General features: G+C 44.4%; 36 protein-coding genes, 2 tRNA genes and 2 pseudogenes (1 of these 40 only partly in view). 28 read left to right on the forward strand and 12 right to left on the reverse strand.

All coding sequences use genetic code 11. The annotated features are described in order from the left end of the window. Together C234_RS18245 and C234_RS18250 are read right to left on the reverse strand one after the other, a co-directional pair. Positions 1 to 702: pseudogene (locus C234_RS18245) on the reverse strand (DNA translocase FtsK); its annotated part reaches 876 nt to the left of the window's first position; the annotation flags it as partial. 192 nt (positions 703 to 894) lie between these two features. Then, positions 895 to 1614, reverse strand: a pseudogene (locus C234_RS18250) (DNA translocase FtsK 4TM domain-containing protein); the annotation flags it as partial. Between the two features lie 125 nt (positions 1615 to 1739). On the opposite strand from C234_RS18250, the gene C234_RS0104795 reads away from it, so the two are divergent. From C234_RS0104795 to C234_RS0104860, 13 genes are all read left to right on the forward strand, one after another. Next, on the forward strand, positions 1740 to 2300 hold the full coding sequence (locus C234_RS0104795; protein ID WP_027324841.1) for a DUF5063 domain-containing protein: 561 nt from the start codon (positions 1740 to 1742) through the stop codon (positions 2298 to 2300). Positions 2301 to 2311: 11 nt separating this feature from the next. Further along, positions 2312 to 2941: a 3'-5' exonuclease gene (locus C234_RS0104800; protein ID WP_027324842.1), complete on the forward strand. Its 630-nt coding sequence runs from the start codon at positions 2312 to 2314 to the stop codon at positions 2939 to 2941. Between the two features lie 20 nt (positions 2942 to 2961). Then, a complete protein-coding gene (locus C234_RS0104805; protein ID WP_027324843.1) occupies positions 2962 to 4140 on the forward strand; it encodes a class I SAM-dependent rRNA methyltransferase in 1179 nt (392 codons plus the stop codon). Between the two features lie 580 nt (positions 4141 to 4720). After that, positions 4721 to 5992, forward strand: coding sequence for a nucleoside permease (locus C234_RS0104810; RefSeq protein WP_027324844.1), 1272 nt, complete (start codon positions 4721 to 4723; stop codon positions 5990 to 5992). Between the two features lie 3 nt (positions 5993 to 5995). Then, positions 5996 to 6574 (forward strand): bifunctional nuclease family protein, encoded by a 579-nt coding sequence (locus C234_RS0104815; protein ID WP_027324845.1) that lies wholly within the window; start codon positions 5996 to 5998, stop codon positions 6572 to 6574. A 2-nt stretch (positions 6575 to 6576) separates the two neighbouring features. After that, the gene (locus C234_RS0104820; RefSeq protein WP_027324846.1) at positions 6577 to 7275 is read left to right on the forward strand and encodes a 16S rRNA (uracil(1498)-N(3))-methyltransferase; all 699 of its coding nucleotides are present in this window, start codon (positions 6577 to 6579) and stop codon (positions 7273 to 7275) included. Positions 7276 to 7305: 30 nt separating this feature from the next. Next, entirely contained in the window at positions 7306 to 8838 is a 1533-nt protein-coding gene (locus tag C234_RS0104825; RefSeq protein WP_027324847.1) for a DUF4836 family protein, read from the forward strand. Positions 8839 to 8848: 10 nt separating this feature from the next. Continuing rightward, positions 8849 to 9493, forward strand: coding sequence for an ATP-binding cassette domain-containing protein (locus C234_RS0104830; RefSeq protein ID WP_027324848.1), 645 nt, complete (start codon positions 8849 to 8851; stop codon positions 9491 to 9493). A gap of 56 nt (positions 9494 to 9549) precedes the next feature. Then, complete coding sequence (locus C234_RS0104835; protein ID WP_027324849.1) at positions 9550 to 10755, forward strand: cell division FtsX domain-containing protein; 1206 nt, start codon at positions 9550 to 9552, stop codon at positions 10753 to 10755. Positions 10756 to 10939: 184 nt separating this feature from the next. Next, positions 10940 to 11257 (forward strand): 50S ribosomal protein L21, encoded by a 318-nt coding sequence (gene rplU, locus C234_RS0104840; protein WP_021646573.1) that lies wholly within the window; start codon positions 10940 to 10942, stop codon positions 11255 to 11257. A gap of 23 nt (positions 11258 to 11280) precedes the next feature. Beyond that, on the forward strand, positions 11281 to 11544 hold the full coding sequence (gene rpmA / locus C234_RS0104845; protein ID WP_021646572.1) for a 50S ribosomal protein L27: 264 nt from the start codon (positions 11281 to 11283) through the stop codon (positions 11542 to 11544). A 205-nt stretch (positions 11545 to 11749) separates the two neighbouring features. Next, positions 11750 to 13024 carry a serine--tRNA ligase gene (gene serS / locus C234_RS0104850; RefSeq protein WP_021646569.1) on the forward strand — a complete coding sequence of 425 codons (1275 nt, stop codon included), beginning with the start codon at positions 11750 to 11752 and terminating at the stop codon, positions 13022 to 13024. A 306-nt stretch (positions 13025 to 13330) separates the two neighbouring features. Next, positions 13331 to 15637, forward strand: a complete 2307-nt coding sequence (locus tag C234_RS0104860) for a bifunctional dihydroorotate dehydrogenase B NAD binding subunit/NADPH-dependent glutamate synthase (RefSeq protein ID WP_027324851.1) — start codon at positions 13331 to 13333, stop codon at positions 15635 to 15637. A gap of 475 nt (positions 15638 to 16112) precedes the next feature. Here the strand turns inward: C234_RS0104860 and panD are convergent, their stop codons facing one another. Next, the gene (gene panD / locus C234_RS0104865) at positions 16113 to 16466 is read right to left on the reverse strand and encodes an aspartate 1-decarboxylase (protein WP_021647251.1); all 354 of its coding nucleotides are present in this window, start codon (positions 16464 to 16466) and stop codon (positions 16113 to 16115) included. 31 nt (positions 16467 to 16497) lie between these two features. Then, entirely contained in the window at positions 16498 to 17340 is an 843-nt protein-coding gene (gene panC, locus C234_RS0104870) for a pantoate--beta-alanine ligase (protein ID WP_027324852.1), read from the reverse strand. Between the two features lie 143 nt (positions 17341 to 17483). Here panC and C234_RS0104875 point away from each other — a divergent pair, with 143 nt between their 5' ends. Both C234_RS0104875 and bamH read left to right on the forward strand, forming a co-directional pair. Continuing rightward, a complete protein-coding gene (locus C234_RS0104875; protein ID WP_027324853.1) occupies positions 17484 to 18317 on the forward strand; it encodes a glycogen/starch synthase in 834 nt (277 codons plus the stop codon). 23 nt (positions 18318 to 18340) lie between these two features. Further along, positions 18341 to 19948 (forward strand): BamH family beta-barrel-assembly machinery protein, encoded by a 1608-nt coding sequence (gene bamH, locus C234_RS0104880; RefSeq protein WP_027324854.1) that lies wholly within the window; start codon positions 18341 to 18343, stop codon positions 19946 to 19948. A gap of 249 nt (positions 19949 to 20197) precedes the next feature. On the opposite strand, the gene C234_RS0104885 is transcribed toward bamH, so the two are convergent. From C234_RS0104885 to C234_RS0104895, 3 genes are read right to left on the reverse strand one after another with little or no spacing between them, the layout of a single operon-like run. Further along, on the reverse strand, positions 20198 to 21628 hold the full coding sequence (locus C234_RS0104885) for a glycoside hydrolase family 57 protein (protein WP_027324855.1): 1431 nt from the start codon (positions 21626 to 21628) through the stop codon (positions 20198 to 20200). A gap of 19 nt (positions 21629 to 21647) precedes the next feature. Next, positions 21648 to 22916, reverse strand: a complete 1269-nt coding sequence (locus C234_RS0104890) for a glycosyltransferase family 4 protein (protein WP_027324856.1) — start codon at positions 22914 to 22916, stop codon at positions 21648 to 21650. Positions 22917 to 22932: 16 nt separating this feature from the next. Then, positions 22933 to 24870: a glycogen debranching enzyme N-terminal domain-containing protein gene (locus C234_RS0104895; protein WP_027324857.1), complete on the reverse strand. Its 1938-nt coding sequence runs from the start codon at positions 24868 to 24870 to the stop codon at positions 22933 to 22935. Positions 24871 to 25047: 177 nt separating this feature from the next. Between C234_RS0104895 and C234_RS0104900 the strand changes: the two genes are divergently transcribed. Next, positions 25048 to 25698: a rhomboid family intramembrane serine protease gene (locus C234_RS0104900; RefSeq protein WP_027324858.1), complete on the forward strand. Its 651-nt coding sequence runs from the start codon at positions 25048 to 25050 to the stop codon at positions 25696 to 25698. On the opposite strand, the gene C234_RS0104905 is transcribed toward C234_RS0104900, so the two are convergent. Continuing rightward, positions 25693 to 26286, reverse strand: coding sequence for a MarC family protein (locus C234_RS0104905; protein ID WP_027324859.1), 594 nt, complete (start codon positions 26284 to 26286; stop codon positions 25693 to 25695). The genes C234_RS0104900 and C234_RS0104905 overlap by 6 nt on opposite strands. 170 nt (positions 26287 to 26456) lie before the next feature. On the opposite strand from C234_RS0104905, the gene C234_RS0104910 reads away from it, so the two are divergent. After that, positions 26457 to 27131, forward strand: a complete 675-nt coding sequence (locus C234_RS0104910) for a Crp/Fnr family transcriptional regulator (protein WP_027324860.1) — start codon at positions 26457 to 26459, stop codon at positions 27129 to 27131. A gap of 317 nt (positions 27132 to 27448) precedes the next feature. Here C234_RS0104910 and guaA read toward each other — a convergent pair whose 3' ends face one another. Both guaA and mscL read right to left on the reverse strand, forming a co-directional pair. Continuing rightward, on the reverse strand, positions 27449 to 28972 hold the full coding sequence (gene guaA, locus C234_RS0104915) for a glutamine-hydrolyzing GMP synthase (protein ID WP_027324861.1): 1524 nt from the start codon (positions 28970 to 28972) through the stop codon (positions 27449 to 27451). A 367-nt stretch (positions 28973 to 29339) separates the two neighbouring features. After that, positions 29340 to 29765 carry a large-conductance mechanosensitive channel protein MscL gene (gene mscL / locus C234_RS0104920; protein ID WP_027324862.1) on the reverse strand — a complete coding sequence of 142 codons (426 nt, stop codon included), beginning with the start codon at positions 29763 to 29765 and terminating at the stop codon, positions 29340 to 29342. A 138-nt stretch (positions 29766 to 29903) separates the two neighbouring features. Between mscL and gap the strand changes: the two genes are divergently transcribed. From gap to C234_RS0104950, 6 genes are all read left to right on the forward strand, one after another. Continuing rightward, positions 29904 to 30914 (forward strand): type I glyceraldehyde-3-phosphate dehydrogenase, encoded by a 1011-nt coding sequence (gene gap, locus C234_RS0104925; protein ID WP_027324863.1) that lies wholly within the window; start codon positions 29904 to 29906, stop codon positions 30912 to 30914. 143 nt (positions 30915 to 31057) lie between these two features. Beyond that, complete coding sequence (locus C234_RS0104930) at positions 31058 to 33121, forward strand: M3 family metallopeptidase (protein ID WP_027324864.1); 2064 nt, start codon at positions 31058 to 31060, stop codon at positions 33119 to 33121. Positions 33122 to 33127: 6 nt separating this feature from the next. Further along, positions 33128 to 33643, forward strand: a complete 516-nt coding sequence (locus tag C234_RS0104935; protein ID WP_027324865.1) for a DUF4847 family protein — start codon at positions 33128 to 33130, stop codon at positions 33641 to 33643. Between the two features lie 5 nt (positions 33644 to 33648). Further along, on the forward strand, positions 33649 to 34095 hold the full coding sequence (locus C234_RS0104940) for a dCMP deaminase family protein (RefSeq protein ID WP_027324866.1): 447 nt from the start codon (positions 33649 to 33651) through the stop codon (positions 34093 to 34095). A 91-nt stretch (positions 34096 to 34186) separates the two neighbouring features. Next, positions 34187 to 35875, forward strand: a complete 1689-nt coding sequence (locus C234_RS0104945; protein WP_027324867.1) for a S41 family peptidase — start codon at positions 34187 to 34189, stop codon at positions 35873 to 35875. Beyond that, a complete protein-coding gene (locus C234_RS0104950) occupies positions 35850 to 36389 on the forward strand; it encodes a 5-formyltetrahydrofolate cyclo-ligase (protein WP_027324868.1) in 540 nt (179 codons plus the stop codon). Before C234_RS0104945 ends, C234_RS0104950 begins: the two co-directional genes overlap by 26 nt. 10 nt (positions 36390 to 36399) lie before the next feature. On the opposite strand, the gene C234_RS0104955 is transcribed toward C234_RS0104950, so the two are convergent. Both C234_RS0104955 and recF read right to left on the reverse strand, forming a co-directional pair. Further along, complete coding sequence (locus tag C234_RS0104955) at positions 36400 to 36687, reverse strand: DciA family protein (protein ID WP_021647269.1); 288 nt, start codon at positions 36685 to 36687, stop codon at positions 36400 to 36402. Then, the gene (recF, locus tag C234_RS0104960; RefSeq protein WP_027324869.1) at positions 36687 to 37793 is read right to left on the reverse strand and encodes a DNA replication/repair protein RecF; all 1107 of its coding nucleotides are present in this window, start codon (positions 37791 to 37793) and stop codon (positions 36687 to 36689) included. Before recF ends, C234_RS0104955 begins: the two co-directional genes overlap by 1 nt. A 161-nt stretch (positions 37794 to 37954) precedes the next feature. Here recF and C234_RS0104970 point away from each other — a divergent pair, with 161 nt between their 5' ends. From C234_RS0104970 to C234_RS0104990, 5 genes are all read left to right on the forward strand, one after another. Continuing rightward, the gene (locus C234_RS0104970) at positions 37955 to 38638 is read left to right on the forward strand and encodes a tetratricopeptide repeat protein (protein WP_027324871.1); all 684 of its coding nucleotides are present in this window, start codon (positions 37955 to 37957) and stop codon (positions 38636 to 38638) included. A gap of 171 nt (positions 38639 to 38809) precedes the next feature. After that, on the forward strand, positions 38810 to 39304 hold the full coding sequence (gene ribH, locus C234_RS0104975; protein WP_021647273.1) for a 6,7-dimethyl-8-ribityllumazine synthase: 495 nt from the start codon (positions 38810 to 38812) through the stop codon (positions 39302 to 39304). Positions 39305 to 39354: 50 nt separating this feature from the next. Continuing rightward, positions 39355 to 39437: transfer RNA gene (locus C234_RS0104980), tRNA-Tyr, on the forward strand. A gap of 9 nt (positions 39438 to 39446) precedes the next feature. Then, positions 39447 to 39519: transfer RNA gene (locus tag C234_RS0104985), tRNA-Gly, on the forward strand. 65 nt (positions 39520 to 39584) lie between these two features. Then, positions 39585 to 40844 (forward strand): Gfo/Idh/MocA family protein, encoded by a 1260-nt coding sequence (locus tag C234_RS0104990; protein WP_027324872.1) that lies wholly within the window; start codon positions 39585 to 39587, stop codon positions 40842 to 40844. Positions 40845 to 41243: the final 399 nt, after the last annotated feature.

Consider the following 41243-nt stretch of genomic DNA (forward strand, 5'->3'; position numbering starts at 1 on the left):
ATTCTCAATCACCGAATAGATGCTGAACTCTACCTTCTTGGGGTCGACCAGCACAAACTTCAGCTCGGCAGGATGCTTCTTGTAAAGCAGAGAAGTGATAATGGCATTCAGCCCCACGGATTTACCCTGTCCCGTCGCTCCCGCCACCAATACGTGAGGCATTTTACAGAGATCGAACATGAAAACCTCGTTCGTGATTGTTTTTCCGAGAACAACCGGCAGTTCAAACTTGGATTCCTGAAACTTCTTGCTGCCAATCACGCTTTGTCCCGAAACAATCTTCGGATTTTTGTTCGGCACCTCGATACCGATTGTTCCTTTTCCCGGTATGGGAGCAATGATACGGATTCCGTCCGCCGAAAGACTCAATGCGATATCATCTTCGAGTCCCCTGATTTTAGAAATACGCACTCCCTGCTCCGGAGTTATCTCATATAAGGTAACCGTAGGGCCTACGGTTGCTTTAATGGTACTGATCTCGATGCCGAAGCTCCGCAACGTATTGATGATTCTGTCCTTATTCGCATTTTGCTCTTCCATGTCAATGGTTGGTTCGTCATTATCAAAATGCTTCATCAAGTCGACAGTAGGGAAACGATAGTTTTCCAAATCTTTGGTCGGATTATAAGGCTCCTGTTCCGGCCCGCGATACTCTTCTTCTTCGACGGCGCTTTCAACCTCAAATCCGGGTTCGGCTTCGTCGAACCGTTCTTCCTGAGCTGCTGCGAAATCTGCTTCGGTCGGCACTTGTCCGATAGTCATGGCAATACCGTTTCCATTCGGAGGTTCCGGAGTATCTCCTTTCAATTGAGGATTATCCGGATTCGTATGCTTATCGTTTTCGCCAACCACTTGCATATCGATTGCAGGAGCAGACGGTTTCGCCGCATTGTGCTTCAAATCAAATTCCACTTCTTTCGGGCGGGATATGGTAAACTCATGAGTCTCTTCACGCTCCGGAACAGGATGTTCTTTCCGTTTCCGCCTGAGGAAACTCAACCCGAACAATTTGCGAAGCCAAGTAATGGTTCGCCTGCTGAGATAAATAAAGAAACAAATGGCTGTCACCAGCAAAAGCATCCACACACCGGGAACTCCCACCTGCGAAATCAGCCACCGGCTTACATTATATCCATGCATTCCGCCGAGATAAATGAAAGAGTCCTGATAATGATCCATAAAAGCGAATCCGAAGAAAACGGAAAACCAGATCAATAAAAGCGAACACCCGACAAACCATTTCCATAAACGCACGTTACGCACTTTCATAAGCTTCAGTCCGGCTACAGCCAAAAACACAAGAATAAAAAAAGAAGAGATGCCGAAGCAGTCATTAATGAGATAGCTTGCCAGCTGCGCTCCCCGCGAACCCGCATAATTCTTCACATGATTGTTGACCGCCGACAGGTCGGCAGGATTACCGCTGTCGATAATGCTCTGGTCGGCCGCGCCGGTAAAGAAGAAAGAAGAAAACGCCAATAACAGATAAACCGAAAAAATGACCAGCATCAGTCCGACGACAAAATGTATAGTCTCATTCCTTAATGCATTTCCAGCTTTATCAAAGGAAGACGAATTCTTTTTATTCTCTTTATCCGATTTCTTTTTTGCCATGAGTATATTCTGTTTTATCTTTAATGCACTTTGCTATCTAAGCTGCAAAAATAATAAAAAAATACGGAGCGCTGCGTTCATTCAATCCTTTTTTGTTACCTTTGCAATTCAAAACAAAGCTGATTATGGAAAAAGAGAGCCAAACGATATTTGACAAGAATGTGATTGAATTCGTTACCGTAGCCGCAGAATTTTGCGCATTCCTCGAACGTGCCGGCGAAATGAAGCAAAGCACTTTTATCGACACATCGCTTAAAATTCTGCCTCTGCTCTATCTCAAGGCTTCCATGCTTCCAACAGTCGAAACGATAGGTGATGAAGCTCCCGAAACGTACGTGACCGAAGAGATATACGAAGTGCTCCGTCTGAACTTGGCGGAACTGATGGGAGAAAAAGACGATTATCTCGATGTTTTTGTTGAAGACATGGTATACAGCGATCAGCCTATCAAAAAATCCGTATCGGAGGATTTGGCGGATATCTATCAAGACATCAAGGATTTTATCTTTGTATTCCAACTCGGACTAAACGAAACGATGAACGATTCTTTGGCTATTTGCCGGGAAAGTTTCGGTATGCTGTGGGGACAGAAACTTGTAAATACACTCCGCGCGCTTCATGACGCTAAATACAATCAAGCGGACGAAGAACATTGTCACGATGAAGATTGCCATTGCCACGATTGAGAAATAGAAAAATGATAGTAAGAAGAACCATTAATAAAGACGAAGTCAGAGAACTGCCTAAAGCCGTTTTCCCGGGACAGATTCATGTCATCCGGTCGGAAGCGGAAACGATAAAAGCAGTAACCTATCTACAGTCGAAGTCTGTTTTGGGCATTGACAGCGAAACGCGCCCATGCTTTAAAAAAGGGCAGTCGCACAAAGTAGCGCTTCTTCAAATTTCGTCCGAAGAATGTTGTTTCCTGTTTCGCCTCAACATAACCGGATTGTCTCAACCTCTGATCGATTTATTGGAAAACCCGGAAGTTATCAAAGTCGGTCTCTCTCTTAAAGACGACTTTATGATGTTGCACAAACGGGCTCCGTTTCATCAGCAAAGCTGCATCGACTTGCAAGACTATGTGCGTCCTTTTGGAATACAGGATAAAAGTCTGCAAAAAATCTACGCCATCTTATTCAAAGAAAAGATTTCCAAATCGCAACGGTTATCGAACTGGGAAGCCGACGTATTGAGCGACAGCCAGAAACAATACGCTGCCGTCGACGCTTGGGCATGTCTCAACATCTACAACTTGCTGCAAGAGTTGAAACGAACCGGAAATTATAAGATAGCCCTTGAACCTGAAGAAAAAAACATCTCATAAACATCGAAAAATAAGCCAGCATGCATAAAGTATACCTCAAGCCGGGTAAAGAAGAGTCGCTCAAAAGGTTTCACCCCTGGATATTCTCCGGCGCAATCTCCCGTATCGACGGAGAACCCGAAGAAGGCGAAGTGGTAGAAGTATATACTTCGAAAAAGGAATTTATAGCCGAAGGTCACTTCCAAATCGGCAGCATTGCCGTTCGTGTACTCTCGTTCCGGCAAGAACCCGTGAACCGGGAATTCTGGAAACATAAGCTGGAAATAGCTTATAACATGCGTTGCAGCATCGGAATTGCCACCAATCCGGAAAATGACACATACCGGCTTGTGCATGGTGAAGGCGACAATCTGCCAGGACTGGTGATTGATGTCTACGCGAAAACCGCCGTTATGCAAGCTCACTCCGCAGGAATGCATGCAGACCGCATGGCTATTGCCGAAGCTCTTTCGGAAGTAATGGGTGATAAAATCGAGAACATCTATTACAAGTCGGAAACAACGTTGCCTTTCAAAGCCGACCTTTTCCCCGAAAACGGATTTCTGAAAGGAGGAAGCCACGACAATATCGCACAAGAATACGGACTCAGGTTTCATGTAGACTGGCTGAAGGGACAAAAAACGGGATTCTTTGTCGACCAACGGGAGAACCGCTCGCTGTTGGAACGCTATGCCAAGAACCGTTCGGTATTGAACATGTTCTGCTATACCGGCGGATTCTCGTTCTATGCCATGCGGGGAGGCGCCCAATTGGTACATTCGGTAGACAGCTCGGCCAAAGCAATCGATCTGACGAATAAGAACGTGGAATTGAATTTTCCCGGCGATTCTCGCCATGAAGCTTTTGCAGAAGATGCGTTCAAGTTCCTCGACCGGATGGGCGACCAATATGATTTGATCGTACTCGACCCTCCTGCTTTCGCCAAACATAAAGACGCTTTACGGAACGCGCTGCAAGGCTATCGCAAATTAAACGCCAAAGCTTTCGAAAAAATCAAGTCGGGCGGCATTCTGTTTACGTTTTCCTGCTCGCAAGTCGTCACCAAAGACAATTTCCGTACGGCTGTCTTTACTGCGGCAGCCATGTCGGGACGCAGTGTCCGCATTCTGCATCAGCTGACACAGCCTGCCGACCATCCGGTAAACATATACCATCCTGAAGGAGAATACTTGAAAGGATTGGTATTATATGTGGAGTAAAAAGCATTCAATTGTTATTTAAGGTTAACAATCGGCATTTTTAAATCGATATATCATGTTTTAAAACATAAAACACTTATCTTTGCACTGTGTTTTTCATGGTATTAGATTTAAGGTTAATAAAGATTGGCTGTCTGGGATAGATAGCCTTCTTTTTTTATATACCTCTTTCCTATATACCCTCTACCTAAAAAACTTTCACATTTAGCAAAAATAGATCTATCTTTAAGCAAACGCGTTTTTTGTTCTTAGGCAAATAGCTTTTGCCGATGCAACCCTTTTCAGACCAATTCTCCCCTCAGAGTAATTTTTCGGAAAGCTAAAACCGGATATGCCGAATATTACCCCAATTTTGACAAACGCAGTCGCTACAAAATGCCGGACTCTTTCATCATAAAATCTCAGGTACCGACAAGCCGACACGATTTTATTCTTAGTATGATACGGATTTATCAGAAAAAGCATAAAGAAGAGCGCCTCTTTAGAAGCTTTTTCCCGATTATTTGTCCACCCAATCGATGAATATATTATATTTGCATCTCATTAATTCACTAAATAGAGAAACACAAATAAGAAAATTATGAGTATCAAAGTTCGTTTGATCATTATGAACTTCCTGCAATTTGCGGTATGGGGTTCTTATCTGACTTCCATGGGAAGCTATCTGGCAAACATCGGAATGGGAGAAAACATCGGTCTCTTCTATGCCATGCAGGGAATTGTATCTTTATTCATGCCCGCCATATTAGGAATCATTGCCGACCGATGGATTCCCGCACAAAAACTGTTAAGCATCAGCCATTTTCTGGCAGCATTCTTCATGGTATTGGCAGGTTATTACGGTATGACCGCCGAACCCCAAGTCAGTTTCCCGGTTTTATTTAGCTTATATTCATTAAGTGTCGCTTTTTATATGCCTACCCTTGCGCTTTCGAACTCGGTGGCTTATACAGCGCTCGATCAGGCTGGTCTTGATACCATCAAATACTTTCCCCCGATCCGTATATTCGGAACCATCGGCTTCATCTGTTCCATGTGGGCTATCGACCTGCTCGGCTTACAGACCAGTTACGGACAATTTTATGCATGTGCCGTCATCGGTTTCATTTATGGAATATACGCATTGACATTACCTCATTGTCCTGTCAGCCACAACAATCAAACCAAATCGTTGGTCGAAGCCTTGGGATTACGCGCTTTCACATTGTTCAAAAGCAAGAAAATGGCCATTTTCTTTATTTTCTCCATGCTTTTGGGAGTATCTTTACAGATTACCAACGGATTTGCCAACCCGTATATCAGCAGTTTCGGTTCCATCCCCGAATACGCGAATACCTTTGGAGTGCAACACGCCAATATCCTTATTTCGCTCTCGCAAGTGTCCGAAACTCTGTGCATTCTGCTCATTCCTTTCTTTCTGAGTAAATTCGGAATCAAGAGAGTAATGCTGATAGCCATGCTGGCGTGGGTATTGCGGTTCGCTTTATTCGGTTTCGGCAACCCGGGAAGCGGAGTGTGGATGTTTATCCTTTCCATGCTTGTATACGGAGTAGCGTTTGATTTTTTCAACATTTCAGGCTCTCTGTTTGTTGATAGAGAAACAGACATCGGCATCCGTTCCAGCGCACAAGGGCTATTTGTCATCATGACCAACGGTTTCGGAGCCACAATCGGAACTTTGGGAGCTCAAGCTGTCGTAAACCGTTTTGTCGACTTCAACAGTGCAGCTCCCCAAACAGAAGGTTGGGCTTCTGCATGGTTCGTATTTGCCGGATACGCATTGACCGTAGCCGTTCTGTTTGCAATCATATTCAGGTACAAACATCAACCGGAAACAGCTAATAAAAAATAAAGAATGAACAACAAGATAGAATTACAAGTAATAAGCATCACCAACAGCCAAGCTCAGATAGGCGCGTTTGCCATGCTTCTGGGTGAAGTAAACGGAGAGAGACAGCTGCCTATCATCATAGGGCCTGCCGAAGCTCAAGCGACTGCTTTATACTTGAAAGGTCTTCAGACTCCCCGTCCGCTGACGCACGACTTGTTCACGGCTGCCATCAACGTACTTGGAGCCAATCTGCTCCGCGTTTTGATTTACAAGGCTGAGGAAGGCATTTTCTATTCTTACATTTACTTAAAAAAAGAGAACGAAATTATTCGCATGGATGCACGAACTTCAGATGCAATAGCGTTGGCGGTACGCGCCGGGGCTCCCATTCTTATCTATGAATCGATTCTTGAAAAAGAGTGTCTGCGCATCCCTGAAGAAGAGAAAGAACACCAAGAAGAGGGAGGAAATAAAGGAAAAGAAACTCAGGAAGAAAGCATTGAAGCACTACAAGACGCATTGGAGCGAGCGATAAAGAGCGAGGATTACGAATTGGCCGCCAAATTACGCGACCAGATCCGCTTAAGAAATCAAAACCAGTAACCATGCACCTATTTTATACTCCTGACATATCACACAACAACGAGTTGCCGGAAGAAGAAGCGCAACATTGTATCCGCGTATTACGGCTGAACATCGGAGACGAAGTGACTCTGACCGACGGAAAAGGCTGTTTCTACAAAGCTGAAATATCGGCGGCAACCCACAAACGTTGCCTGGTAACAGTAAAAGAATCCATCCCCCAACCTCCTCTCACTCTTTGCCGCATCCATATTGCTATGGCACCGACCAAAAACATGGACCGGAACGAATGGTTTGCCGAAAAGGCGACAGAAATAGGAATAGACCAACTTTCCTTTCTCTGCTGCCGTTTCTCCGAACGGAAAGTCATTAAAACCGAGCGCATTGAAAAGATTCTGGTGTCGGCGATGAAACAATCGCTCAAAGCATACCTCCCAAAACTCAACGAGATGATGGAATTCGACAAGTTCATCGCACAGGATTTTAAAGGACAGAAGTTTATCGCCCATTGCTACGAAGGTGCAAAGCCTCAGCTGAAACATATCTTGAAACCCGGCGAAGACGCCATAGTCTTAATCGGGCCCGAAGGAGATTTCAGCGAAGAAGAGGTGGAAAAAGCCATAAACAACGGATTCATTCCTGTTAGTTTGGGAAGATCGAGGCTCAGGACGGAAACGGCCGCATTGGTGGCTTGCCACACACTAAACCTGCTTAACCAATAAGCAATATACAAACTTTTAAAAACACACGGTATGAAAAAGAAATTAATCGCAAAAATCTCAGCATTGGCTATCCTGATTGTATTCTTTACAGCCTGCTCTAAAAAGGTAGAATATACTAACGCAATACCGGCGGACGCTTCCTTCGTGGTTTCCATCGACCTGAAATCTTTGATTGACAAAACGGGAATAGACAACAAAGAAAATGAATCCGTCAGACAAAAAATAGTAGAATCTTTGAAGAGCGGACTTGATGCCTCAGCTTTTCAACATGTGGAGAAGATCATAAAGAATCCGCAAGAATCGGGGATCAATATAAAATCTCCGGTCTATATATTCAAGTCTCCAACCTTCAATGAACCTGTACTTCTGGCCGAAATCAGCAATGAAGACAAACTCCACAAATCGTTGGAATACATGGAGAAAGAAAATATATGCCAACCGGTTTCCGAAACAGACGGATATTGCTTTACGACCTTCAAAAAGGAGCTGATAGTTTTCAACAATTCCGCAGTAATGATGACATTGGGGCGAAGTTCATCGCAAACGGAAAGTGTTCAGAAAAGACTTGCAGCTTTATTAAAACAGTCTGCGGAACAAAGCATTCACCAATCGGAAGCTTTCCGGAAAACTTCGGAGCGGAAAGAAGATATCAAACTCATGGCTTCGATGGAAACTCTTTCTGCAAAGAACGAAAAATTATTTTCTCTTGGAAGCCCGACCGGTATCGACCCCAGACAAATTACAGTAATAAGCGGACTGAATTTCGAAAAAGGAAAAATCAGCCTTAAAACAGAGAACTACACCGAAAACGATACCATACAAGCATTTATTAAAAAGCATAACAATACATTTATTAAACCGAAAGGTGTTTTCAATAAATACTTTCCGGCTTCCACCTTGATGTTTATTACCTTTGGGGTAAAAGGAGACCAACTATATGAACTGCTAAATATCGAGAATCTATCATTGGGCGAAACAGAAGAAATAAAAGCAATAGTCGACTCGTTCAACGGTGATATTACCGCCGGGCTGATCAATGTCACCATGGAAAACACCCCCGCCTTTATGGCTTATGCGGAAGTGAGCGACAACAATGCCGTTCAGAGGCTATATGCAAACATACAAAAAATGAACTTGAGAAAAGGGAGCGATATTCTGCAATTGGGGAAAAACGAATATGTGTATAAGTCGAAAAACATGAAGATCTTTTTCGGTGTGAAAGACAAGCAAATGTATGCAACCAACGACGAGATGCTATATAAAAGAATAGGTAAAGCTGCCGAAAAATCTGTCAAAGATGCTGTTTACGCGTCTGAAATGAAAGGCAATCCTCTATACATGGCAATTAACGCAGAGGCAATAGCAGACCTTCCTTTGGTTAAAATGATAATCAGCTTCAACAGCAAAGAGGCCCAAACGCTATCCGGTTTACTCGCCGGAACCTCGCATCTATCGGTCTCTTTCGAAAGAGAGACTTCCGATATCACCCTTCATCTGAAAAACAAAAACGATAATGCCTTGAAGCAAATAGTAGAATTTGCCAAACAATTCGCCGGCATGTAATTGATCAGAGATGAACAGTATCCACCTCAGGCAAACACTTCCGGAAGTGTTTGCCGACCGCAATTCAATCCATTCCGACATCTGGCATCGGGACTTTACGTTCCGCAAAGGTGAAACTTATTTGATAGAAGCCGCTTCCGGAACCGGCAAATCTTCTCTGTGCAGCTACATTTACGGTTATCGGAACGATTACCAGGGGATTATCTGTTTCGACGAAAGCAACATCAAGAGTTACACGGTGGAGCAATGGTGCAATATAAGAAAGCATTCTATAAGCATGCTCTTTCAAGACCTGAGGCTTTTCAGCGAACTTACCGCTTTTGAGAACATACAATTGAAAAACAAGCTGACCGGCTGGAAAAAGAAGAGGGAGATACTGTCATTATTCGAAACTCTACGCATAGGGGATAAGATACATGTAAAGGCCGGCAAGCTCTCGTTCGGACAGCAACAACGGGTCGCTTTCATCCGCTCGCTCTGCCAACCGTTCGATTTTATCTTTCTGGATGAGCCAACCAGCCATCTGGATGATGAAAACAGTGAAATAATGAAAGAAATCATTCTTTCGGAAGCCGGCAAACAAAAAGCGGGAATCGTTATCACATCCATAGGAAAGCATCCGGAACTTCCTTACGGCCAGAAAGTTCTCCTTTAAGAACATCTCCCGATAAGAATAACTTCCGCATATGATAAACATTTAATAAATAATTGATGAACAGACTTGTCTGGAAATTACTCCGCCAACATATCAGCATCGGGCAGCTCGGCAGCTTTATCATGGCCAACATTTTCGGCATGGTAATCGTCTTGCTCAGTGTACAATTCTACAAAGACGTTCTTCCCGTATTTACCGAGGGAGATAGTTTCATGAAGAAAGATTTCATCATAGCCACCAAAAGAGTCAGCACACTCGGTTCGCTGGCCGGGAAAAGCAGTATGTTCTCTCCCCAAGAAGCAGAAGACCTCAAGAAACAACCATTTACAAAAAGAATGGGCATGTTTACCCCTTCCCAATTTCAGGTATCTGCCGGGATAGGCATGAAAGGGACAAGGATTTACATCAGTACGGATATGTTTTTCGAGTCGGTACCCGATGAGTTTGTCGACGTCAAACTCGACAAGTGGCAGTTTCATCCCGACACACGTCTCATTCCCATTATCATCCCACGCAATTACCTGAATCTGTATAATTTCGGATTCGCCCAAAGCCGTAACCTTCCTCAACTGTCGGAAGGATTGATGAGTCTCATTCAAATGGATATTACGATACGTGGTAACGGTAGAGCAGAACAATACAAAGGAAACATCATCGGCTTTTCCAATCGTTTGAATACAATCTTGGTTCCTCAATCTTTCATGAGTTGGGCAAACAACAACTTCTCTCCCGATAAAGAGCCTCGCCCCAACCGACTTATCATCGAAGTGAACAACCCGGCAGATGCAGCCATTGCCGAGTACTTCAAAAAGAACGGTTACGAAGCAGAAGACGGGAAGCTCGACGCAGGCAAGGCAACACACTTTCTGCGACTGATCACGGGCATTGTGCTGGCAATCGGCTTGGCAATCAGCCTGCTTTCTTTTTTCATCCTGATGCTAAGCATTTACCTGTTGCTCCAAAAGAATACGGATAAACTGGAAGACCTCATGCTCATCGGATACAGCCCCCAAAAGATAGCGCTCCCTTACCAGCTGCTTACCGTAATACTGAATGCTGTCGTGCTGATTATATCCGTTGCAATTGTAATTTGGCTGCGGACATATTATATAAGTTCCATTCAGTCTCTTTTTCCTCAGATGCACAAAGGTTCCATGTGGCTGACCGCCGGTACAGGCATCGTATTGTTTCTCACCGTATCGATCATCAACATTCTGATTATCAAACGCAAGGTCATTGCAATCTGGTTTCGGAAGAAATAGCATCCCTTATTGCCCCTTTCTTTTTTCCTTTTCATTCAAAAGCAAAAAAAGAAAAGAAATATTTGTGCATAAGGAATAAAAAGAGTAATTTTGTGCCCGATTATTCCGCAACGGGTTCGTTCAAGAGCTCTTTAAGTGATTTAAAGACCACCCGCCGGAGCTAACTAATACATTTAAGACAGAAATGTACGCAATTGTAGAAATCAACGGCCAGCAGTTCAAAGCAGAAGCCGGAAAGAAGTTGTTCGTTCACCACATCCAAGGCGCGGAGAACGGAGCAACAGTAGAGTTTGAGAAAGTTCTTTTGGTAGACAAAGACGGAAATGTGACGGTAGGCGCTCCTACAGTAGAAGGCGCAAAAGTTGTTTGTCAGGTTGTTTCAAGCCTGGTAAAAGGCGACAAAGTGCTTGTCTTCCACAAAAAAAGAAGAAAAGGTTACAGAAAACTGAACGGTCACCGTCAGCAGTTCACAGAGTTAACAATTACAGAAGTAGTAGCTTAATCAATTTAAAAAAGTAAGAAGAAATGGCACATAAAAAAGGTGTCGGTAGTTCTAAGAACGGCCGCGAATCACACAGCAAGAGATTAGGCGTTAAAATGTTCGGTGGCGAAGCTTGCAAAGCCGGTAACATCATCGTTCGCCAAAGAGGAACAGAATTCCATCCGGGTGACAACATCGGTATGGGTAAAGATCATACGCTTTTCGCTTTAGTAGATGGTACAGTAAAGTTCAAGGTAGGTAAGGAAGACAAAAGATACGTTTCTGTAATTCCTTCGACAGAAGCATAACTGTATCATATCCAAATAACAGATTAAAAAGGGGCTGTCCAAACAAAGTCGGATAGCCCCTTGCTGTTTATAATAAACACGACAAACTTTGGAAAACGCCCCGGTCGGGCAAGTAGAATCATAGAAAATATCCCATTTTAGTCTCGTTTCTATCGTTTTTGAGTATCTTTGCATTTCAAAACATAGTTCATAAAAAGTTTACGATATGCTTACCATCAAACAAATTACGGAAAACACGGAAGCAGTGCTCCGCGGATTGGAAAAGAAACATTTCAAACATGCAAAAGAGACGATCGAAGAAGTAATCTCACTCAACGATAAAAGACGTAGCACACAAAATCAATTGGATAAAAATCTTGCGGAGGTGAACTCGCTGTCGCGCACCATCGGCGGATTGATGAAAGAAGGGAAAAAGGAAGAAGCCGAAGCGGCACGGACACGTGTGGCCGAGCTGAAAGAAGTTAACAAAGGATTGGACGCAACCATGACACAGGCCGCCGCGGATATGCAGGAGTTGCTCTATACCATCCCCAACGTCCCCTATGAGGATGTGCCCGAAGGAACGGGAGCCGACGACAACGTAGTGGAAAAGACGGGCGGTATGCAGCATGAGCTGCCGAAAGACGCTCTCCCTCATTGGGAGTTGGCAAAGAAATACGATTTGATCGATTTCGACCTCGGCGTAAAAGTCACCGGAGCAGGCTTTCCTGTGTATAAAGGAAAAGGTGCCCGGCTGCAACGCGCGCTTATCAATTTCTTTCTGGACGAGGCACGTGAATCGGGGTATACGGAAATCATGCCTCCCACCGTTGTCAACTCCGCGTCGGGCTATGGCACGGGGCAACTTCCCGATAAGGAAGGACAAATGTATCACTGCGAAGCGGACGACTTATACCTGATTCCAACGGCAGAAGTCCCCGTAACGAATATCTATCGCGACGTGATTCTGGAAGAAAAACAACTGCCGGTTAAAAACTGTGCTTACACGCAATGCTTCCGTCGCGAGGCAGGTTCTTACGGAAAAGATGTACGCGGATTGAACCGTTTGCACGAATTTTCAAAAGTAGAGCTTGTACGTATAGACAAGCCCGAACACTCACGGGAATCTCACAAGGAAATGCTCGACCACGTTGAAGGCTTGTTGCAAAAGCTGGAACTTCCCTACCGCATCCTTCGCCTCTGCGGAGGCGACATGAGCTTTACAGCTGCTCTTTGCTTCGACTTCGAAGTATATTCCGAAGCGCAGAAACGCTGGTTGGAGGTAAGCTCGGTATCCAACTTCGACACCTATCAGGCCAACCGCCTGAAATGCCGGTATCGCAGCGCGGAAAAGAAAACCGAACTTTGCCATACGTTAAACGGTTCGGCGCTGGCTTTGCCGCGTATTGTCGCCGCCCTGCTCGAAAACAACCAGACTCCCGAAGGAATCCGGATTCCCAAAGCGCTGGTTCCTTACTGCGGATTCGAGATGATCGACTAAATTAAAAGGCACGGGCCGAAGGCGATAAGCCGTTGCTTCCCGGGCAAACCGAATGTTTTGCCGGCGTGTTGCCGTCGCAAGCAGCTATCGGAAGGCAACGGACTTCCAACAAACCTAATATATTGCCGGTGTATCAATCACTTTCGCCACATCGCGCAGAGAAATATGCTTGCAACAAAGCTTACATATTGCCGGCGACACATAAAATCAGAGAAAAGGAAGTGTTTGACGAAAAGTTTCCATATCTTTGCAGCAATTTATCATTCTGAAATAAAAAACGTAATAAATCAAACAAATTAATTCATAATGAATAAAATCATTAGCAAAAGACGTTTTTCTGAAAAAGTGTTTCAATTCGAGATTGAAGCTCCTTTAATAGCGAAATCCCGCAAAGCGGGACATTTCGTTATCGTGCGTGTAGGCGAAAAAGGCGAACGTATGCCCTTAACCATTGCCAAAGCCGATGTAAAGAAAGGCACCATCACGCTGGTTGTACAGGAGGTAGGACTCTCCTCCACCCGCCTTTGCGAGCTTAATGAGGGCGATTACATCACCGATGTGGTAGGTCCGCTCGGACAAGCCACCCACATCGAGAATTTCGGAACAGTAGTATGCGCGGGCGGCGGTGTCGGCGTAGCTCCGATGCTTCCTATCGTACAAGCGCTGAAGGCTGCCGGCAACAGGGTAATCACGGTATTGGCAGGACGCAGCAAGGATTTGATCATTCTGGAGCAGGAAATGCGCGACAGCTCCGACGAAGTGATTATCATGACCGACGACGGCTCGTACGGACGCAAAGGACTGGTGACGGAAGGGGTGGAAGAAGTCATCAAACGGGAAAAAGTAGACAAATGCTTTGCCATCGGTCCTGCCATCATGATGAAATTCGTCTGCCTGCTGACAAAGAAATATGAAATTCCGACGGACGTCTCGCTGAACACCATCATGGTAGACGGAACGGGCATGTGCGGCGCATGCCGTATCACGGTGGGCGGAAAGACAAAGTTCGTTTGTGTAGACGGTCCGGAGTTCGACGGACACCAAGTAGACTTCGATGAAATGCTGAAACGCATGGGAGCCTTTAGAAGCATCGAACACAGAAAAATGCAGAAGCTGCATCCCGAAACGAAATGCAAAGCCATCGAGGAGGAAGACGAAACAAGCAGAAACGCGGCTTGGCGACAAGAATTGCGCAAAGCGATGAAAGCCAAAGAACGGACTGCCATCCCCCGTGTGGAAATGAACGAATTGGATCCGGAGTACCGCTCGCGCAGCCGCAAGGAAGAAGTAAACCTCGGCCTCACCGAAGAGCAAGCTCTGACCGAAGCCAAACGCTGCCTCGACTGCGCCAACCCCGGCTGCATAGAAGGATGCCCCGTAGGAGTCGACATTCCCCGTTTTATCAAAAACATAGAGCGCGGCGAATTTCTGGAAGCAGCCAAAACACTGAAAGAAACAAGCGCGCTTCCCGCCGTATGCGGCCGTGTGTGCCCTCAGGAGAAACAATGCGAATCGAAATGTATCCACCTGAAGATGAACGAACAACCCGTAGCCATCGGATATCTCGAACGTTTTGCCGCCGATTACGAGCGCGAAAGCGGAGAAATATCCGTCCCTGCCATCGCAGAGAAAAACGGAATCAAGATAGCCGTCATCGGCTCCGGACCGGCGGGCTTGTCTTTTGCCGGCGACATGGCCAAATACGGATACGACGTCACCGTATTCGAAGCGTTGCACGAAGTAGGAGGCGTACTGAAATACGGCATCCCGGAGTTTCGGTTGCCCAATAAGATTGTCGACGTCGAGATAGACAACCTCGCAAGAATGGGAGTCACATTCCTGAAAGACTGCATTGTGGGAAAAACAATCGATATCGAGGAGCTGAAAAAAGAAGGCTTCAAGGGATTCTTCGTGGCTTCAGGCGCAGGATTGCCCAATTTCATGAACATACCGGGCGAAAACTCCATCAATGTGATGTCGTCCAACGAATACCTGACACGTGTGAATCTCATGGACGCCGCAAGCGAAGACTCCGACACTCCCGTCACCTTCGGCAAGAATGTGGCGGTAATCGGCGGGGGAAACACGGCGATGGATTCGGTACGAACCGCAAAAAGACTCGGAGCGGAACGCGCCATCATCATCTACCGCCGTTCGGAAGAAGAAATGCCGGCACGCATAGAGGAAGTAAAGCACGCCAAAGAAGAAGGTGTAGAGTTCCTCACGCTGCACAATCCCATCGAATATATCCCCGATGAACAAGGATGTGTAAAACAAGTGGTGTTACAGAAAATGAAACTGGGCGAGCCCGATGCTTCCGGACGCCGCAGCCCCGTGCCCATCGCCGGAGCCATTGAGACCATCGACATCGACTTGGCGATTGTCAGCATCGGCGTTTCTCCGAATCCCATCGTGCCGAACTCCATCAAGGGGCTTGAATTGGGACGGAAAGGAACCATAAACGTGGATGAAAACATGGAGTCGTCCATTCCGATGATTTACGCCGGAGGAGACATCGTGCGCGGGGGCGCTACGGTGATTCTCGCCATGGGAGACGGTCGTAAGGCCGCTGCATCCATGCACAGGCAACTACAGGAACAGAAGCTCCGATAGTTTTTTGCCGCAATCCGGCAACACACATGGCCCGACGCATGGAATGCTTTCGGGGAATGGGAGAATAGATAAAGCAGCGCGGCATATCGCAATCGGGTGTATCGACACACGAAATATGCCGCGCTGCTTCTTTTTTGGAAAATACGGACAGGTTGCAGAGTTTCCCCGGTGGGAAACTTTATTTTCCCCGTGGGGAAACTTTTGTGGCAACAGCGGGAAACTTTTGTTTCCCCAGTGGGAAACTTTTGTGGCAACAGCGGGAAACTTTCGTGGCAACAAAGCGGAAGCTCCGTTCAAGCCAAAGAGAGGCTCTGTTCAAGCCAAAGAAAGGCTCTGTTCGGGCCAAAGAGAGGCTCTGTTCAAGCCAAAGAGAGGCTCCGTTCAAGCCAAAGAGAGGCTCGTTCGGGCAAAGCGGAAGTTCCCCTGCACAAGCGCCTTTACCGAAGCTACCGCAACGGGCATGGCAAGCCCCCTTCTATTTCACCACTTTATTGGTGAGCGGATCGGGGAAAATCACCGTAGGTTTAAACGTTTTCGCTTCCTCAAAGTCCAACAATGCGTACGACATGATAATCACAATGTCTCCGGGCTGCACTTTCCGCGCCGCGGCGCCATTCAGACAAACCTTGCCGGAGCCGCGTTCGCCCTTGATAATATAAGTTTCAAAGCGTTCGCCGTTATTATTGTCGGCAATGTATACTTTTTCTCCGGGAATCATGTTCGCAGCATCCAGCAGGTCTTCGTCGATGGTAATGCTACCCATATAATTGAGATTGGCCTCTGTGACACAGGCACAATGAATCTTCGATTTCAACACTTCTATCATCATAATGCGTTGTTTTAAAATAAAGTTGTAAAAATCAGTTGTATTTGATATTGTCGATTAGCCGGACATCTCCGCAAAACACGGTTATGCAGCCCACCGCATAAGCGGTATCTTTCCAATCGTTTATCTTTTGCAGCGTATCTCCGTCCACGATTTCAAAATACTCCAAACGAAGCCCCGGCGAGGAAGCTATCGCCTCTTCAACCATCTTGCAGGTCTCCGCAACCGGATGGGACGAAGCGAACGAACGGCTTGCGAACAGCGTGCGGGAGATATTCAACGCATTCCCCCGTTCTTCCGTAGAAAGACGCGAATTACGGCTGCTCAGCGCCAAACCGTCCTGCTCGCGCACGATGGGACACCCCACAATCTCCAGTTTATAACCCATCTGCCGCACCATCTCGCGGATAATCGCCAATTGCTGGAAATCTTTCTCCCCGAAATAAGCCCGATCGGGCGTTACGGCATCGAACAGTTTGCTCACAATCTGGCACACCCCGTTGAAATGTCCGGGACGAAAAGCTCCCTCCATCACCGTATCCAGCGGCGCATAGCTGAATTTACGCGTATCAGGCCGGGGATACATCTCCTCCACCGAAGGAACAAAAGCAAATGTAGCGCCGCATTCTTCCAGCAAACGGCAGTCGGCCTCTACAGTGCGCGGATATTTAGCCAAATCGTTCTTATCGTTAAACTGAGTAGGATTCACAAAAATACTCACTACAGTCACAGCATTTTCACTTACACTACGCCTTACCAGTGATGCATGCCCTGCATGCAAGGCACCCATGGTGGGCACCAATCCAACCTTCTTACCTTGAGCTTTCAGGACCTCCAATTCAGTCTGTAAGTCCTTGATAGTGTGTACAACTTTCATCTCTGTTTATAAGTTTACGTTCAAATCGTTTGCAAAAACTCTGCAAAATAAACTAATATTTGCCACATAAAGAAAGAATATCATATTTAATGTTCTTTTTTTTTGCTATCTTTGCAGAATATTATAGAGAACTATTGTTGATTATGACAAAGGCGAATAAAGTTTTATTTATTACACAAGAGATTACACCCTATGTACCCGAATCGGAAATGGCCAATATAGGTAGAAACCTTCCACAGGCAATTCAAGAAAAAGGCCGTGAAATCAGAACTTTTATGCCCAAATGGGGAAATATCAATGAACGCAGGAATCAACTCCATGAGGTGATTCGTTTGTCGGGCATGAATCTGATTATCGATGACACCGATCATCCTCTCATCATCAAAGTGGCTTCTATCCAATCTGCCCGCATGCAGGTATATTTCATAGATAATGACGACTACTTTCAAAACCGATTGCAAACAGTAGATGAAAACGGTGTGGAATATAACGACAACGACAGTCGCGCTATATTCTATGCCCGCGGCGTGCTGGAAACGGTGAAAAAACTGCGCTGGTGCCCCGACATCATCCACTGTCATGGCTGGATGACGGCATTGGCTCCTCTTTACATCAAAAAAGCATATAAGGACGAACCTTCGTTCCGCGATGCGAAAGTCATATTCTCAGTATACGAAGACGATTTCAAAAACACATTCAATGAGGATTTTGCCGCCAAAATGATGCTGAAAGGAATATCCAAAAAAGATTTGTCGTCATTGAACGGAGCGACGGATTATGAGACTCTCTGCAAATTAGCGGTAGACTATTCCGACGGAGTGATTAGAAATAGCGAAAAAGTAAACGAGACTATAATTGATTACGCCCGTCAATCAGGCAAGCAGATACTTGATTATCAAAATGAAGAAAACTATGCGGACGCTTGCAACGAGTTTTACGATCAGGTATGGGAAGCGACTGCGAAAAAAGAAGAATAACAAAACCCTAACATACGACAATCATGAAAGCGAAATATGCTTTGATAGCTCTATTGGCAATCACATTCTTCGGATGCGACGATAACACAGGAAGTTTGGGACTCGGAATGTTTCCGGGAATCGACCAAAACATCAAGGGGAAATTGTCAACGTTTAATGTAATAACAGAGTCTGTCGCCACCGGAAAAATGTATGCCAAAACGAACGTCGGCTATGTCGGAAAATTTACCGACAAAGATTTCGGAACATACAAAGCAGGCTTTCTGGCAGAACTGAACTGTCCGGAAGGAATGACATTTCCCGAAGTATATACCGAATACGACGAAAACGGCAAACCGATTTCCGAGACCGGGGCAAAAGCTGTAAAGGCAACAGGAAAAATGATTGGAACCGCAGCCGAAGACATCGACCTGATTAAAGATGAACAAGGAAAGGCTATAGGGAATATCCATGCCGTAGAAATATATTTGTGGTATAAAAGCTACTTTGGTGATTCGCTCACGGCTTGCCGATTGAGTGTCTACGAACTAAACAAGAAGCTCGATAAAGACAAATCGTATTACACGGATATAAAGCCTGAAAACTATTATCGGGAAGAAGACCTGCTGGGTACCAAAGCATACACGGCTTTAGACTTGTCGGTAAAAGACTCTCAGAGAAAGCAAAGCAACTATATACCCAGTGTACACATCTCTTTCACTAAAGATATCGCTCGCAAAGTGGGAGGGGAAATATTGAAAAAATCCAGAGCTTATGGAAATAAGCTGAACAACAAAACATTCAATGAGGCTTTTAAGGGTATTTATGTAAACAGCGACTATGGAGACGGAACGGTACTGTATGTCGACCAGTCTCAAATGAATGTAGTTTATAAATGCTATGCTACCGACAGCATCAGCGGACTTAAACTTAAGAAGAAAAACGGGCAAGACTCCACTTATTATGCGTACAGAATATTCGCTTCTACGCGCGAAGTCATTCAAGCCAACCAACTGAGCAATGATGAAGGCGCTATCGAACAGCGAATCAAAGAGACCGATTGTACATATTTGAAAAGTCCGGCAGGTATTCTTACGCAGGCTAAACTTCCCATTGCGGAAATAGAAAAACAATTGAAGAACGACACTCTGAATGCGGTAAAAATGACATTTGCCAATTACAACCAATCCGGCAACAAGAAAAACGGAATGTCCATACCCTCGAATGTATTGCTGATACGCAAGCAGTTCAAAGACTCTTTCTTTGAAAAGAATGAATTGAACGACGGCATATCCTCTTTCTTAACTTCACATTCCGCCGCTTCTAACCAATACACATTCAACAACATTACTAAGCTGGTAAAAGCTTGCATCGCAGAAAAAGAAGCTGCCAGAGCAAAAGAAGGAACAGCTTGGGATGAGACAAAATGGTTGGAAAACAATGCGGATTGGGACAAAGTGCTGTTGATTCCGGTACTTATTACTTATGACTCCTCAAACAGTGGATACAACAACGCACCCAAAGTCATCAGCATACAGCATGACCTCAAACCGGGATATGTGCGTCTGAAAGGGGGGAAATTAGGAGAAACCAACGTGGCTCACCGGCTAAAATTAGAAGTAATTTCCACAGATTTTAAAGTAGCCAACTAAAGCGATTGCAAGATTTGCGTAAAATAATAAGCAATACGCATTGTAAAGCTTGCTTAAACAAAGAATAGAAATCCGGCACGTGAGAATGAGAGTAGCCAAACTCCATTTCACGTGCCGGATTTATTTTGTCGGTAATTTCGATTTATCCAAAAAGCTTTGCAGAAACATTCCTCCATCTCTTTATTTACCCAGATACACGAGTAGGAGAAGTATCTATTGCCGATCACAAGATTTACATGCTTCTCCTGCTTATTGTTCCGTTTCTACCGTTTTCTTAGAACGTCCTGCCGCTTTCTTCTCAACAGACGGTTCTTTTTCTTTCGCGGGCTTCTTCTTTTCAGCGGCAGCCTTCTTCTTTTCAGCAGGTTTCTTCTGAACCTTATCCGATTCTTTTGCCACCTTTTCCTGCCATTTAGCCAATTCTTTTTGCAGTTCGTTTATTTCTTCTCCCTGGTTCCTTATGGTAGTCAGAAGAGAATTCAGCTCCTCATTGTCCACATCTATAGGATAAAGCGCGTCAACCCGCTTAATAAAATCGCCCAGAATATTCATATAATTCGTAAACGCATCGTAAGGAGAATCGTAAATACCGCGGTTCAGCCAAATCCCTGTATTTTTAGTCGTCATAAAACGGAAATTGTTGCTGGCTTGCAGATAGTCCCAATCTTGCTTAATCCGCCGATCGTCACACAAACGGACACGTTCCGCCACACTGTAAAGCTTATTGAAAGCCTCACGCTGCAATACATTACCCAGCCAGCTGCTGGTGTCTCTTTCTTCGTCTGTCCACGACATCGGATAAGGCACATCCAACTGCGAAATAGATTTCAACTTGCTTACAATCTCCGACGGAGTAGAGAAAGTGATTCCTTTTGCTTTCGCGCATTCGGGCAGAGCTTTCAAGAACTCAAGAATGTTGGAAGACAACGGTTGTGCCATTCCCAACGCGCTCAACTCCATAAAAATGTTCACCACCTGCTCTTCTTCCGGCAATGCGTCGATCCAGCTGATGTAGCGATCGGCAAACAATGGGTACTCAGACCATTCGGAATTGGAGAATCGCAAGCTGATGTCGTCGGACAATTTGAAATCTCTCAGCAAAAGCTTGAGACCGGGTGCCTGATTGCAATGATAAACATAATGCGGACTCTTCCAGCCGAGCGCGTGCTTGGCACCTTCCGTCAACATACCTTTAAATCCCATAGAGGCAACCATGCCGCCAATCTCATCCGAATAAATCAGACTGGAATTGCGGAAGACTTTAGGTTCCTTGCCAAACATCTGTTTTATCTTTAAACGCTGACGGCGCACTTCTTCACGGAAGCAAGTCTCATTGGCAAGAGAAGACAAACCATGCGAATAAGGTTCGCAAAGGAACTCACAATTTCCGGTATCATTGAGTTGATGCAATAAATCAAGGACAGCCGGCGCATGGAACTCAAGCTGCTCTAACGCTACTCCTGAAATGGAAAGAGCTACTTTAAAAGCGCCTTCAGATTTCTTCACCATCTCAATCAAAGTGTTGAGCGCAGGTATATACGACCGTTCGGCAACCTCATTCATACCGGTTTCATTGGCGTAATCATCATAATAATAATGATCGCTGCCGATATCAAAGAAACGGTAACGTTTCAAATGTATAATCTGATGTATCTCGAAATAAAGACAGATCGTTCTCATAGTCTATATTGTTTTATTGTTAACCATTGTTTTTAATAATCTCATCGTAAATTCCACGTACTTTGTAACCTACGTTTTCCCATTTTATTTCATCCACTTCCTTTTTCCCTTCTACTTTCAAATACTCGTACATGGCAGGATAGGTACAAATGGAATAAATGGCGTCTGCCATGGCGTGAATATCCCAATAATCCGTTTTAATGCACTTTTCCAGAATCTCGGCACAACCGGATTGTTTGGAGATAATCGTAGGCACACTGCATTGCATGGCTTCCAACGGAGAAATACCGAAAGGCTCCGATACCGAAGGCATAATGTATACATCACTGCCTTTCAATACTTCGTATACCTGTTTCCCTTTCATGAAACCGGGGAAATGAAAGCGATCAGCGATTCCGCGTTCGGCTACCAACCGAATCATCTGATTCATCATGTCTCCGCTACCCGCCATCACAAAACGGATGTTGCGGGTACGATGCAAGACCATCGCCGCAGCTTCGACAAAATACTCCGGTCCTTTCTGCATGGTAATACGCCCCAAGAAAGTAACCACTTTCTCATTCGGCTTTTTTTGCGGAACAATATCCAAAATCTCTTGCGACAAAGGAGATACCGCATTGTGTACGGTAGAAACCTTTTTGGGATCTTGGAAGTATTTATGAATCACAGTTTGCCTCGTCAGCTCACTCACACACATAATATGGTCGGCATGATCCATACCGTTCTTCTCTATGGAGTATACGGTAGGATTCACATTACCGCGACTACGGTCGAAATCGGTGGCATGCACGTGTATTACCAATGGCTTGCCGGACACCTGCTTGGCATGAATCCCAGCGGGATAAGTCAGCCAATCGTGAGAGTGAATGATATCGAACTGCTGTTGACGAGCCACAACACCTGCCACAATGGAATAGTTGTTGATTTCCTCGTGCAGATTATCAGGATAACGCCCGGAGAATTCAATACATCCCAAATCGTTGGTTTGGAGATAATTGAAATCGGCATAAATATGATCGCGCAAATCGTAATACAGTTGCGGATCCATATAGCCACCTACCCGATTCTTCACATAGTCCCAATCCACATTCCGCCAAACGACAGGCGTACTGTTCATTCCTATGATTCTCAAGAAACTTTGGTCTTCATCTCCCCATGGTTTGGGAATACAGAACGTAATCTCCATGTCGCTCTGCTGTGACATTCCTTTGGTCAGACCATAACTGGCAGTTCCTAAACCTCCCAAGATATGCGGGGGGAACTCCCATCCAAACATTAAAACTTTCATCTTCGTTCCTCCTTTTTTAATAATACCTGGACAATAGTTTCAGAATGCGTAAAACTTCAGCGACATTCATGGCAAAGGAGACGCCTCCCCTGCCTCGGAAAGGAGGATTACCATCGAACAGTTCGGGAAGCGAACTTATACAATGAATGGTAAGTTCGTCTTCCAGACTGATAAGCTGCCGCTCTACGAACGACAAACCGCTCATCTTATAAATTCGAAGGTAAGCTTCCATATAAAATCCCATCAACCAAGGCCAAGCGGTACCTTGATGGTATGCATAGTCTCGCTGTATCTGAGGCCCGACATAGTTCGGGTTATACCCTCCGCTTTTCGGGCTTAAAGTCCGGAGACCTTTCGGAGTCAAAAGTTCTTTAGTGACAATATCGAGCACTTGTTTCTTCTGTGCTCTATCAAGTGGCGAATAATCGAACGCAACGGTAAATATCATATTGGGACGCACGCTCCAGTCCATCATATTTCCATTCACATAATCGAACAAATAGCCGTATTCATTGCGGAATACGTCAACAAAAGAGCGTCCGGTAATTTCCGCCTGCGCATCGAGCGAATCGGCAAAATCTGTTTCTCCTCCTTCGCGAATGAGATCGGCCACAAAACGTAAAGCGTTATACCAAAGCGCGTTGATTTCGACAATATAGCCTGTGCGAGGAGTAACCGGACGTCCGTTCGCGATGGAGTTCATCCATGTGACGGCCTTTTCGCGCCCGTCTGCATAAAGCAATCCGTTCTCATGCAAGAACATGTTATCATGTTTTCTCTCATAGATATACTTCATGATATCTACCAGCAACTCGCCATACTTCCGGCGGCATTGTTCGCGGGAAGTTTCCTTGGCGTATTGCTGCAAGGCCCACACAGCCCAAAGCAACACATCCGGATGCTCCATCTCGTAAATCCTATACTCGCCCGGTTCTTCCCTGATAAATTGACGGATAGCCTTTTCGGCTGTCTTCATCACATCCTCAAACTCGTCGATCTCGTCAATGGCAAGAGTCAGTCCCGGAAGCGAAACGAACAAATCGCGTGCCCGGCATTTAAACCAAGGATATCCGGCTAATATATAATGTTCCCCTCCCTGATGGTTGTGGAACTGATGCGCCGAATTTTGGAGACAGTGATAAAAACTGTCGCGAGGAGTACGATCGGCCACTTCAGCCTCAAACATCTGCTTCAACCGACGAGGAGAAACTTCCGATGTTCCCGCAGAGAATACAATGCTCTCTCCTTTTCTGATATCCACTTCGAAATATCCCGGAACGTAAAGATCTTCATTAAAATCGTATCCGCGTTCCTGTTCTTTAGGGTACTCAATTCCACGATACCAATCGGGCTGGTAATGGAATTCACATTTCTTATTCAATTGCATGAATAATTCCGGATAACCGGCATACATACACGTCTTAATTCCATTCTCCACAACTTGATACTCCCGGTTTGCCAATGCGTTTTCATGCGTGTATTCACGCACACTGCGAAAAGCAAGGAACGGACGGAACCGTAAAGTAGTGGGCGAATGGGAGTCTAATAAGGTATAACGAATCAGGATTCTGTTCTCATAATGTACAAAGATTTTTTCTTTGCGTAAAACTACACCTCCGACTCGATAGGTGGTAGCCGGGATACGCTCACAATCAAACTCACGGATGTACTTGTGCCCATTCGGACTAAAGTGATTCCCCCGATATTTGTGTAATCCCAGATTAAACTCTGCACCATGTTGGATAACAGTTTCATCCAAAGAAGACAACAGCACATGATTCTCGTCATCAAGACCGGGAATCGGAATCACCAACAAACCGTGGTATTTGCGTGTGTTACAATCAACAATCGTTGTACAATGATAAGCTCCTGCATTGTTTACCCGAAGAATCTCTCGCTGAAGAGACTCTTCCAGATTGGCCATGAGGGTCTTGTCAAATCGTAAATAACTCATAGTTGTGCATATTAAAGGTTAATTTATAGGTTATTATCATAAGTATATACCAAAATATATAACTCCGTTCCCCAAATGTACAAATTATAGAGAAAAAGCAAAACAAAATAGCGGTTTATTTTTCTATTTTCTGCTATTATTCGTAGTATTGCATCAAATATCCAAAATAAAAATAAAATGAACCGAGATATTCTGCGAATCAGGTTAGCAGGAGTTAAGTCGTTGCTATTCGTTTTTCTGTTATACATCCTGAAAATGGTGGAAATAGGAATGGGATGGGATTTTTCTCGTTTAGGTATTTATCCTTTAAAAACAAAAGGAATGTTGGGTGTTTTAACTCACCCGTTGATACACAGTGATTTTAATCACTTATTGGCTAATACGTTTCCATTGCTTTTCCTCTCGTGGTGTTTGTTCTATTTTTACCGTGAAATAGCCGGATGTATTTTTGTTTTGATTTGGATAGGAAGTGGAGTGCTTACTTTCTTGATAGGCAAACCGGGATGGCATATAGGCGCAAGCGGACTTATTTACGGACTTGCCTTTTTTCTTTTCTTCAGCGGGATTTTGCGCAAGCACGTTCCTTTGATTGCCATTTCTCTGCTGATTACTTTCTTGTACGGAGGCATTATATGGCATATGTTCCCACAGTTTTCTCCCCCTAATATGTCTTGGGAAGGGCACCTCAGCGGAGGAATAGCAGGCATGCTTTGCGCTTTCCTATTCGAAAGCAACGGGCCCCAACGACCGGATCCTTTTAAAGACGAACAAGAGGATGAAGAGGGAACGTGCTACAGCGAAACAAGAGAGGAAGAACCCTTTCTATAATCCTTTATCGATGAGCGAAAACAAGTTTTCCATAAACATGCCCACTGCAACGGCCAATAAGATAATGCCAAAGAACTTACGGATGAGATAAATACCTGCTTTACCCAGAAAACGTTCTACATGGGATGTCATTTTTACGACAAAATACACCCAAATCATATTAAGAAACAAAGCTATGAGGATATTCACGCTTGCATAGCTTGTTTTCAGTGAAATCAACGTAGTAAAAGTAGCCGCTCCTGCCAGCAGGGGAAAAACAAGAGGAACCAATGTAGCCGACTTGATAGGACCCTGATTTTTGAATATTTCAATATCGAGAATCATCTCCAAAGCCATAAGAAAAATGATAAACGCACCGGCCATGGCAAAAGCCCGTATGTCGACATTGAATAATTTAAGCATTGCGTCTCCGGCATAAAAAAAGCCCAATAAAAGCGCCAAAGATATAAGCGTAGCTTTTGTGGCATTCACTCCCAACCCTTTTTCTTTCAAATTAAGAATAATGGGAACAGAGCCGAGAATATCTATAACTGAAAAAAGTGCAACGAACGCACTAAATAGCTGTGACCAATCAAATCCTTGAAACAATAACTGTAACCAATCAAAAAATCCCTGAAACATATATTTCTCTCTTTTTTTTCTGCAAATATAGTCTATTTTTATGCATTCAAACAATAAAAAAACAAAAAGAAAAAGCGAAGATGCCCTCAAAAAGCGAATAATAAGTAATTTTGTAAGATAAATCAGAAATATTACATATGGAAACAATGTACGATACTTTACTCCAACTTCCCTTGTTTCAAGGTCTTTGCCGCGAAGATTTTACTCAGATTTTAGATAAAGTAAAATTACACTTTATCAAATATAAAGCCGGCGAAACCATCATAGAGAGCGGAAACTCTTGCGGAGAACTGCGCTTTCTGCTTAGAGGAGAGATATCAATCATCACTACTTCGCCTCAAGGTTCATATACCATGGTCGAACAAATAGAAGCACCTTATCTGATTGAGCCTCAAGCTCTCTTCGGAATGAACAGAGAATACGTTTCTTCATATATGGCGCACACAGAAGCGCATATCGTAAGTATCAATAAACCATTTCTCCTCAGCGACTTATTTAAGTACGAGATATTTCGCCTTAACTATATGAATATTATTAGTAATCGGGCACAAAATCTTCATTCACGCTTATGGGAAGAACCCGCATCGGGATTGAGAGAAAAGATGGTTCGTTTCATTTTGACACATTGTGAGAAAATTCAAGGAAAAAAAATACTTAAAGTAAAAATGGACGATTTGGCGCGGCAGTTAGATCATACGCGTCTAAACACATCAAGGGTTCTAAACCAAATGCAAGATGAAGGATTAATAGAACTCCACCGGAAAGAAATTGTAATTCCGGATCTTGAGAAGGTGGTTGCAAGTGAGTTCTAACGCTTTATTTTTTTAGTTGGTATAGCGCTTGGTAAACTATATTCTCGCGAAACAGGGGAAATTTCTATAAAAAAACGCGCTTGTCTGAAAAAATCTCATTCATGAAAGATGAGAATATATTTTTAGGCAAGCACTTTTTCCTGCAACTTTTACTAATACAAACAGCATTCCGTATTTCAAATCTCAACAATAGTAATTTGGGTATGCTCATTTTCGGTTCATTCTTTCACAATACGAATCAGTGGTGAAGAGTTTGAATAAAACAAAAAAGGCGTTTGCCTTATAAAACAAAACGCCTTTTGCATATTTATTATAGATCATTCCCATTCAATCGTAGCAGGTGGTTTGGAACTGATATCATAGGTTACACGGTTCACCCCTTTCACCTTATTAATAATATCGTTCGAAATCTTGCCCAAAAACTCATAAGGCAAATGCACCCAGTCTGCTGTCATTCCATCGGTAGAAGCCACCGCACGAAGAGCCACAGCCCTTTCGTAAGTACGCTCATCACCCATCACGCCAACCGACTGTACCGGCAGCAAGATTACACCTGCCTGCCATACCTTATCATACAGATTCCAATCACGCAATCCCTGGATAAAAATATCGTCCGCTTCTTGCAAAATGTTTACTTTCTCAGGAGTTATATCGCCCAAAATACGTACACCCAAACCGGGTCCGGGGAAAGGATGACGACTGATAAGATGATCGGGCATTCCCAATTCACGCCCCACCCGGCGTACTTCATCTTTAAATAAGAGACGCAACGGTTCACACAGCTTCAGGTTCATCTTTTCGGGCAGTCCGCCTACATTATGATGACTCTTTATCACTGTTCCCGTAATAGAAAGCGACTCAATGCAATCGGGATAAATTGTGCCTTGTGCCAACCACTTCACATCTTTTATTTTATGCGCTTCCTCGTCGAAGACGTCGATAAAGCCTTTGCCTATAATTTTCCGTTTCCGTTCCGGTTCTGTCACCCCGGCGAGTTCGGCGAAAAACTTCGCGCGAGCATCTACTCCAATCACATTCAATCCCAAACATTCGTAGTCGTCCAACACATTCTTGAACTCATTCTTCCGCAGCAATCCGTGATCGACAAAAATACAAGTCAGGTTTTTACCGATAGCTCTGTTCAGCAAAACGGCAGCGACCGAAGAATCGACCCCACCACTCAACGCCAACACTACCTTGTCATCCCCCAGTTGGGCTTTCAATTCGGCAACCGTACTTTCGATAAACGAGCCGGGCGACCAATCTTGCTTACAACCGCAAACGTCCACCACAAAATTCTTTAAAATCTGCGTCCCGTCTTCACTGTGGAATACTTCAGGATGAAACTGAACACCCCAAACCTGTTCGCCTTCCAACTGATAGGCAGCAATCTCCACTTTATCCGTAGAAGCGATCTTTTTGAAATTATCAGGAACAGCCGTAATAGTATCCCCGTGACTCATCCACACCTGTGTGTTTTCACGCACACCTTTAAAAAGGACATTATCTTTGCAAAAAGAAGTCAAGTGTGCGCGGCCGTATTCACGAGTGCCTGCCGACTCCACCTTTCCGCCATTAGTATAAGCCATGAATTGCGCGCCGTAACAAATTCCCAAAATAGGATATTTGCCGCGAATCTCATTCAAATCAATTTTAAAGGCATTTTCATCGTACACCGAAAAAGGACTCCCTGAGAGAATAACTCCTTTTATCGTAGTATCTTTCTTGGGAAATTTGTTGTAGGGAATAATTTCACAATACGTATCCAATTCGCGCACACGGCGGCCGATAAGCTGCGTGGTTTGCGAACCGAAATCAAGAATGACAATCTTTTCGTGCATATTAATGATTGGATTTTAAATAAATGATTTGCAAAAGTAGGAAAAAGTACGCAATCTATTAAAGAATAAAGCAGAAATTCATTTTTCATAAAGCAAAAAACAAAAGAATAACATATTCCGTCAATATCTCTTCATCAACAAAAGCCCTCAAACGCATGGAAAAGAGTAAAAAAGAGACAGTTCATCGAATGAAATTGACTATCCGGATCCGAATAAACCTTGTCAGTGTCTATAAACAAAAAAGTACCATTCCACACCCTGTTTTTGATAGATGTAGAATGGCACTGTCTTACAATTTGAGTTTCAAAACTATTATTCCAACTGAATTGAATTAGATTTTTCAGAAACCTCCAATCGACGTAGCGTTTTATTTTTGCTCTTTCAACAAATCACGAATCTCGGTCAATAAAACCTCTTCCTTGCTCGGTGCGGGAGGTGCTGCCGGTTCTTCCTCTTTCTTAGAAACTAATTTCATTACCAGACGAATAACAACAAAGATAGAAAAAGCGATAATGATAAAGTCAATCGTGTTTTGCAAAAACTGACCATAGTTCATAGTTACAGCTTCTACTTCTTTGCCGTCTACCACCTCAGCCGGCTTCATCACCCATTTCAAGTCAGTAAAGTTCACCCCACCCAGCAATAGCCCGATAGGCGGCATTATGATATCAGCAACTATCGACGACACTATTTTTCCGAACGCGCCACCAATAATTACACCGACAGCCATATCCACGACGTTCCCCTTCATGGCAAACGCCTTAAAATCCTGTAAAAAAGTACTCTTTCCCATCTTTTTCAATATTTAATATGAGTTTGATACGCAAATATAAAAACAATTTCGTATTTTTGCATCGCATTTCAGGAAAAAAGCAAGTTTAGAGATATATTTTGGAACAAATATTATAAAACCCTTAAAAGTTTAAACAAAATGATTAAAGTAGGTATTAATGGATTCGGACGTATCGGACGTTTCGTATTCCGCGCAGCCCAGACTAGAAATGACATTGAAATTGTAGGTATCAACGACCTTTGCCCGGTAGACTATTTGGCATACATGCTGAAGTATGACACTATGCACGGACAATTCGATGGAACTATCGAAGCTGACGTTGAAAACAGCAAACTGATTGTGAACGGTAAATCTATCCGTATTACTGCAGAAAAGAATCCGGCAGACTTGAAATGGGATGCTGTAGGCGCAGAATACGTTGTTGAATCTACAGGTTTGTTCTTAAGCAAAGATAAAGCTCAAGCTCATATCGATGCCGGTGCAAAATATGTTGTAATGTCAGCTCCTTCTAAAGACGACACTCCGATGTTCGTTTGCGGCGTAAACGAAAAGACATATGTAAAAGGTACTCAATTCGTATCTAACGCTTCTTGTACGACCAACTGCTTGGCTCCTATCGCAAAAGTTCTGCACGACAAATGGGGCATCACAGACGGTTTGATGACAACAGTTCACTCTACAACCGCAACTCAGAAAACAGTCGACGGTCCTTCCATGAAAGACTGGAGAGGTGGTCGTGCCGCTTCCGGCAACATCATTCCTTCTTCTACCGGTGCTGCCAAGGCTGTGGGTAAAGTAATCCCCGCTTTGAACGGTAAATTGACAGGTATGTCTATGCGCGTTCCGACTTTGGACGTTTCTGTTGTCGATCTGACTGTAAACTTGGCCAAACCGGCTACTTACGCTGAAATCTGCGCTGCAATGAAAGAAGCTTCAGAAGGTGAACTGAAAGGTGTACTGGGTTATACTGAAGACGCCGTAGTTTCTTCCGATTTCTTGGGAGACACTCGCACTTCTATCTTCGATGCAAAAGCAGGTATCGCTTTGACCGACACTTTCGTAAAAGTAGTGTCTTGGTACGATAACGAAATCGGCTATTCTAACAAAGTTCTTGACCTGATTGCCCACATGGCATCTGTTAATAAATAATATACAGTTAGAAAACAATAAAAAATAGGCGACTTCTGTAGAAGTCGCCTATTTTTTTTGCACATTTGCATTTAAATCATTATTTATCAGTTAAACACTTGAATATGATGAAAATTAAACTAACGATTTTAACTCTTTGCTTTATGAACATGATGCAGGCTCAGAATCCTTTCTTTGAAAAGTATTCTACGCCACATGGCACTACTCCTTTCAACAAAATCAAAACAGAACATTTCGAACCTGCCATTAAAGAAGGTATTCGCCGGCAAGCAGATGAAATCAATGCAATAGCGAATGATCTTTCAACACCCACTTTCGAAAATACGGTTCTGGCATATGAGAAGTCAGGGCAACTGCTCGGACATGTTACTACAGTATTTGGCAATTTGCGAGGAGCAGAAACAAACGAAGAGCTCCAAAAGCTCGCCCGCGAAATGGCTCCGTTACTGAACGAGCATTACAATAACATTATGCTCAATGAAAAGCTGTTCGAACGTATCAAGTCGGTATATGAACAGAGAGAAAGAACAAACCTCACCGCCGAACAACATCACCTGGTAAAAGAAACATATACAGGCTTTGTCCGCTATGGAGCTAACTTACCCAACGAAAACAGAGAAAAATATCGTCAGCTGACTGAAAAGCTAAACCTGCTGACTTTGCAATTTGGAGAAAACAATCTGAAAGAGACAAACGATTATCAACTTGTCCTAACGGATAAAGCCCAACTGTCGGGTTTGCCCGAAAGCACAATCGAAGCAGCTGCTGAAACTGCCAAAGAGAAAAAGAAGGACGGCTGGGTATTCACACTACAGGCTCCCAGCTACATTCCGTTTATGATGTATGCCGACAACCGCGACTTGCGCCGCCAACTGTATATAGCCTATAATACAAAATGCACCCATGACAACGAATACAATAATCTGGAAATCGTCAAGGAGATAGTAAATACACGCATGGAAATAGCCCAATTGTTGGGATACGACAACTTTGCCGCATATAAACTGGAAGACCGGATGGCAAAAAACAGCGAAGCTGTATATAAACTCCTTGAGCAATTACTGGAAGCTTATACTCCTGCCGCTCAAAAAGAGTATGCGGAAGTACAAACATTGGCCCGAGAGACAGAAGGAAGCGATTTTGTCGTAATGCCTTGGGACTGGTCTTACTACTCTCATAAGTTGAAAGATCGGAAATTTAAAATCGACGATGAAATGCTCCGTCCCTACTTGGAGCTCGGCAACGTTAAAAAAGGCGTATTTGGCTTGGCTACCCGCTTATACGGAATTACATTCAAGGAAAATCCGGAGATACCCGTCTATCATCCCGATGTAGATGCGTATGAAGTATTCGACAAAAACGGAGATTTCCTCGCCGTGCTTTATACCGACTTTCACCCAAGAGTAGGCAAACGGTCGGGCGCATGGATGACAAACTACAAAGAGCAATGGATAGACGAAGCAACCGGCGAAAACAGCCGCCCGCACATTTCCATTGTAATGAATTTCACGAAGCCGACACAAGACAAACCGGCGCTACTGACTTTCGATGAAATGGAAACTTTCTTGCACGAGTTCGGACATGCCTTACATGGAATCTTTGCCAATACCACTTACGAAAGTTTAAGCGGAACCAACGTGTACAGAGATTTTGTAGAACTTCCTTCACAAATCATGGAGAATTTTGCCACAGAGAAAACTTTTCTGCACACATTCGCCAAACATTACCTCACAGGAGAGCTTATTCCGGACGAATTGGTACAAAGAATCATAGACTCATCCAATTTCAATGCAGCTTATGCCTGCTTGCGTCAGGTCAGCTTTGGATTGTTGGATATGGCTTGGTACACTCGCAACACTCCTTTCGAAGAAGATGTAAAGGCATACGAGCATGAAGCCTGGAAGAAAGCGCAAGTATTGCCCAGAGTAAATGAAGCCTGCATGAGTTCTCAATTTTCTCACATTTTTTCAGGCGGATACTCTGCCGGCTACTATAGTTACAAATGGGCTGAAGTATTGGATGCCGATGCTTTTTCTCTTTTCAAACAGGAAGGCATATTCAACACCGCTATAGCAGAATCATTCCGGAATAACATTCTTTCAAAAGGCGGAACAGAGCATCCGATGACACTCTACAAACGTTTCCGGGGGCAAGAGCCTACAATCGACGCTTTGTTGATAAGAAACGGGATAAAGTTTAACCAGTAAAGATATATGAAAAAAACAATTGTTTTCCAAACGATCTGCCTGTTGACATTGCTTCCGTTATTTTGCGGATGCAATGATACCGATGATGTAACATCAATATTTACAGGAAAAACTTGGGAGTTGACTTTTATTACGGAAAATGGGAAACATTGGTACCCTTTTCCCGACATAACAGACTCCAATGCATATGAAGCCTATGATTTTATCACAGGGGATAAAAGGTTTACAATCACCTTTACCGGAGTAGAAAAAGAAAATGTCATTGACGGAGAATTTACAGCAAGCGGGAGTGCAATACTCTCGGGTACATGGAGGGCCAACGCCAAAAAGAATACGTTTGCCTGTCACATCAAAGAACAGAGAGTGATAGACGCCGATGATAAAATCATGGCTAAAATAATAGACGGGCTTTCAAGAGCCGTTTCATATAAAGGAGACAATGACAACCTTTTCATACACTACCCTTATAACGAAAAAGTAAACCTGCGTTTAGCCTTTCATGTGAAACGTAAAGTACAATAAATAACATGGATACGGAAAAGAAACAATTGGAACTCGACAAGCGTTACATACGTATGGCAAATATATGGGCAGAAAACTCATATTGCAAACGACGCAAGGTGGGAGCTTTGATTGTAAAAGATAAAATGATTATCTCAGACGGATACAACGGAACCCCATCGGGCTTTGAGAATGTATGCGAAGATGAAAACAATCTGACCAAGCCTTATGTTCTTCATGCAGAAGCCAATGCCATTACGAAAATCGCATGCTCGAACAATAGTAGCAACGGCGCTACCATGTATGTCACAGCTTCTCCGTGCATCGAATGTTCAAAGCTGATCATACAGGCCGGTATCAAGCGGGTAGTCTACTCCGAGCATTATCGCCTCGAGGACGGCATAGAACTGTTGAAGCGAGCGGGAATAGAAGTTTTGTATGTAGATATGGAACAAGAACGGGAAAGCAAATAATAAATAAAAGAAGAAAAATAGCATAACATAAACAACGGCACAAACCCATGTTTGAATTTGCTGTTCATTATAGCCACTAACTAATAAAGATATGAGCACAAAGAACTCTTCACGCTTTACACCTGTCATCATAGCTGTCAGTGTGGTAATCGGGATTCTTATCGGTACATTTTATGCCAAGCATTTTGCCGGTAATCGCTTGGGAATCATCAATGCTTCTTCCAACAAACTGAACGCGCTATTGCGCATTATCGACGACCAATATGTAGATACCGTAAACATGGGAGAGCTTGTAGAAAAAGCTATGCCTCAGATTCTGGCAGAACTGGACCCGCACTCCACTTATATTCCCGCCAAGAATCTTGAAGAAATCAACTCCGAACTGGAAGGAAGCTTCAGTGGAATCGGCATTCAGTTTACTATTCAGAACGACACCATCCATGTCAACGCAGTCATTCAAGGAGGCCCTTCGGAAAAAGTAGGATTAATGGCAGGCGACCGCATCATCAGTGTAAACGACAGTGCTTTCGTAGGCAAAAAAATCAATAATGAATTAGCTATGCGTACACTGAAGGGGCCTAAGGGATCTCAAGTGAAAATCGGAGTCAAACGTTCGGGTGAAAAACAGCCGTTGAGCTTTACCATAACTCGTGGAGACATTCCTCAGAATACTGTCGATGCAGCATACATGCTAACCAATGAAATAGGCTATATCAAAGTCAGCAAGTTCGGCCGTACCAGCCATATGGAATTATTAAAAGCATTAGCGGAGCTGAACCAAAAGAAATGCAAAGGGCTGATAATCGACCTGCGCGGCAATACGGGAGGCTACATGGAAGCCGCCATCCGTATGGTAAACGAATTCTTGCCCGAAGGCAAACTAATCGTATATACGCAAGGACGCAAATATCCCCGTTCGGAAGAGTTTGCAAACGGAACAGGAAGCTGCCAGAAAATCCCATTGATCGTATTGGTCGATGAAGGTTCCGCTTCGGCCAGCGAAATCTTCACCGGAGCCATTCAGGACAACGACCGGGGAACTATAGTAGGACGCCGCTCGTTCGGGAAGGGGCTTGTGCAACAACCCATTGATTTTAGCGACGGATCGGCTATCCGTCTGACCATAGCACGCTACTACACGCCGTCCGGTCGCTGTATCCAGCGACCTTATGAGAGCGGGAACGACCGCAACTATGAGATGGATTTATATAAACGATATGAACATGGGGAATTCTTTTCCCGCGACAGCATCAAGCAAAACGAAGACGAACGTTATTATACCAACTTAGGACGTGTTGTGTACGGCGGAGGCGGCATTATGCCCGACGTATTCGTGCCACAAGACACAACAGGAATCTCTTCGTATCTGTCTACAGTTTTGAATCGGGGACTTACACTGCAATTTACATTCCAGTATACCGATAAACATCGACAGAGCTTAAACCAGTTCGATAATGAAGAATCTTTACTGAAATATCTCAGCCGACAAGGAGTGATAGAACAATTCATTCGTTTTGCAGAAAGCAAAGGGGTGAAGAGAAGAAATATCCTGATCCATAAATCTTATCAGTTGCTCGAAAGAAACATTTACGGCAACATCATTTACAATATGCTTGGTTTGGAAGCATACATCAGATATTTCAACCAAACCGACAGCACTGTTAAAAAAGGCATAGAATTGCTTGAAAAAGAAGAAGCATTTCCCAAACCTGCCGTAGCAGATACCGACGAGGAGAATGGAAAAGAAACTGAAAATGGAAAAGAAAAAAGAGCTGCGTAAACAGATTGCCCTGAAGAAGGCGGGTTACTCTACCGCCGCGCTGAACCTTCTTTCTGCCGAAATCCTAAATCGACTGGAAGAGCTATCGGTTTTCCAAGAAGCCCATACAGTACTTCTTTACCACTCCTTGAAAGATGAAGTGAATACACATGCGTTTATCGAGAAATGGGCGGATAAAAAAAAGATTCTTCTGCCGGTGGTGGCAGGCGAAAACCTCGAGCTGCATGCTTATACCGGTCCGAAAGACCTGAGGACAGGCAGCTACGGCATATCAGAACCTACCGGAGAACTGTTCACAGCATACGAAACCATCGATGTAGCCATTATACCGGGAGTAGCCTTCGATGCAAACAACCATCGGCTCGGCAGGGGGAAAGGATATTACGACCGCTTGCTTCCGCATATACCTGCTTTCAAAATCGGCCTATGCTTTCCGTTTCAAATCATAGAAGACATCCCTACGGAGAAAACAGACATCAGCATGGATATGATTCACTCGCTTCCCACAGGGTGAAAAAGCGGATCTAACGGAAAATAATATTGGTAATCACAGTAGCTCCCACCTTCTTGTTCAAATTGCGTATCAACACTTCGCGCCCCATCATCAGTTCCTGACGCAAAGCAGCCGAGGTGAGATGTACATACAGTGTTTGGTTACGAATGTAAAGGTTGCTCGTATAGCTGGCCGCAGGCCCCAATACCTGAGGCCATGCATCCAACAGTCTCTGTTCGTTCAAAGGAGACTCCAGACTCTCTCTGCGAAGAAACTGTTGAATCAATTTCCCTATCTGTTCCGCGTCATTTCGTTTCATTACTCAACCTCCATTTCCCGTACCACTCCTTGATCCACACAAAACATTTTATAGTCGCTTCCTACCTCATATAATATACGGTCTAAATGCTCCCGGTTCGTGTCTGTGATGAAAATCTGCCCAAACCTGTCGCCGGCCACAAGCTTCACAATCTGTTCCACACGCGAAGCGTCCAACCGATCGAAAATATCGTCGAGCAGCAACAAAGGAGTCGTTCTTCCCGTACGTTTCAGGAAATCGAATTGAGCCAACTTCAATGCCACCAGATACGTTTTGTTCTGTCCCTGCGAACCTTCTTTTTTAATCGGGAATTCTCCCAATAACATATTCAAGTCATCTTTGTGAATGCCGCGCAATGAAAATCCCATTATTTTATCGCGCGAACGGCTTTGCTTCAAAACCTCCCGCAAAGAAACATCTCTGGCATGAGACTCATAAGAAAGCCCCACCCGCTCTTTGTCTTGAGAAATAAAAGAATAAAAAGATTGAAATATGGGAATAAACTCCTTGATAAATGCTTCGCGCTTGCCGAAAACCACCTCTCCGGCTTGCGCCATCATCTCTTCCCATATCTCAAACAACTCATCTTCCACACAGCAGTCTGTTTTCAGCAACGTATTGCGCTGCGCCAACGCTTTATTATACCGTATCAACGCATCCAGATACTCTTTATCGTATTGGGAAATCACCACATCCATAAACCGGCGGCGCTCATCGCTCCCTCCCGCTATCAACTGCGCATCGGCAGGCGAAACCATTACCAACGGCAAGAATCCGATGTGATCGGAAAAGCGGTTGTATTCTTTTTTATTGCGCTTAAACTGTTTTTTCGAGCGGCGCTTCATCCCGCAATATATTTCTTCGGGAGTACCGTCCTCATCTTCATAAAATCCTTGAATGACAAAGAAATCCTGCTCATGACGGATATTCTGCGAATCGATCGGATTGCCGCAGCTCTTACAGAACGACAAAAAATAAACAGCGTCGAGCAAATTGGTCTTTCCCATTCCGTTCTGCCCGAAAAAACAATTCAGTTTGGGAGAAAACCCTGTCTCTACTTGCGCCAGATTCTTATAATTCAATATGGATATCCGTTTCAGTCTCATTGCACACTCATTAAATTCTTCACAAAAGTAATAAGAAATCCGTGCTTTTCAGTTGCAAAGCAAAAAAAGATGCTCCTAAATTTCTTTTGTAGACATAAAAAAACTACTTTTGCGAGTCGAAATATCAAATATCGAATAATAACAAAAAGAATCATTATAAAATGGCAGAACAAAAGAATCAGAACGAGCATCTGAACGTAGAAGATGCCCTGACACAATCGGAAGCGTTTCTTATCAAGTACAAAAAGGCAATCATCGGTGGTGTGGCTGCTATCGTTATTATCGTAGCAGGCATTATCATGTACAAGAACCTGTATGCCGAACCCCGCGAAGAAAAAGCGCAGGCAGCTCTTTTCAAAGGACAGGAATATTTCGAACAAGATGCTTACGATCAGGCTTTAAACGGTGACAGCATCGGTTTCACCGGTTTCCTGAGAGTAGCCGACGAGTATAGCGGTACGAAAGCCGCCAATCTGGCCAAAGGATATGCCGGCATCTGCTACGCGCAATTGGGCAAATACGATGAAGCCATCAAAATGCTCGACAGCTTCAACGGCAAAGATCAAATGGTAGCTCCTGCCATCCTCGGAGCGACAGGCAATTGCTACGCACAGCTCGGACAGCTGGACAAAGCAGCGTCTACGCTACTTGCTGCGGCCGATAAAGCCGACAACAACACGCTCAGCCCCATCTTTCTGATGCAAGCCGGAGAAATTCTGGTGAAACAAGGCAAATACGACGATGCCATAAAAGCGTATACCAAAGTAAAGGAAAAATACTTCCAGTCTTATCAGGCAATGGATATCGACAAATACATCGAACGGGCCAAATTGATGAATAAATAATTTTTTCATTCGATACAACACCAACGAGGGAGATAAAAACATCGGATTGTCGCCCTCGTTTCTTGTTTTCCAGAGAACGGTTTCCTCTGCGGCATTATCCGGCAGAGAAACTCCCCCACCCCTCAGGCTTATATTTTAAAACAACACCACTTTCACTCAAGAAAACGTATTATGGCAACAGCTTATCACAACTTGTCCGAGTATGATTTCAATTCTGTACCGAATGCCGAAAGCATGAAGTTCGGAATCGTTGTCTCGGAATGGAACTTCAATATCACCGGAGCTTTATTAAAAGGTGCGGTCGACACGCTCAGGAAGCATGGAGCTAAAGAAGAAAACATCTTGGTTAAAACCGTGCCGGGAAGCTTCGAACTGACCTTCGGCGCCAGCCAAATGACAGAGTGCTGCGATGTCGATGCCGTCATAGCCATCGGATGTGTAGTAAAAGGCGATACTCCGCATTTCGATTATGTGTGCATGGGAGCCACCCAAGGAATTACGCAACTGAACGCAACGAGCGACATCCCGGTGATTTACGGTTTGATCACCACCAACACGATGCAGCAGGCAGAAGACCGTGCAGGAGGCAAATTGGGCAATAAAGGCGATGAATGCGCAATTACAGCGATAAAAATGATCGATTTTTTTTGGAGTTTAAATAAATAGTCGTATCTTTGCACCGCAATTGGGAAACAAACTTTCTCATAAGCAATAAAGGGCAAATACCAGAGTGGCCAAATGGGGCAGACTGTAAATCTGCTGGCTTACGCCTTCGGTGGTTCGAATCCATCTTTGCCCACTAAAAAACGCGGAAGTAGCTCAGTTGATAGAGCATTAGCCTTCCAAGCTGAGGGTCGCGGGTTTGAGTCCCGTCTTCCGCTCTCCGAAGAGAATCTGAGAAATTGGATTCTCTTTTTTTATATAACAACACTTTTTATCCGGCATCATGAAAAACGACACAAATCCGAAACATGTTCTCCGACTGTCCCATCCTCCCATACCAATCGTACGCATCGGATTTATCGGATTAGGGAACAGAGGATTGCTTACATTGCAACGTTATCTGCAAATAGAGGGCGTGGAGATAAAAGCCCTGTGCGAGATTCGCGAAGGAAACCTGAGCAAAGCGCAGCGCATACTTGCAGAGAACAACCGCCTGAAAGCCGTCGGGTATGCCGGTACGGAAGGATGGAAGCGGCTATGCGAAGAAGCCGATCTGGACATCGTATTCATTTGTACCGACTGGCTTACACATACTCCCATAGCAGTGTACGCCATGCTCCGCGGGAAGCATGTGGCGATTGAAGTTCCCGCCGCGATGAGTGTGGCAGAATGCTGGGAGTTGGTCGACACGGCCGAGAAGACCCGCAGGCACTGCATGATGCTTGAGAACTGCTGCTACGATCCCTTCGCGCTCATGACCCTGAACATGGAACAGCAGGGAGTGTTCGGCGAAATCATGCATGTGGAAGGAGCTTACATACACGACTTGCGCGAACTGTATTTCACCGATGGAAGCGAAGGAGGCTACCACAACCATTGGGGAAAGAAGTACAGCATCGAGCACACCGGAAACCCCTACCCCACACATGGATTGGGACCTCTCTGCCAATTACTGCATATCCACCGGGGCGACCGCATGGAGTTTCTCGTTTCTCTATCCACCCGTCAGGCGGGAATGAGCGCATATGCGGCCCGCCGCTTCGGAAGCGACTCTCCCGAAGCACGGCAGAAGTATCTGTTGGGCGACGTGAACACAACCCTCATCCAAACGCAAAAGAAGAAAAGCATTATGTTGCAATACGATGTCGTCACCCCGCGTCCTTACAGCCGCCTGCATACCGTATGCGGCACATCGGCTTTCGCACAGAAATATCCTGCGCCGTGCATCACATTAGACCCGGAAGGCTCCTCTCCCCTCGAAGGGAAAGCGCTCGAAGAGTTCATCGAACGCTACCGGCATCCGTTTGCCGCCACCATTGGCGCAGAAGCAAAACAAAAAGGAATCGCCAATGAAATGAATTACATGATGGACTACCGGCTCATCTATTGCCTGCGCAACGGATTGCCTTTGGACATGGATGTGTATGATGCCGCCGAATGGTCGTGCATAACCGAACTGAGCGAACAATCGGTACTGCAAGGAAGCATTCCCGTAGCAATTCCCGACTTCACGCGTGGCGCCATTTGGCCCGACAATCCATAAATCGTTATAAAAGATTAAGGATTTGCTTCTTGCACAGGGAAATTTCCTTACCCATATACAAACAGAATAAAGAGGGGCAGATTCTTACCTCGCAAAAGAACAGACGGCACGCCCTAAAGCAAGTATCCGCAGCATAAATTCTTTCACACCGAAGCAAACGGAAAGAGTGTCGGCCTCAAATAAAAGAGCACTAACCGAAGACAACCATACCTGCGAATAAACCGAAAAAAGTCGACTCAAAACATTAAAGCACAAAGTTCATTCAGTTTCCCATTGATGAAACAAAGGAGGTGTGTCAAAATGCACACCTCTTTTTTTATGCACAAAGCCCCGACTTTCACAAGCCGGGGCTTTGTTATTACCTAAAGATTTTGTATCTTTAAGCATAACTTTTTATAC

It is taken from the genome of Bacteroides pyogenes DSM 20611 = JCM 6294 (assembly GCF_000428105.1).
GTDB classification, from domain to species: domain Bacteria; phylum Bacteroidota; class Bacteroidia; order Bacteroidales; family Bacteroidaceae; genus Bacteroides; species Bacteroides pyogenes.

What these genes read in the sequence shown, in the direction of transcription:
- ribH (WP_021647273.1), top strand. Translation starts at nt 38,810, where the DNA reads ATGGCAACAGCTTATCACAACTTGTCCGAGTATGATTTCAATTCTGTA.
- C234_RS0104945 (WP_027324867.1), top strand. Translation starts at nt 34,187, where the DNA reads ATGAGCACAAAGAACTCTTCACGCTTTACACCTGTCATCATAGCTGTC.
- C234_RS0104990 (WP_027324872.1), top strand. Translation starts at nt 39,585, where the DNA reads ATGAAAAACGACACAAATCCGAAACATGTTCTCCGACTGTCCCATCCT.
- C234_RS0104815 (WP_027324845.1), top strand. Translation starts at nt 5,996, where the DNA reads ATGAACAACAAGATAGAATTACAAGTAATAAGCATCACCAACAGCCAA.
- bamH (WP_027324854.1), top strand. Translation starts at nt 18,341, where the DNA reads ATGAAAGCGAAATATGCTTTGATAGCTCTATTGGCAATCACATTCTTC.
- C234_RS0104895 (WP_027324857.1), bottom strand. Translation starts at nt 24,870, where the DNA reads ATGAGTTATTTACGATTTGACAAGACCCTCATGGCCAATCTGGAAGAG.
- rplU (WP_021646573.1), top strand. Translation starts at nt 10,940, where the DNA reads ATGTACGCAATTGTAGAAATCAACGGCCAGCAGTTCAAAGCAGAAGCC.
- C234_RS0104825 (WP_027324847.1), top strand. Translation starts at nt 7,306, where the DNA reads ATGAAAAAGAAATTAATCGCAAAAATCTCAGCATTGGCTATCCTGATT.
- gap (WP_027324863.1), top strand. Translation starts at nt 29,904, where the DNA reads ATGATTAAAGTAGGTATTAATGGATTCGGACGTATCGGACGTTTCGTA.
- C234_RS0104955 (WP_021647269.1), bottom strand. Translation starts at nt 36,687, where the DNA reads ATGAAACGAAATGACGCGGAACAGATAGGGAAATTGATTCAACAGTTT.
- C234_RS0104885 (WP_027324855.1), bottom strand. Translation starts at nt 21,628, where the DNA reads ATGAGAACGATCTGTCTTTATTTCGAGATACATCAGATTATACATTTG.
- C234_RS0104950 (WP_027324868.1), top strand. Translation starts at nt 35,850, where the DNA reads ATGGAAAAGAAAAAAGAGCTGCGTAAACAGATTGCCCTGAAGAAGGCG.
- C234_RS0104910 (WP_027324860.1), top strand. Translation starts at nt 26,457, where the DNA reads ATGGAAACAATGTACGATACTTTACTCCAACTTCCCTTGTTTCAAGGT.
- C234_RS0104930 (WP_027324864.1), top strand. Translation starts at nt 31,058, where the DNA reads ATGAACATGATGCAGGCTCAGAATCCTTTCTTTGAAAAGTATTCTACG.
- panC (WP_027324852.1), bottom strand. Translation starts at nt 17,340, where the DNA reads ATGAAAGTTGTACACACTATCAAGGACTTACAGACTGAATTGGAGGTC.
- mscL (WP_027324862.1), bottom strand. Translation starts at nt 29,765, where the DNA reads ATGGGAAAGAGTACTTTTTTACAGGATTTTAAGGCGTTTGCCATGAAG.
- rpmA (WP_021646572.1), top strand. Translation starts at nt 11,281, where the DNA reads ATGGCACATAAAAAAGGTGTCGGTAGTTCTAAGAACGGCCGCGAATCA.
- C234_RS0104940 (WP_027324866.1), top strand. Translation starts at nt 33,649, where the DNA reads ATGGATACGGAAAAGAAACAATTGGAACTCGACAAGCGTTACATACGT.
- C234_RS0104860 (WP_027324851.1), top strand. Translation starts at nt 13,331, where the DNA reads ATGAATAAAATCATTAGCAAAAGACGTTTTTCTGAAAAAGTGTTTCAA.
- C234_RS0104800 (WP_027324842.1), top strand. Translation starts at nt 2,312, where the DNA reads ATGATAGTAAGAAGAACCATTAATAAAGACGAAGTCAGAGAACTGCCT.
- C234_RS0104935 (WP_027324865.1), top strand. Translation starts at nt 33,128, where the DNA reads ATGAAAAAAACAATTGTTTTCCAAACGATCTGCCTGTTGACATTGCTT.
- guaA (WP_027324861.1), bottom strand. Translation starts at nt 28,972, where the DNA reads ATGCACGAAAAGATTGTCATTCTTGATTTCGGTTCGCAAACCACGCAG.
- serS (WP_021646569.1), top strand. Translation starts at nt 11,750, where the DNA reads ATGCTTACCATCAAACAAATTACGGAAAACACGGAAGCAGTGCTCCGC.
- C234_RS0104830 (WP_027324848.1), top strand. Translation starts at nt 8,849, where the DNA reads ATGAACAGTATCCACCTCAGGCAAACACTTCCGGAAGTGTTTGCCGAC.
- C234_RS0104970 (WP_027324871.1), top strand. Translation starts at nt 37,955, where the DNA reads ATGGCAGAACAAAAGAATCAGAACGAGCATCTGAACGTAGAAGATGCC.
- C234_RS0104835 (WP_027324849.1), top strand. Translation starts at nt 9,550, where the DNA reads ATGAACAGACTTGTCTGGAAATTACTCCGCCAACATATCAGCATCGGG.
- C234_RS0104795 (WP_027324841.1), top strand. Translation starts at nt 1,740, where the DNA reads ATGGAAAAAGAGAGCCAAACGATATTTGACAAGAATGTGATTGAATTC.
- C234_RS0104890 (WP_027324856.1), bottom strand. Translation starts at nt 22,916, where the DNA reads ATGAAAGTTTTAATGTTTGGATGGGAGTTCCCCCCGCATATCTTGGGA.
- C234_RS0104875 (WP_027324853.1), top strand. Translation starts at nt 17,484, where the DNA reads ATGACAAAGGCGAATAAAGTTTTATTTATTACACAAGAGATTACACCC.
- panD (WP_021647251.1), bottom strand. Translation starts at nt 16,466, where the DNA reads ATGATGATAGAAGTGTTGAAATCGAAGATTCATTGTGCCTGTGTCACA.
- C234_RS0104805 (WP_027324843.1), top strand. Translation starts at nt 2,962, where the DNA reads ATGCATAAAGTATACCTCAAGCCGGGTAAAGAAGAGTCGCTCAAAAGG.
- recF (WP_027324869.1), bottom strand. Translation starts at nt 37,793, where the DNA reads ATGAGACTGAAACGGATATCCATATTGAATTATAAGAATCTGGCGCAA.
- C234_RS0104820 (WP_027324846.1), top strand. Translation starts at nt 6,577, where the DNA reads ATGCACCTATTTTATACTCCTGACATATCACACAACAACGAGTTGCCG.
- C234_RS0104810 (WP_027324844.1), top strand. Translation starts at nt 4,721, where the DNA reads ATGAGTATCAAAGTTCGTTTGATCATTATGAACTTCCTGCAATTTGCG.
- C234_RS0104900 (WP_027324858.1), top strand. Translation starts at nt 25,048, where the DNA reads ATGAACCGAGATATTCTGCGAATCAGGTTAGCAGGAGTTAAGTCGTTG.